Consider the following 55,996-nt stretch of genomic DNA (forward strand, 5'->3'; position numbering starts at 1 on the left):
GCTGAACACACCCATTAAGGAGGCGGTATGCACGCCTTCAATTACCGCACAGGCGAACTGTTTGCGGAGGGTGTGGCGTTGTCCGCCATTGCCGAGCGTTTTGGTACGCCCACCTACGTGTATTCGCGCGCGCACATCAGTGCGCAATTCAACGCCTATGCCGACGCGCTGCAAGGCGTCCCGCATCTGGTGTGCTACGCCGTCAAAGCCAACTCCAACCTCGCTGTACTGAACCTGCTGGCCCGCCTGGGCGCCGGGTTCGATATTGTTTCCTCCGGCGAGTTGGAGCGCGTGCTGGCCGCCGGTGGCGAGCCGGGCAAAATCGTGTTTTCCGGTGTGGGCAAAAGCCGCGACGACATGCGCCGCGCGCTGGAAGTAGGCGTGCACTGCTTTAACGTCGAGTCCACCGATGAGCTGGAACGCCTGCAACTGGTTGCCGCCGAGCAAGATGTCATCGCGCCGATTTCGCTGCGGGTAAACCCCGACGTTGACGCGGGCACCCATCCCTACATTTCCACCGGCCTCAAAGAAAACAAATTCGGTATCGCCATCGCCGACGCCGAAGCGGTGTATGCCCGCGCCCATGAATTGCCGAACCTGAAAGTGCTCGGCGTGGATTGCCACATCGGTTCGCAGCTGACCAACCTGCCCCCATTTCTCGATGCCCTCGACCGCCTGCTGGCGCTGATCGACCGCCTTTCGGCGCGCGGCATTCAGATTCACCACCTCGACCTCGGGGGTGGCGTGGGCGTGCGTTACAAAGACGAGACCCCGCCGCTGGTCAGCGACTACATCAAGGCTGTGCGCGAGCGTACCGCTGGGCGTGACCTGAAGCTGGTGTTCGAACCCGGCCGCTACATCGTCGCCAACGGCGGCGTGTTGCTGACCCAGGTTGAATACCTCAAGCACACCGAACACAAAGACTTTGCCATCGTCGACGCCGCGATGAACGACTTGATTCGCCCCGCCCTTTATCAGGCGTGGATGGACGTTGTACCGGTGCAGCCGCGCGAGGGCGCCACGCGCGCCTACGACATCGTCGGGCCGATTTGCGAGACCGGCGATTTCCTCGCCAAAGGTCGTGAGTTGGCCTTGGAAGAAGGTGATTTGCTGGCGGTGTGTTCGGCGGGCGCCTATGGTTTTGTCATGAGCTCCAACTACAACACCCGTGGCCGTTGCGCCGAAGTGCTGGTCGACGGCGAACAGGCTTATGAAGTGCGTCGCCGTGAGACTGTGCAAGAACTCTATGCTGGCGAAAGCCTGCTGCCGGAGTAACGGTCATGCTGCTGCGATTCACCAAAATGCACGGCCTGGGTAATGACTTCATGGTCCTCGACCTGGTCAGCCAGCACGCGCATATCCAGCCAAAACACGCCAAACAGTGGGGCGATCGCCACACCGGCGTGGGCTTCGACCAGTTGCTGCTGGTCGAACCGCCGACCAATCCCGACGTCGACTTCCGCTATCGAATCTTCAACTCCGACGGTTCTGAAGTTGAGCAATGCGGCAACGGCGCACGCTGCTTCGCCCGCTTTGTGCTGGACAAGCGCCTGACCATGAAGCGTCAGATTCGCGTGGAAACGTCCGGCGGCATCATTGAGCTGGACGTGCGGCCCGACGGCCAGATCAGCGTCAACATGGGCGCGCCGACCCTTGAGCCAGCACGTATTCCATTCCAGGCCGAGAGCCAGGCACTGAATTATCAGGTCGATGTCGATGGCACAGCGGTCACGCTGGCGGCGGTGTCCATGGGCAATCCGCACGCCGTGCTGCGCGTCGACAGCGTGGCTGATGCTCCCGTGCATACCCTGGGGCCGAAGCTGGAACATCACCCACGTTTTCCGCAACGCGTGAACGTCGGCTTCCTCGAAGTGACTGACCGCCAGCACGCCAAGTTGCGCGTGTGGGAGCGCGGCGCCGGGGAAACCCAGGCCTGCGGCACCGGCGCATGCGCGGCAGCGGTTGCGGCTATCAGCCAGGGTTGGATGGATTCGCCTCTGCAACTCGAACTGCCTGGCGGTCGCCTGTTTATTGAATGGGCCGGCGCCGGGCAACCCGTAATGATGACCGGACCCGCCGTCCGTGTTTATGAAGGGCAGGTTCGCCTATGACCGATAAGCAGCAAGACGAGAGCACTCCTCTGGACGCCGAAGCGGTGGCCGCATTTCTGCGCGCGCATCCGGAGTTTTTCGTCGACCACGACGAGTTGATTCCCGAGCTGCGTATTCCGCATCAGCGGGGCGAGTCGGTGTCGCTGGTCGAGCGTCAGGTCAAGCTGCTGCGTGAGCGCAACATCGAGATGCGCCACCGTCTTTCGCAGCTGATGGACGTCGCCCGCGACAACGATCGCCTATTCGATAAAACCCGCCGCCTGGTGCTCGACCTGCTCGACGCCAGCTCGCTGGAAGAAGTCGTCAGCGCCGTTGAAGACAGCCTGCGCCACGAATTTCAGGTACCCTTTGTCAGCCTCACCTTGTTCAGCGAAACGCCAACCGGCGTGGGCCGCTCGGTGAGTTTTGCCGAAGCGCATCAAGCCATCGGTGGCTTGTTGGCCGATGGCAAAACCATTTGCGGCGTGCTGCGCAGCCATGAGCTGGCGTTTCTGTTTGGTGAAGAGGAACGCGAGAGCGTCGGTTCGGCGGCCGTAGTAGCCCTCAGTCACCAAGGTTTGCACGGCGTACTCGCCATCGGCAGCCCCGATCCGCAGCATTACAAGAGCTCGCTCGGCACGTTGTTCCTTGGCTACATCGCCGAAGTGCTTGCCCGCGTTCTACCGCGCTTCGCCACGCCACTGCGCTCGGTACGTTAGGCGACGTGGCGCACTGCCAATAGCGCACATCTGGAGGCGCAACGCCTGATGCAAGCTGCCCTGGACGCCTACCTCAAACATCTGCGCAGCGAACGGCAGATGTCACCCAACACGCTCGACGCCTACCAACGCGACCTACTCAAACTCACCGAGTTGTGCAGTCACCAAGGAATCGATTCCTGGGCGGCGCTCGACGTGCGTCGGCTGCGCAGCTTCGTGGCGCGCCTGCATCAGCAAGGGTTGTCGGCACGCAGCCTGGCGCGTCTGCTCTCCGCCACGCGCGGCTTGTACAGCTACCTGATCGCTGAGGGCGTTTGCCAACACGATCCCGCCACCGGCATCGCGCCGCCCAAGCGTGAACGTCGCCTGCCGCGCACGCTGGACGCCGACCGCACCTCCCAGCTGCTCGACGGCGCGGTGGAAGATGATTTCATCGGCCGGCGCGATCACGCCATGCTCGAGTTGTTTTACTCCTCGGGCCTGCGCCTTGCCGAACTGGCTGGCTTGAATGTGCAGCAGCTGGATTTGCCCGGCGGCTTGGTCGAAGTAGTCGGCAAGGGCAGCAAAACGCGGGTGCTGCCGCTGGGCCGCAAGGCGCGTGAAGCATTGGAAACTTGGCTGGCGCAGCGCGCCTTGGCCAACCCAGCGGACGACGCGGTTTTTATCAGCGCCAAGGGCAAGCGCCTTGGCCCGCGCGCCATTCAATTGCGCGTCGGCCAAGCCGGCGTACGCGAGCTGGGGCAACACCTGCATCCGCATATGCTCCGGCATTCGTTTGCCAGTCACATGCTCGAGTCGTCACAAGACCTTCGCGCCGTGCAGGAGCTGCTCGGCCACGCCGACATCGCCACCACGCAGATTTATACCCATCTGGATTTCCAGCATTTGGCCACCGTTTACGACAGTGCCCATCCCCGCGCCAAACGTAAAAGCAGCGAACCATGAGCATCCAACTGATCACGTTCGACCTAGACGACACGCTATGGGACAACCTCCCTGTCATCACCGGCGCCGAGGCGGCGATGCGTGACTGGCTGAGCAAGAACGCGCCACTCCTGGCTGCGCAGCCGGTTGAACATTTGTGGACCATCCGCAGCCAAGTGCTCGCCGCCGAGCCGGGGCTGCGTTACCGCCTGAGCGAACTGCGCCGCCGCACGTTGTTTCAGGCACTGGAAGGCGTTGGCTATAGCGCCGCACACGCGAAAGACATGGCCGAACACGCCTTCCACGCCATGCTCGATGCGCGCCATCGCATCACCTTTTTCGACGACACCGTGCCGACGCTGGAACGCCTGACCGAGCGTTACATCCTCGGCGTGATCACCAACGGCAACGCCGATGTTCGCCGGCTTGGCTTGGCCGATTACTTTCGCTTCGCCCTGTGTGCCGAAGACCTCGGTGTCGGAAAGCCGGACCCGTTGCCCTTTATCACCGCCTTGCAACACGCGGGCGTTGCAGCTGCCGCCGGCGTGCACGTTGGCGACCATCCTGCCGACGATATCCGGGGCGCGCAGAACGCGGGCATGCGGGCGGTTTGGTTTAATCCGCAGGGGAAAGACTGGGAAGGTGACGGGCAGCCGGATGCGCAGATAAAAGCGTTGGCGGAGTTGCCTGGGGTGTTGGCGCAGTGGGGTTGAGATCTGCGACAAGCCGGCGATCCAATCGCGGCTAAAGCCGCTCCTACAGGATTGCGGAATACGCGGTCTGCCTTTACTCGGTCGAGGTCGAGCGAGCTAGAGCGAGGCAAAGGCGAAATTTGATCTTGAAGCGCAGTGGGCTGTAGCCCATGAGCATTCAAAATCAAATTTCAACGCAGCATCGCCGACGCGCAGCCGATCGATAAGCCAAACAAAAAGCCCGCCAAAATGGCGGGCTTTTTGGGCTAAACACTAAATAGGGCGGCTGCCGTATTTGCTGTCCGGCTTCTTGGGCGGATCGGCAACCACATTAGGCTCGACCTCCTGCACCTTGCCACCACGGGACAAGAATTCCTGCATGGCGCGTTCCAGCGCATCGCGTTCCTTTTGCTTGGCTTCGATGCTAGGAAGCTCGTCGATATCGACAGCCGCCTTGGCTTTTTTGCCAGCCTTTACGGGGACATCGCTGTCACTGTCGGTGTCGTCAGCGTCATCCGCCACGCCATCGTCAGCGGCCGCCAGCTCTTCGCCGTCGTCTTCCGCACCGCCTTCCAGTTCGTCTTGTTCCAGATCTTCGTCGCTCATGTTTAACCTCATGACTTGCGAAAAGCAGGTTAGTTATAGCCCAGCAATACACGCTGTCGCGCATTGCCAGAAAAAATTCAAAGAGTCTCGCCCTGCAGGGTCGCAAGCACTCTTCTGGGGCCACCGTGATCACGATGCTCACCCAGATAAATCCCTTGCCAGGTGCCCAGTGCCAAACGACCCGCGCGTATCGGCAGCGTCACTTGGCATCCCAACAAACTGGCCTTGAAGTGAGCGGGCAAATCGTCCGCGCCTTCGTCGTTGTGTTCGTACACGTCTTGGTCGCTGATGTCGGCATGCACACTGCCAACTTGAGGGACCAGACGATTGAAGAACCGCTCAAAGTCGCGTCGCACAGCCGGGTCGGCATTCTCGTTAATGGTCAGTGAAGCCGAGGTGTGCAACAACCACAGATGTAACAGACCCAACCGGTAGCCAGCCAGTTCAGGCAATTTCGCCGTCACCTCATCGGTCACCAGATGGAAGCCTCGCGGGCGTGCCTGCAAGGTGAATTCGCGTTGTTGCCACATAAGCATCTCCGCTCGTTCGGCGCGCATTCTAGCGTGCTCGTGGAAAAAGCAAAGGGCGCAGGCCAGAGCGTTTGAGTTTATTTAAGCGAACCATCTTTTCAAGCCCGCGGCGCTCGACAATGGTCGTAAATCACGCTAGCGCAAAACGCAAAATGCCCGGCAAAAGCCGGGCATTTTTTCTGCGGGTGTTGCCTGTAAAAAGCTTACAGGTTGTAGCCACGCTCGTTGTGTTGCGCCAAGTCGAGACCAACCGTCTCTTCTTCTTCGCTAACACGCAGGCCCATCACCAGGTCCAGCACTTTCAGGATCACAAACGTGACGACTGCGGTATAGATCACGGTGAAGCCGACGCCTTTGATCTGAGTGATCACTTGCGCGCCGATGTCTTCAACGGTGCCGAAGCCGCCCAGTGCAGGTGCTGCGAATACGCCGGTGAGAATTGCGCCGACGATGCCGCCGATACCGTGAACACCAAAGGCATCCAAGGAATCGTCGTAGCCCAGTTTGCGTTTCAGAGTAGTGGCGCAGAAGAAGCAGATCACGCCAGCAGCCAGACCGATTACCAGAGCGCCCATTGGGCCTACGGTACCAGCAGCCGGAGTAATGCCCACCAGACCAGCGACCACACCCGAAGCGATGCCCAGGGCACTTGGCTTACCGTGGGTGATCCACTCGGCGAACATCCAGCCCAGGGCGGCAGCAGCGGTGGCAATCTGAGTAACCAGCATGGCCATGCCGGCGGTGCCGTTGGCGGCAACAGCGGAGCCGGCGTTGAAGCCGAACCAGCCGATCCACAGCATGGCAGCACCTACCAGGGTGTAGCCCAGGTTGTGCGGTGCCATTGGCGTGGTTGGGTAGCCTTTGCGCTTGCCCATCACGATGCAGGCAACCAGACCGGCGACACCGGCGTTGATGTGCACCACGGTGCCGCCAGCGAAGTCCAGTACGCCCCAGTCCCACATCAGACCACCGTTACCGCTCCACACCATGTGGGCGATTGGCGCGTAAACCAGCGTGAACCACACGCCCATGAAGATCAGCATGGCGGAGAACTTCATGCGTTCTGCGAAAGCGCCGACGATCAGAGCAGGAGTAATGATGGCGAAGGTCATTTGGAAGGTGATGAACACAGCTTCCGGGACCGCGTAGGTCAGGCTCGCTGGCGTGACGCCGGCCAGGAAGGCCTTGGACAGACCGCCTACAAACGAGTTGAAGTTAACAACGCCCTGTTCCATGCCAGTGACATCGAACGTCATGCTGTAGCCGTAAACGACCCACAGAATGCTGATCAGGCCGGTGATGGCGAAGCACTGCATCATCACCGAGAGGATGTTCTTGGAGCGAACCATGCCGCCGTAGAACAGCGCGAGGCCCGGGATGGTCATAAACAGCACCAAGGCGGTAGCGGTCAGCATCCACGCCGTGTCGCCGGTATTCAACACAACCTCGTCCGCCATGGCCAAGCCTGGGGTAACGAGGGACAAAAGGGCTCCTAGCCCTGCGAGCTTACGCAGAGTCATATTGTTTTCTCCTGGGGCGTTGGGTTCGGCGGCTTTTTAGATTGCGTCGGTGCCGGTTTCGCCGGTACGGATGCGGATGGCCTGTTCCAGATTGACCACGAAGATCTTGCCGTCACCGATCTTGCCGGTGTTGGCCGCCTTGGTGATGGCTTCGATAACGCGATCCAGCTGATCATCAGCAATGGCCACGTCGATCTTCACTTTGGGCAAGAAATCGACCACGTATTCGGCGCCGCGATACAACTCGGTATGGCCTTTCTGACGACCGAAGCCTTTGACTTCGGTGACAGTAATGCCCTGCACGCCGATCTCCGATAGCGACTCGCGCACATCGTCCAGCTTGAACGGTTTGATGATGGCAGTTACTAACTTCATGAAACTCTCTCCCGTATTGGTGGACTTGCCCCAGGAAAAACGAACCCGGTTCAAGTCTAAGCGCAGTGTCTGGCTTTGTAACGCATCGAACGTCCTCAGGGAGGGCTCTCGACACAACCAATCGCTCCTGACGAAACGACTCCCCCGCTTCGCCTTACGCAGCCGAACTGCATCGGTGCATGCGTCATAGCCCACTAAGCAGAAAGCTTGCCAGCTCGGGGAAAAGCTTGGAATTCAGCGGGTTATGGGGTCAAAGCTGCGCCGTGACCAAAGCGCCCGGGCGAGTCACGCTCAACAACGGTGCAAGCCTCACTTCGGCTACGCGCCAAAACCGTGCAAAACCCCTCGGCCTGGCGTCGTAATGCTGCGTGTTACACTGCCGGCCGACCTATTTGGAACCTTCTTATGCTGCCGCCTAAAGCCCTTCTTGATGCCCTAAGCACCCACGCCTCGCGCTTGTTCAATGGCGAAACACCGTTGCCGCGCAGCGAGTTTGAAAGCCAATTCAAAGTGCTGCTGCAAAGTGGCTTCAGCAAGCTCGACTTGGTAAGCCGCGAAGAGTTTGACAGTCAGATGGCCGTGCTTGCCCGCACCCGTGCGCGCCTTGAAGCGCTTGAGGCCAAGGTTGCTGAGTTAGAAGAAAAATTAACGCCGCCCAACGAGTAATCCACTCGGACTGAGCGGCATGTGATCAAGGAGTGATCCATGTCTTTGGCTATCGTCCATAGCCGCGCCCAAATCGGCGTCCAAGCACCCTCTGTAATCGTCGAAGCACACTTGGCCAATGGACTGCCCTCGTTGACCCTGGTGGGATTGCCTGAAACCGCCGTCAAAGAAAGCAAGGACCGCGTGCGTAGCGCGATTCTGAATTGCGCCTTCGAATTTCCCCAACGTCGTATCACCTTAAACCTCGCTCCGGCCGATTTACCTAAAGACGGCGGCCGCTTCGATTTGGCCATCGCGCTTGGAATACTCGCCGCGAGCGGCCAGGTTCCATTGGCCGCACTGGAACATATCGAATGCCTCGGGGAGCTGGCGCTCTCAGGCGCCTTACGCCCAGTACAGGGCGTATTGCCGGCAGCGCTTGCCGTGCGTGCCGCAGGGCGCACCTTGGTAGTGCCGCGCTGCAATGCCGAAGAAGCCAGTTTGGCGTCGGGCCTGACGGTGCTGGCTGCCGATCACCTGTTGGAACTGGCCGCCCACTTCAATGGGCTCGCCCCCATCGCGCCTTACCAGGCAAAGGGACTATTGCGCCAATGCGCGCCCTACCCAGACCTTTGCGAAGTGCAAGGCCAGATCGCCGCGAAACGGGCGCTGCTGGTGGCTGCTGCGGGGTCTCACAATCTGCTGCTAAGCGGTCCGCCGGGCACTGGCAAGACGCTACTCGCCAGCAGACTCCCAGGGCTGCTACCCCCGCTAAATGAGCAGGAAGCACTCGAAGTGGCGGCGATTCAATCGGTCGCCAGCCACACGCCGATGAGCGCCTGGCCGCAACGGCCGTTTCGCCATCCCCACCACACAGCCTCAGGGCCGGCATTGGTCGGCGGAGGCGGTCGTCCCCAGCCCGGCGAAATCACTCTGGCGCACCATGGCGTACTGTTTCTGGATGAGCTTCCTGAATTTGATCGACGCGTACTTGAGGTGCTGCGCGAGCCGCTAGAAAGCGGCCATATCGTCATCGCCCGGGCGAAAGACAAGGTGCACTTCCCGGCGCGCTTTCAATTGGTAGCCGCCATGAACCCCTGCCCGTGCGGCTACTTGGGCGACCCTAGCGGGCGCTGCCGGTGCAGTACCGAGCAACTGCAACGCTATCGAGGAAAACTGTCCGGCCCGCTGCTGGACCGTATTGACCTGCATGTCACGGTTGCTCGCGAAACTACGGTGCTGCACGCCACTACATCGACAAACACTTCTACCGCCACGGCCGCTGCCCAGGTGGCTCGCGCCAGAACACTTCAGATAGAACGGCAAGGCATCGCCAACGCGTTCCTCGACCTGCCTGGCTTGCGCGAACATTGTGGATTGCTGCAAAGCGATCAGGCCTGGCTCGAAACTGCATGCGAGCGCCTCGGCTTGTCGTTGCGCGCGGCTCATCGCATTTTAAAAGTGGCTCGCACGCTGGCTGACCTGCAAAACGCTTCAGCCATCGCCCGTGAACACCTCGCTGAAGCCCTGCAATACAGGGGCGCTCCTCAGGAGTAAGCGAACTTCGAGGATTTATCCCTGCCGCGCTTCAGCCGCAGCCGGTCGCACGCCCAGCAATAGTGTATGGATATACAGCTGACGAATGCCCACAGTGAGGTTCAAGGTCCGTCGCGTGCAATTCCGCACCCCGGCTGGCCAATGCCCCTAAAGCAGGAGTCTGCCCATGACTATTCAACAAGTAATGCTTCCGCAATTCACCGAGCGGCAGCTCAAAATCTCCGCGGATTACGTGGCGCCCGGTAAGCGCGAGAGCATCTATGCGCTACCCAAGCAAATACCCTGGATTCAACTTAAAGGCCTCTGGTTGCAGCAGGCAGGTTTCGAGGCGAACAGCATGATTCGCGTGCGCATCATTAAAGGTTGCCTGGTGATAACCGCTGCATAAAAAAATCCCCGGACAATGCCGGGGATTTTTCATGCGTTGCGTTACTGGAATCGCCCGACCTCTGCGCGCAATCCGGCGGCCAACTGATCCAGCTCTCTGGCAGTTTCAGCGAGGTTGGTGATCACTTCGTGCTGCTCGCTGTTGGCCAATGCAATGCTTTGCAGATTGCTGCTCAGCATGGTGGCAGTGCTGCTCTGCTCGCTGGTGGCCGTGGTGATGGCGGCGAACTGTTCGCCGGCTGCTTGGCTTTGCTCGGCAATCTGCGTAAGCGCCTGAGCGACTTTGGCGTTGCGCTGCAAGCCGTCGAGCATCTGCACTTTGCCCTGCTCCATGGTGGCGATAGCGCTGCTGGTTTCGCCCTGAATGCTCTGAATCATCGCGGAGATTTCGTTGGTCGCGTCACGGGTGCGACCTGCCAGGCTGCGCACTTCATCCGCGACCACAGCAAAGCCGCGGCCCTGCTCGCCAGCCCGCGCTGCTTCGATCGCGGCGTTGAGTGCGAGCAGGTTGGTTTGGTCGGCAATGGAAGTAATCACACTGACAATGCCGCCAATTTCCTGCGAGCGCTGACCGAGGGTATTGATGACGTCGGCGGTGCCATTCAGCGAACTGGAAATCTGCTCCAGCGCGCTAGACGCTTCCTCCATGGAGGTACGGCCGATGCGCGTTTGCTGCGAGTTCTCGTTGGCCAGGCGTTCGGTGTGACGCATGTTGTCGGCAATATTCAGCGAGGTGGCGCTGAACTCTTCGACCGCGCCCGCCATGCTGCTGATTTCGCCGGACTGTTGCTCGATGCCTTCATAAGCGCCGGACGACAACCCAGCCAACGCTTGCGCCCGGCTGCTGACGTTTTCAGCTGCGCCGCGAATACGCGCGACCATGGTCGACAAGGCTTCGCCCATCTGGTTGAAATTGCGGGCCAGCTCGCCGATTTCATCGTGACTGGTGATATTGAGACGCGCACTGAGATCGCCGTTCCCCAAAGCTTGCGCTTGAGCTACCAAATCGCCCAATGGACGCAGTTTGCGGCGCAACAGCCAGATCACCGCGCCGACTGCGAGCAGCAGAGTGATCAAACTGCCGATTGCCAGCTGGCTCCCCACATTCCAGGTAACCGCCTCGATTTCAGCCTTTGGCATACTCGCCAGAACGGTCCATGGGCCGCCGGCAAACGGCATCGCCACGCTATAGAACGACTGGTCACCGTCTTCCCAGAACTCGCCTTGCCCGGGTTTTGCGGCTAACGCCGTCACAGTGTCCACCGCTTTGTCAGGCTGCTGGGCACCCGCAGGCGGCACCAGCCAATGCTTTTGCTCGTCCAGCAAGGCCAACGAGCCCGTCGCACCGATGCGGAAACGTTTGAGGTTATCGAACTGCGCGTTTTGCGCGTCGGTGTAATCGAACCCCACGAACAGCACTGCAATGACGCGGCCCGAAGGGTCGGCCACCGGCGTGTATTGGGTCATATAGAAGCGGTCGAACAGCAGCGCCCGGCCCACATAATTTTGCCCGCCGAGCAGACGCTTATAAGCAGGGTGCGCGTGATCCAGTGCAGTACCGATAGCGCGGCTGCCATCCTGCTTGGTCAACGAGGTGGTTACGCGAACGAACTCATCGCCGTCGCGCACAAAAACCGTCGCTACGCCGGCGGTGAGATTGCGGAATTCGTCGACTTGATCGAATTGGTTGTTGAGCCGCACGTCGCCCAGATAAAGCGCCGGGGTTTGCAGCGCGCCAACGGCAACACGCTCATCGGCATGCACATTCAAGCCATCGCGAAAACGCTGCTCGAACAGGCCAGCCAGACGCTGAGTGCTTTCGCGCAAACTGTCATGAAAGGTACTCAGCTGGTCGGCCAACAGCCGCGCTTCGCTACCCAAGTGTTCCTCGCGGGTTGTTAACGTCGCATTGCTAAGCGAACGAAGCGCAAACAAGGTGCTGAGGCCAATCAGCAACACGAGAATTACGGCCAGCGCAGACGCTAGCTGCCAGGCGATGCGGGAGCGGGGCTGGGACATTTACATCTCCGTGGGGTAATACGGCTTTGAGTAATTGCCGCTTTCCATAGCAAAGCAGAAAAAAGGCCGCCCGCTTGTGGAAGGCAGCCTGCTTACATAGGTGTTCGGCGGGGCGCGAAGAATACTTGAGTGAAATCATGCGTCAAATAAAAAGCGGCATTTAGCCAGCACTCCGTCGCATATCTACCAGACAAACATTACAGAAGATGTACGACGTCAGGTAACTTCATCGTTTCAACCTCGCCGAGGAGGTAATCGCGCAGCCGTTGATAGCGGGCTTGGCCGCGCCGGGCCTTGGGCCAAACCAGAAAATAACTGTCGCCGCTGGCCACCGCGCTGGGCCATGGCAAGGCCAATCGACGGTGAGCCACATCTTCGGCAACCATGACCAAATCACCAATCGACACCCCATAACCCCGCGCAGCAGCGACCATTCCTAACTCCAATGTGTCGAACACCTGCCCGCCTTTGAGCGGAATGTCCTCGGCCAGCCCCATTGCCTCCAGCCAACGCCGCCAGTCGCGGCGGTCGGGGGTGGGATGCAGCAGTTGCGCCCGCTGCAATCGCGAAACATCCCAAGGCGACTGACCCACTGCTTCCGGCGCGCAGACGGGGATCAGCCACTCGGCAAACAGCGGCACACTTTCCCACTCTTCGGGAAATTCGCCCTTGCCGAGCAACACCGCACAATCGAAGGGTTCTTGGTGAAAATCGACGCGGTCGACATCCATCCAGGCACTGGTCAGTTGCACTTCCATGCCATCGTCGAGCAGACGAAAACGCGACAACCGCGCCAGCAGCCATCGCATGGTCAGCGTGGAAGGCGCTTTCAGTCGCAAGGTTGTTTCGTCGCTGCGTAACGTCGCGCATGCCCGCTCAAGCGCGGCGAAGCCGTCGCGTATGCCCGGCAAGAGCATTCGAGCCGCTTCGGTGAGTTGCAACGTGCGCCCCGCCCGCTGAAAAAGACGGCAACCGAAATGCTCTTCAAGCGTATGAATGTGCCGGCTCACAGCGCTTTGAGTAATGGCCAATTCCTGCGCCGCTTGAGTAAACGAGCTGTAACGAGCCGCCGCCTCGAAAGCGCGCAACGCATATAAACCGGGAAGACGTTGAGTCATTGCACCATTCCTTATCGCTTCGCATGAGTTTAAGTCATGCCACGCATCGTTTTTATCGTTTTGTGGCGTTGCGTCTTCTTGCGCAAGATGGCGGTTCTTCGTTACCCCCGGCGCGCTCTCAGTGCCTTTTTAGTTTGAGTCAGACTCATCATGACGACCGCAACACAAATCGAGTTGAAAGCCATCCTGCGCTTGGCTGGTCCATTGATCGCCGCGCAACTGGCGCACGTGATGATGGTGTTCACCGACACCGTAATGATGGGCCTGCTCGGCCCCGCTGAACTGGCGGGCGGCGGGCTTGGCGCGGCAAGTTATTCGTTTGTTTCAATCTTCTGCGTCGGCGTGATTGCCGCCGTCGGCAACCTGGTCGCCATTCGCCATGGCAGCGGGGATGTACGTGGCGTGGTGCAGATCAGTCAGAACGGTTTGTGGCTCGGCTGGGCCATGGCATTGGCGGCAGGCGTGTTTCTGTGGAACCTCGGCCCCATTCTGCTGGCGTTTGGGCAGTCGCCGGCAAGCGTGCACGGCGCCGAGCAGTTCCTTTCCACACTAGTCTTCGCGCTGCCGGGCTACATGACATTCATGGCGTTGCGCGGTTTCACCAGCGCGCTTGGCCGAGCCGGCCCGGTGATGGCCATCAGCATTGGCGGCGCAGTGGCAAATCTGGGCCTGAACTACGCGCTGATTCACGGCCTGTTCGGTCTTCCGCACCTGGGCCTGGCTGGCATCGGCTTGGTCACGGCCATTGTCAGTACGTTGATGGCGCTGCTGCTCGCGCTGCACGTCATGCATCACCGCGCCTATCGGTTGTATCCGTTGTTCGTCGGCTTGCTGCGCCCGGACAAGGCTGCGATGAAAGAACTGCTGCGCCTCGGCCTACCGATTGGCGGCACCTACGCGGTCGAGTCCGGCTTGTTCGCCTTTGCCGCGCTGTGCATGGGCGCATTGGGCAGTACGCAACTGGCCGCTCATCAAATTGCACTGCAATCGGTGTATGTGGCTTTTATGGTGCCGGTGGGCATTTCCTACGCCGTAACCTTTCGAATCGGCCAGCACTTCGGCGCCGGACGGCTGGCCGATGCACGCCGCGCTGGTCGCCTCGGAATCGCCATTGGCGGCTGCTGCATGCTCGGCTTCGCCTTGTTGTTCTGGCTGGCGCCATATGCGGTGGTCGATCTGTTCCTAGATGCCAGCGATCCGGCGTTCGCCAGCATCGTCGCCCTCGCGGTCAGCCTGCTGGCCATTGCGGCCTGGTTCGAGTTGTTCGACGGCATTCAGACCATCGCCATGGGCGCGATTCGCGGGCTTAAAGATGCGAAAACCACATTTGTGGTTGGGTTGGTTTGCTACTGGCTCGTCGGCGCGCCGGCCGCCTGGTTGCTAGCATTTCACTTGGGCTGGGGCGCGCAAGGCGTGTGGTGGGGTTTAGCCGCCGGCCTGGCCTGCGCGGCGCTGGGTCTGACGCTGGGGTTTGAGTGGAAAACCGCGCGACTGCTGGCAATTAGCCCGACAGCATCGCCTGACGACTGCCAAACACCAGAAAACGCGCCAGGTCGGCCAGGGGCAGAGGCTTGCTGACCAAGTAACCCTGCACCTGATCGCAGCCAAACTGACGCAGCAAGGCGAGCTGTTCGGCGTTTTCCACGCCTTCGGCAACCACGGCCAGTTCCAGGTTGTGCGCCAGGTTGATCATCGCCCGCACCAACTGCCGATTTTCGGGGCGGTTATCCATGCCGCCGACGAAACTCTTGTCGATCTTCAACATGGTGATCGGCAAGTTGTTCAGGTGCACGAACGATGAAAAACCGGTGCCGAAATCGTCGAGGGAAAAACGCACGCCGAGCTTGCCCAGCGCCTTCATGGTTTGTTGCACGTGATCGCTACGGCGCATCACGGCGGTTTCGGTTAGTTCGAATTCCAGCCACTGCGCATCCACGCCGCGCTCTTCAATAAGACGCGCCAACGTGGTCAGCAGTTGACTGTCCTGGAACTGACGGAACGACAGATTCACCGCCATATGCAACGCCGGCAGACCCCGTCCGCGCAGCCACTGCATGTCGCGCAACGCGCGGGAAATAACCCAGTAACCCAGCGGCACAATCAGCCCGCTTTCCTCGGCCAACGGCACGAACTCATTGGGCGCCAGTAACCCGCGCTCGGCGTGGCGCCAGCGCACCAGCGCTTCAAGGCCCAGTATGTGCCCGGTTTTCAGGCACAGGCGCGGCTGGTAATGCAGCTCCAGTTCATCGCGGCGCAGGGCGCGGCGCAGTTCGCTTTCCAGGTCGGCAAGACTGCGGGCATTGCGATTGATGCGTTCGTCAAACACGTGAAAGGTGCAGCCCTGCTGGCTCTTGGCCTGCTGCATGGCGATATGGGCATGCCACATCAGCGGATCGGCGCCGGCGTCGGCACGGGCGTGCGCCACACCAAGGCTGCAGCCGATCAACAGGCTTTCGCCATCGACCCAGTAAGGCTCGGACAGCGCTTCGGTAATGCGTTCGGCCATGCGCTCGGCACGTTTGGGGTCGCGGCGAATATCCAACAGCAAGGCGAATTCATCGCTGCCTAAACGGGCCAGATGATCATCCACGGATAGCTGCGCTTTGAGCCGCGCCACCACTTGCAAAATCAGGCGGTCCCCGGCCTGGTGGCCGAGCGCATCGTTGGCATGGCGGAAGTTGTCGAGATCCAGATGCCCGAGCGCCAGCCCCCGGCCTTTGAATTCGGCCAATTGCGCGGTGAGCAGGGTTTGAAAGCCTTGGCGGTTGGCGATGCCAGTGAGCGGATCTTGCTCGGCCAGGCGCTGAAGCGTGTCTTTAAGCACGCCGTGCTCGCGCACATAACGCAGGCAGCGACGCACGGTGTCGACGCTCAGCGTTTCGCGCACCAGCCAGTCGCTGATGCCAACCGGCGGCTCGGCCGGCTCGTGTTCGAGCAACAAAACGGTGGGTAACGGGCAACTGCCGGGCGCGGGCTGCAGGCGGGGCGTGGTTAACAGAAGGCTGTGCGCGTGATCGTCAAACAGGCCACTGGCAGCCGTCCAGGAAGGGGCGGTAATCAGCGCCGACGGGTTGCCCATCGCCGCCAAATGCTCGCGCAACAGCGCCGCCCATTCTGGCGTTTCGGCCAGCAGGACAATACGCAAGGTTTCAACATGCGCGGACAAACGACTTCCCCCAAAACAATCCACATGGCGGTTCTACCGCCCTTTCGCGCCGTTATCGGCGTCTCTTGCGCACATCCTGTGCGATGTATTCCCCATCAGCCCCCGCTGATGAGGCACTAGCGTACTGCATTGTCTGAAATAACCAAGACCATCACGCGGCCAGTATGGCGTGCGTCACAGTATCCAGACGGTTAAGGCATTGTGCATCAGGCCTGCTAAAATGCGCGCCCACTTTCCTGCGATACAACGACATGTCCCGACTCAATCCCCGGCAGCAAGAAGCCGTGAACTACGTCGGCGGCCCACTATTGGTGCTCGCTGGCGCCGGTTCTGGCAAGACCAGCGTAATCACCCGCAAGATTGCCCACCTGGTTCAGCAGTGCGGCATCCGCGCGCAACACATCGTGGCGATGACCTTTACCAACAAGGCCGCGCGCGAAATGAAAGAACGCGTCGGCACCCTGCTCAAAGGCGTGGAAGGACGCGGCCTGACCGTGTGTACCTTCCACAACCTGGGCATGAACATCATCCGCAAAGAGTACGCCCGCCTCGGTTACAAGCCTGGTTTCTCGATTTTCGATGACGGCGACATCAAGGCGCTGCTCAGCGACATTATGCAAAAAGAGTACTCGGGCGACGACGGCATCGACGAGATCAAAGGCTACATCGGCTCGTGGAAAAACGACCTGATCCTGCCGCCCGAAGCGCTGGAAAACGCCCGCAACCCCAAAGAACAAACCGCGGCCATCGTCTACATGCATTACCAGCGCACGCTCAAGGCGTACAACGCGGTGGACTTCGACGACCTGATTTTGCTGCCGGTAAAACTCTTCCAAGACCACACAGACATCTTGGAAAAATGGCAGAACAAGGTGCGCTACCTGCTGGTGGACGAATACCAGGACACCAACGCCAGCCAATACCTGCTGGTGAAAATGCTGGTGGGCATGCGCAATCAGTTCACCGTGGTGGGTGATGACGACCAGTCGATTTACGCCTGGCGCGGCGCACGGCCGGAAAACCTCATGTTGCTGAAAGAGGACTTTCCCTCGCTCAAAGTCGTGATGCTTGAGCAGAACTACCGCTCCACCAGCCGCATCCTCAAGTGCGCCAACACGCTGATCGCCAACAACCCGCACGCCTTCGAAAAACAGCTGTGGAGCGAGATGGGCCATGGCGATGAGATCCGCGTGATTCGTTGCAAAAACGAAGACGCCGAGTGCGAACGCGTGGCCATGGAAATTCTCAGCCTGCACCTGCGCACCGATCGGCCGTACAGCGATTTCGCGATTCTGTATCGCGGCAACTACCAGGCAAAACTGATGGAGCTGAAACTTCAGCACCACCAGATTCCCTATCGCTTATCGGGCGGCACCAGCTTTTTCGCGCGTCAGGAAGTGAAAGATTTGATGGCCTACTTCCGCCTGCTGGTGAACCCTGACGACGACAACGCCTTTTTGCGCGTCATCAACGTGCCGCGCCGCGAAATCGGTTCCACCACCCTGGAAAAGCTCGGCAACTACGCCACCGAGCGCAAGATTTCCATGTACAACGCCGCCGACGAAATGGGCCTGGGCGAGCACCTGGACAGCCGTTACAGCGAACGCCTGCAACGGTTCAAACACTGGATGGACAAGATTCGCCAGCAGTGCGCCGAGAACGAGCCGATCGCCGTGTTGCGCAGCATGGTCATGGACATCGATTACGAAAACTGGCTGCGCCAGAACGCCTCCAGTGACAAAGTCGCCGAGGCGCGGATGGGCAACGTCTGGTTCCTCATCGACGCGCTGAAGAACACCCTTGAGCGCGACGAAGACGGCGACATGACCATTGAAGACGCCATCGGCAAACTGGTCTTGCGCGACATGCTCGAACGCCAGCAAGAAGAGGAAGAAGGTGCCGAAGGCGTGCAAATGCTGACCTTGCACGCCTCCAAAGGGTTGGAATTTCCGTACGTGTTCATCATTGGTATGGAAGAAGAAATTCTGCCCCACCGCTCCAGCATCGAAGCCGACACCATCGAGGAAGAACGCCGCCTGGCGTACGTGGGCATCACCCGCGCGCGGCAGACGTTGGCGTTCACCTTCGCGGCCAAACGCAAACAGTACGGCGAGATCATCGACTGCTCGCCGAGTCGTTTCCTCGACGAATTGCCGCCCGAAGATTTGTCGTGGGAAGGCCTGGAAGACACCCCCGTGGAAGTCAAAGCGGTACGCGGCAACGCGGCCCTGGCCGACATCCGCGCCATGATGAAAAAATAGTCGGGCGCCGCTGTGCGCCCCTGCCTTTACTAACCTGCACCGCCAAAACGAGAGCCTTGAGATGGAAGCGCTGAAAACGAAGATTATTGAAGAAGGCGTGGTGCTGTCCGACCAAGTGCTCAAGGTCGACGCCTTTCTGAACCACCAGATCGATCCGCGCCTGATGCAGCAAATTGGCCAGACCTTTGCCGACCTGTTCAAAAATCAGGGCATCACCAAAATCGTCACCATCGAAGCGTCGGGCATCGCGCCCTCGATCATGGCCGGTCTGGAACTTGGGGTGCCGGTGATTTTCGCGCGCAAATACCAGTCGCTGACCCTCACCGACAACCTGCTGGTGTCCAAGGTGTTCTCGTTCACCAAGCAGACTGAAAGCACCATCGCCGTGTCGGCCAAGCACTTGCTGCCTACCGACCGCGTGTTGCTGATCGACGACTTTCTCGCCAACGGCCGCGCCGCACACGGTTTGATCGACCTGATCAAACAGTCCGGCGCAACCATCGTCGGCATTGGCGTAGTCATCGAAAAATCCTTCCAGAAAGGCCGCGAAGAACTCGACTCGCAGGGCTACTGGATCGAGTCGCTCGCGCGGATCAAGTCGCTGGAAGGCGGCAAGGTCGAGTTTCTCGAATAACCATTGCCGCTCAAACGGGGCACCGCGTTAAGGCGCGGTGGCCTGCAACCCCGCCAGCACCAGCTTCTGATAAAGCTGTTCCTTGATTCCTTCCGGCTGCGCCAATTGCAACCGTTCCAAGTGCGCGTCATATGCCCCCGGCGCCGGCTGATCGAACAGCGCCGCCTTCCCTAACTCCAGCACCTCGCTGAGCTTGAGTTTGCTTTTAAGCCAGCGCAGCGCGCGCAGCAAATCCTGTTCTTCTTGAGTGAAATCGCAGCCCAGCGGGTACTCCGCGAACAACGCCCGGTGCTGCTCATAACACGCCTGCAAACGCTCGGGTGTGTTGTCGCGAAACGCCTCGTCCAAGGCAAAATCATCGGCCAGCTTGCCCGCCGCCTTGGCCTGCTCGATCAGCTCATCCTGAAAACGCGAGTCGGCGATTTGCAGCAGCGCCGCAATCACCTGGCTGTCGTTTTTACCGCGCAGATCGGCAATGCCGTATTCGGTGATGACAATGTCGCGCAAGTGCCGGGGAATGGTGGTGTGGCCATACTCCCAGCGAATATTGGAACTCACTTCGCCATCCGCCTCGCGCCAGCTGCGCAGCATCAGAATGGCGCGTGCGTCGTCCAGCTCATGGGCTTGGGCAAAGAAGTCGTATTGCCCGCCAACGCCACTGATGACGCGGCCATCTTCCAATTGATCGGCCGCACTGGCGCCCAGCAAGGTCACGCAAAAGGCGCTGTTGATGAAGCGCGCCTGAGTGCGCTGCAAGCGTTTCAGATCTTCCTGGCCGTATAGCCGGTTGATGTAGCTGATGCCGGTCATGCCGATACGCGAGCGACGTTCGTCGTTGAGCTGTTGCAAGCGCCGATAAAACGCTTGTGGGCCGAGGAAGAAACCGCCGTGAATACACACACCGGAGGCGGTTGGTTTCAGATGCAGCTGCAAGGCGTCGATGCTCGCTGAATGATGCAGGTCGGCCGGGATGGTCTGACCGTCGGGCAAGCGCAACGTCGCGCCTTCAACGCTTACGCCTTCGGCGAGCAGGCCTTGTTCGTATAACCAGGTGATCAACGGCTGATCCAGACGTAGCTCTGCATCAAGCTCGCGCCAGGCGGCCAGATCCAGATGACCGTGTTCATTGAGTACGCCGTCATTTGCCAGCTGCTGAAGGCGCTCATTCGGGAACACCGGACGCCGCACGATGCCCGCATCGAACAACGCCACCAGGCCCGGCACCAGCATTTCGCTGCACCCATACAAGCCGTTGGCAAAGGGTTGCAGCCCGCCGAAGCGCTCCACCAACTCCCCCCAACGACCAATATCCAGGGCCTGCAACGCCGCCTGGTAACCGCCATTGTTGCCCTGGCGATTGAGCAAGGCGGCGGTCACCGCATCGCCCATTGAGCCGATGCCAATCTGCAGCGTGCCGCCATCGCGCACCAGGCTGCTGGCGTACAGGCCGATGGCGTGGTCGGCCACGCCTACCGGCATATTCGGCGTAGAGAACAACGTGCTGGGCTCGCCGGCTTCGACCAGCAGATCGAAATCATCCAGCGGGCGCTCGGCATCGCCGGGCATGTAAGGCAAGTCGGCATGCAGCTGACCCACACAGACAATGGTCTCGCCGGCCTGCTTGCGCGCTTGCAGCATGGGCAGCAAATCCAGGGTGATATCGGTGTTGCAGCTCAGGCTGACGTGGTCCGGGCGGGTGGCATCGGCGGCCACCAGTTGCGCCACCACGTTAATGCCCTTGCGATTGAGGTCGCGTGCCACCTGGCTGTAATTGAGGCTGACGTATGCCTGCTGCGCCTTTGGATTTTGCAACTGGCTGCCCGGCTGCAGATAGAACTCCTGCAACTGCACATTGGCCGGCAGCTCGCCGCGGCGTTGGTCTTTGAGGTAATCAAGCTCTGGATAATTGCCAAACACCCGCTCCAGAAACGGCGCCATCAAGCGCTGCTCCAGATCGCTGCTGGCGTGGGGGCGACCGAGGGACAGCGCGGTGTAAATGGTCAGGGAGCGATGGGGCATCGCTTTGATGCGCTGATACAACGCGTTGACCAGCCGATTGGGTTTGCCCAGGCCCAGTGGCAGGCCAAGGTGAATCGGTCCGTCGATGCGCTGCAGGATCTGTTCGACGGCAAAGTCCAGAGAGCTAAGAGCCACAGGTCAATCTCCATAAGTTGGCTTGTGGAGTGTGACTGCAAAAACGCAGGGATGACGCCCGTTTCGCTGAAAAATGAATGCCCACCCTCGCCGATCTGTGGATGGGCCTTGCTCGGTTGAGATCGAGCGAGCTAGAGCAGTGCAAGGCGAAATTGGTTTTTGAAGCGCAGTTGGCTCTAGCCAATGAGCATTCAACAATCAATTTCAACGCAGCAATGCCGACGCGCAGCCGATCGGCGCATAAAAAAACCGCCCCGAGGGCGGTTTTTTGAAATCCAAACCTTATTTAAGGCCGGACATTTTCTGGATGGTGGCTTTGAGCTCATCATCACTGCAATCAGCACAGGTGCCTTTAGGCGGCATGCTGTTGATACCGGTGATGGCTTTTGCCAGCAGGCCGTCGAGGCCGCCTTGGTGGTCGGCGCGCTCTTTCCAGGCGGCGTTGTCACCGATTTTTGGAGCACCCAGTACGCCAGCGGTGTGGCATGCGCCACAGTGGGCAGCAATGATGTCGTCCGGCGTTTTTGCCCCGCCGCCAGCAGAAGCCGCAACGGCTTCAACGCCTTTGCATTCTTCGCCCTGGATGCAGACTTCACCCACTGGCTTCAGTCGCGCAGCGATGTCGTCATTGGTCGTCGCAGCCTGAGCGCTGACCGCCCAGAGGGCCAACACAGCGACATGCGCCGCCAGCATTTTCTTAATTAGGTTCACGCGTACACCCTCTATCGTGGCTAGTCACGCTCGCGGCCACGGTTGCGCGAGCGGGCGTCAGTATACCGATTAGGTCGGCGTGTCGAAACACGCCATCCTGTCGCAGTTTCTTAGAAATTGGCCGGCGTGGTCGCCGAAATAAGCCGCGCCGGCTCTTCAAACGGATTACGGAAGCGATGCGGCTTGCTGCTTTCAAAGTAGTAGCTGTCGCCGCTTTCGAGGATATAAATCTCGCCGCTCACCGTCAGTTCCAGACGCCCATCGACCAGCAGACCCGATTCTTCACCTTCATGGGTGAGCATCTCGTCGCCGGTATCAGAGCCTGGTGGATAGGTTTCGTCGAGAAAGGCGATGGCCCTGCTGGGGTGCGCCTTGCCGACCAATTTCATGGTGACCGCGCCACTGGACAGATCGACCAGTTCGCTCGCTTTGTAAACCACCTGAGTGTGGTTGTCCTGCTCCACTTCAAGGGAGAAAAACTCGACCAACGACATGGGTATGCCCGCCAGCACCTTTTTCAGCGAACTGATCGAGGGGCTCACGCTGTTCTTCTCGATCATGGAAATGGTGCTGTTGGTGACGCCCGCACGTTTGGCGAGTTCACGCTGAGACAGGCCTTTAAGCTTGCGAATAGATTGCAGTCGAACGCCGACGTCCAATGATAGAGCCCCCTTGGGAAATTTCCGATTTGAGGGGGCATCATCGCAACAGCGTTCAGTATTTACAACACTTGCAGGGCAATCCTGTTCGGACCTGGCGCTAGGCCCCGGAATAGACGAGTGGCGCGCGGCGAACATTACAGAAAAGCTGGTAAGGAATAGTCCCAGACGCAGCGGCAACATCGCTGGCGAGCACCTGTTTCCCCCACAATTCCACCCGACTTCCTACGCCAGCCTCGGGGAAATCGGTGAGGTCGACGGTTAGCATATCCATGGAAACCCGACCGATCAGACGGCTCAGTTTCCCGTCGATGGCCACCGGCGTGCCGCTTGGCGCATGGCGCGGGTAGCCGTCGGCATAACCCATTGCTACAACGCCGACACGCGTCGGTTGTTCGGTGACATACCGGGCGCCGTAGCCAATTGGTTCGCCGGCCGGCAATTCGCGCACGCTGATTATTTTCGACTCCAGCGTCATCACTGGCTGCAAGCGCGCGGCGTGATCGTGCGGAGTTTCGAACGGGCTGGCACCGTAAAGCATCAGCCCGGAACGAACCCAGTCGGTCTTTTGCAGCGCGGGAAAACGTGACGACCAGCCAAGAATCGCCGGCGAATTAAACAGGCTGACATCGGCCTGTAGCCCCTCGCGGGCTTGGGCGAAAGCGGCCATTTGCTCTTCGCTGCGCGGATTCTCCAGCTCATCGGCGCGAGAGAAGTGCGTCATTAGCACGATTTTTTCCGCCTTTCCACTCGCTTGCAGGCGGCGGTAAGCGTGCTGGTACTGCTCGGGAAAGAAGCCAACGCGGTGCATGCCTGAGTCAAGCTTCAGCCAAAGCTGCAACGGTTTGCGCAGCGTCGTACGTTCGAGCGCTTCTAACTGCCACGGCGCGTGTATCACACACCAAAGATCATGCTCGACGATCAACGCCAACTCGTCGGCCTCGAAAAACCCTTCGAGCAACAAAATCGGCGCGCGAATACCCGCAGCGCGCAGGCTCAGCGCCTCTTCAATGGCTGCCACGGCAAAACCATCGGCCTCACTTTGCAACGCCTGCGCGCACTGCACGGCGCCATGCCCGTAGGCGTCTGCCTTGATCACAGCCAGGGCGCGGGCCCCGGTCAGTTCACGGGCCAGGCGGTAGTTGTGACGCAGAGCAGCGAGGTCAATAAGGGCGCGGGCGGGACGCATGGCAGCGAGTCTTCTAAAGGTCGAGGGCTAGAAACGGTGTTACGGCAGCGCCGCGATAACGGTCATTTCGACCAAGGCTTCGTCGGTGTAAAGCTTGGCTTCAACGCAGGCCCGAGCGGGCGCGGTGCCCGGCGTTACCCAGGCGTCCCAAACAGCATTGAGGCCGGCATAACCACTGGCCATGTCCTTGAGGTAGATAGTCACCGACAGGATTCGGCTCTTGTCGGTGCCCGCCTCGGCGAGCATGCGGTCGATGTTGGCGAGCGTTTCGCGGGTCTGTTGCGCAGCATCGCCTGCGTAGCTGTCAGCCAGTTGGCCGGCCAGGTAGACCGTGCCGTTGTGGATGACGATTTCGCTGTAGCGGGTTTCAGTGCGCAGGCGCTGGATGGGCATGTTTGTGGCTCTCTTTGGAATGGCCGTAACGGGAGATATCCAAGCCTTCGGCGCTGATCTGTGGACGTTTCTTCGCCATCAGGTCAGCCAGCAGACGACCAGAGCCACAGGCCATGGTCCAACCGAGGGTGCCGTGGCCGGTATTGAGGAACAGGTTTTTGTACGACGTGGCGCCGACAATCGGCGTGCCGTCCGGCGTTGTTGGGCGCAGGCCGGTCCAGAACTCGGCCTGGGCCAGGTTGCCACCTTGCGGATACAGATCGTTGACGATCATTTCCAGGGTTTCGCGGCGACGCGGGTTCAGGCTCAGGTCGAAGCCGGCGATTTCCGCCATGCCACCGACTCGGATGCGGTTGTCGAAACGGGTGATGGCGACCTTGTAGGTTTCATCGAGAATGGTCGAAGTCGGAGCCATGTCGCCATTGGTGATCGGCACGGTCAGCGAGTAACCCTTGAGCGGATACACCGGGGCCTTGATGCCCAGCGGCTTGAGCAATTGCGGCGAGTAGCTGCCCAGCGCCAACACGTAGCGATCAGCCGTTTCCAGCTTGCCGTTGACCCACACGCCGTTGATGCGGTCGCCAGCGTGGTCGAGGCCTTCGATGTTCTGACCGAACCGGAACTCCACGCCCAGCTGTACGCACATTTCTGCGAGGCGGGTGGTGAACATTTGGCAGTCACCGGTTTGGTCGTTCGGCAGGCGCAGGGCGCCGGCGAGAATGTTGGTCACGCCAGCCAGTGCCGGTTCAACACGGGCGATGCCGTCGCGGTCCAGCAGCTCGTAGGGCACGCCGGATTGCTCCAGCACGGCGATGTCTTTGGCGGCGTTATCGAGTTGCGCTTGGGTGCGGAACAGTTGCGTGGTGCCCAAGCTGCGGCCTTCGTAGGCGATGCCGGTTTCGGCGCGCAGTTCGTCGAGGCAATCGCGGCTGTACTCCGACAACCGCACCATGCGCTCTTTGTTCACGGCATAACGGCTGGCGGTGCAGTTGCGCAGCATCTGCAACATCCACAGGTATTGGTCGATATCGGCAGTTGCTTTGATCGCCAGCGGGGCGTGGCGTTGCAGCAGCCATTTGATGGCTTTCAAGGGAACGCCCGGTGCGGCCCAAGGCGAGGCGTAGCCTGGCGAAACCTGGCCGGCGTTGGCGAAGCTGGTTTCCATGGCCGGGGCGGCCTGGCGATCAAGCACAACCACTTCGAAGCCAGCACGGGCCAGATAGTAGGCGCTGGTCGTACCAATCACACCGCTGCCCAACACCAGAACTCGCATGGTTTGCTCCCTTGCCGCGATTTCTCGCTGACGTTTGATATCTTGATCGAAATTCCGCGCAGTATATTGAGCCGCTGCCAGTGCATTTCACTGTATTGCTGGCTATATTCGACGAGAATTCTTGGCAAAACCCGTTAATGCAGAGGCGGATTCCCCATGCGCACCCAGCACCAGAGCCGTCGTGAACTGGACAAGATCGACCGTAATATTTTACGAATCCTGCAGGAAGACGGTCGTCTGTCCTTCACCGAGCTGGGCGAGCGCGTGGGGCTTTCCACCACGCCATGCACCGAGCGGGTTCGGCGCCTGGAGCGCGAAGGCATCATCATGGGCTACAACGCCCGGCTGAATCCGCAACACCTCAAGGCCAGCTTGTTGGTATTCGTTGAGATTAGTTTGGACTACAAATCTGGCGATACTTTCGAGGAGTTCCGACGGGCCGTGCTGAAGCTTCCGCACGTTCTGGAATGCCACCTGGTGTCGGGGCACTTCGACTACCTGGTGAAAGCGCGCATTTCCGAGATGGCGTCGTACCGCAAGCTGCTCGGCGACATCCTTCTGAAGCTGCCCCACGTGCGCGAATCGAAGAGCTACATCGTCATGGAAGAGGTGAAGGAAAGCCTGACCCTGCCCGTGCCGGACTGAGCCTTAAACCAACACCTGGCGCGTGCTGGCGATCAACTGATGCACGCCCTTTTCCACGCGCTCATCTATCCATTGCTCCGGGCGGCGGCCGTTCGGGCATGGCAAGCGCGGCGTGGTGCCGAATAGCCGACAAATCAGCGGCCGTTCTTCATACACCTCGCACCCTTGCGGGCCGAGGTGCACGCAGTTGAACTCAGCCAGCGCCGCGTCATGCTCGGCATCCGACTTCACCGGCAAACGCGACATTTCTTCCGACGATGCGGTCACCGGCCCACAGCAATCGTGACAACCGGGCACACAGGCAAAGCTGGGAATGCGTTGGCGCAGGTGATCAATCTTGCGGCTGTTGCAGCTCATGGGGGCGAGTCCTTGGATGAGCCGGCATGGTAGCAACCGACGAAGGTTTTTTCCCGCGGCCCCTTGGCGCTGCCAGAGCGGCCCGCTTATCCTGCGTAAAATTTACCAAACATAAGAATCAGGATTTCACACATGCACGCCAGCGTTCAGCCAACGCACGCTCCTTCCTATTACGCCGCTACCGCCAACCGCCAGCTCAGCTTCGCGCCGTTGGCCGGCGAAGTTCGGGCGGATGTCTGCATTGTCGGCGGTGGGTTTTCCGGGCTGAACACCGCCATCGAATTGGCTGAGCGCGGCCTTAGCGTGGTGCTGCTGGAAGCCAATCAAATGGGCTGGGGCGCCAGCGGGCGCAACGGCGGTCAGCTGATTCGAGGCGTCGGCCATGACGTCGAGCGCTTTGCCGGCGTGGTTGGCGCCGACGGCGTGCGCGAGCTCAAGTTGCTCGGCCTGGAAGCGGTGGAAATCGTTCGCCGGCGCATCGAGCATTTCAACATTCAGTGCGACCTCACCTGGGGCTACTGCGACCTGGCGAACAAACCCGACGACCTCGAAGGCTTCGCCGACGACCTCGCCGAATTGCGCGGCCTGGGCTATCGCCACGAACTGCGTTTGCTGCAAGCCGACGACATGCATCAGGTGGTCGGTTCGAGCCGCTACGTCGGCGGCTTGATCGACATGGGCTCCGGCCATTTGCACCCGCTTAACCTCGCGCTCGGCGAAGCGGCTGCCGCGCAGTCGCTCGGCGTGCAGCTGTTCGAGCACTCGGCCGTTACCCGCATCGACTACGGCAACGAAGTGGTGGTGCACACCGCTGGCGGCAAGGTGCGGGCGACCAATCTGGTGCTGGCCTGCAACGCCTATCTCAATGGTTTGAACAGCAGCCTGGGCGGCAAAGTACTGCCAGCGGGCAGCTACATCATTGCCACCGAACCCTTGAGCCCGGCGCAGGCGCGCACGCTCATTCCGCAAAACATGGCGCTCTGCGACCAGCGCGTGGCGCTGGATTACTATCGTTTGTCTGCCGACCGTCGCTTGCTGTTCGGCGGCGCCTGCCATTACTCCGGACGGGATCCAAAAGACATCGCCGCTTACATGCGGCCGAAAATGCTCGAGGTGTTCCCGCACTTGGACAAGGTCAACATCGATTTTCAGTGGGGCGGCATGATCGGCATCGGCGCCAACCGGCTGCCGCAAATTGGCCGGCTCAAAGACCAGCGCAACGTGTTTTACGCCCAGGCCTATTCAGGCCATGGCGTGAATGCCACGCACCTGGCCGGACGCCTGCTCGCCGAGGCGATTGCCGGTCAGGAAAGTCGTGGTTTTGACCTGTTCGCCAGCGTGCCCCACGTCACCTTCCCGGGCGGCAAATACTTGCGCTCGCCGCTGCTGGCCATGGGCATGCTCTGGCATCGCTTGAAAGAAGTGCTGTAGGCGAACTGGCCGCAGCACGCGGCCAGCCCCTTGCGCTAAAACCCTACAGGCGCACGCTGGCGAAGGTCGACTCGCTGCGCGCCTGACTCAGCGCCGACATCGCACCCGGCGTCGACGCCAACACCAACGCTTGTGGAATCGGCATCAGCGCAACTTGCTGAGCCGTATTGGAACCCATGCGTTCGTCACGCGGCGGAATGCCGAAGTATTCGCGGTAGCACTTGGAGAAGTGCGGCGTCGATACAAACCCGCACACGGAAGCCACTTCGATAATCGACATCGGCGTCTGCTTGAGCAGTTGGCGCGCCCGCACCAGGCGCAGCTTCAGGTAATAGCGCGACGGCGAGCAGTGCAGGTACTTCTGGAACAGGCGCTCAAGCTGACGACGCGAGACGTTGACGTACACCGCCAACTCGTCGAGGTCGATGGGCTCTTCCAGATTGGCCTCCATCAGCACCACGATTTCCTGCAGCTTCGGCTGATTGGTGCCGAGCATGTGCTTGAGCGGCACGCGCTGGTGGTCTTGCTCGTTGCGGATGCGCTCGTACACAAACATTTCCGAAATCGCCGCCGACAGCTCGCGGCCGTGCTCGCGGGAAATCACGTGCAGCATCATGTCCAGCGGCGCGGTGCCGCCCGAGCTGGTGAAGCGGTTGCGGTCGAGGGTGAACAAGCGCGTGCTCATCACCACACGGGGGAAAGCTTCCTGCATCGCCGCCAGGCATTCCCAGTGCACGCTGCAATCGAAGCCATCGAGCAGCCCGGCGCACGCCAGCGCCCAGCTGCCGGTGCACACGGCACCGAGTTTGCGCGACTGACGCGCCTGGGTTTGCAGCCACAACACGTGTTCGCGGGTAACACTGCGTTGAATGCCGATGCCACCGCAGACAATCACCATATCCAGTGCCGGCGCCTTGCTGGCCGCGCAGTCCGGGGTAATTTGCAGCCCATCGCTGGCCCATACCTGATTGCCGTCCAGGGTCATGGTGGTCCAGCGATACAGCTCGCGGCCCGAAAGCTGGTTGGCCATCCGCAGGGGTTCCACAGCCGAGGCCAGGGAAATCAGAGTGAAATTATCCAGCAGCAGAAAGCCGATGGATTGTGGAGCACGGTTCTGGGGTTGTGCCCCTTGGTTGAACGGCGTCATCACGGTTCTCCTCACGCAGGTGTGGCCCCAGTCGGGACTCTTTATTTTTATGACTCGGGTGCGTTCACACCTTCGAGCTATAGCAGGCATAACGCAAAGCCCATGCCTAAGTTGAACGGGCATTCAAAAAAAACTGAAAACGACGTCGCTGAGGCTCTATTCAGCGCGGGTTAACGAGACGGGGTCGGGGGAGCCACGGCGTCTGCGCCAGCGTGACTGAGCAGTTTCGTAGCACTTAGGCGGGCGCCTTCGCGATGGGCCTGGAAACTGTCACTGCTGGCAGATCGCTGGCCGTTACACCGCGCCAAAACATGGCGTGGGGCAAGCGCAGCGAACAAAAAGTGTGCAGTAGGGTTTGCTCTGTATTTGTAGGAGCCAGCTTGCTGGCGAACCCTGGAAAAGAAGAGCTTCGCCAGCAAGCTGGCTCCTACAAATACCTACCGGCGATGGCATTTACTTGCACCGCTGCCGCTAACACTCAATCGCACTCACCGCCAGCCCGCCGCGTGAGGTCTCTTTGTATTTGTCATGCATGTCGGCGCCGGTGTCGCGCATGGTGCGGATCACTCGATCAAGGGAAATAAAGTGCTCGCCATCGCCACGCAGCGCCATTTGCGCGGCGTTGATGGCTTTCACCGCGGCGATGGCGTTGCGCTCGATGCAGGGCACTTGCACCAGCCCGCCCACCGGGTCGCAGGTCAGACCCAAATTGTGTTCCAGGCCGATCTCGGCGGCGTTTTCCAACTGGCCCGGCGTAGCGCCCAGAATCTCCGCCAGGCCCGCAGCGGCCATGGCGCACGCTGAACCCACTTCGCCCTGGCAGCCGACTTCAGCGCCGGATATCGACGCGTTCTTTTTGCACAAAATACCGATGGCGGCAGCGGCCAGGAAGTAATCGCACACGTCCGCCTCGGTGACCGCTGGGCTGAAGCGCACGAAGTAATGCAGCACCGCCGGAATGATGCCGGCCGCGCCATTGGTGGGCGCCGTCACCATGCGCCCGCCGGCGGCGTTTTCTTCGTTCACGGCCAGGGCGAACAGGTTCACCCATTCCATGCCGCTCAGTGTCGAGCCAATCACGTTGGGCTTGCCCAGCTCCTGCAGGCTGCGGTGCAACTTGGCGGCGCGGCGTTTCACGTTCAGGCCGCCCGGCAGAATGCCTTCGTGCTTGAGGCCGTTATTGACGCACTCACACATGGCTTTCCACAGACGCATCAAGCCCTGGCGAATCTCCGCTTCACTGCGCCAGGCCTTTTCGTTGGCCATCATCAGCTCCGACACCCGCAGGTTGTGGGTTTTGCACAACTGCAGCAGTTCTTCGGCACTGGAGAAATCGTACGGCAGCGCCGTGTGGTCCTGATCCAGCAGCCCGCTGGCCGCTTGCTCGGCATCCACCACGAAACCACCACCCACGGAGTAATAAGTGTCGCGGTGCAGCTCGCCGCCCTCGCCTTCGACGATCAGCGTCATGGCGTTGGGGTGATACGGCAGGTTTTCGTCGAGCAGCAGCATGTCGCGCTGCCACTGGAACGGCACTTCGAAATGCCCGTCGAGCAGCAGGCAGCCGCTTTCGTGCAGCGCCGCCATGCGCGGGGCGATGGCCGCCGGGTCGATCGCATCTGGCCAATCGCCCATCAAGCCCATGATGACGGCGCTGTCGCTGCCATGGCCGACGCCGGTGGCCGACAACGAGCCATACAGGCGCACTTCCACGCGGCGCACCTGCTGCAATTGTCCTCGCTCGCGCAGGCCTTGCAGGAACAAGGCGGCGGCGCGCATCGGGCCGACGGTGTGAGAGCTGGAGGGGCCGATGCCTATTTTGAATAGGTCGAACACGCTGATGGCCATGCGGATTTCCTCAACCGGTACAGGGCAGCAAGCGCGCCCAACTTGCGCGGATCATCAGCCTTTTAGTGCGCTGGGCGGGGTCTGGCACCGACTTGATCATGCCCAGCAACGTCGCCGCTGCGCCGCCTTGAAACGGCCAGCGACATGCGCACGCTGAATGCGACCTCGGCCACTCTAAACGCGACCTCCAGCGTGGCCGTGGTCACGTCCCACGCGCATAGTCGCCGCGCCCGGCATGCTTCCTGCGAGTGTATGGGCCTGCCTTTTGGCAACCGGCGACTTCCAGGTGTGCGCCCGCGCCGCAGACACGGAGGTTTGGAGTGATTACCCGTCCCGCTAAGGAAAAGCATTCTATGAAACTCGTGACCTCTGTTTGCCTGGCGCTCAGCTTGGCGACGCCCGTATTGGCCACTGCCGCTGAACCGGAAAGCTGCAAACTGGTGCGCTTTGCCGACGTGGGCTGGACCGACATTACCGTCACCACCGCCGTCAGCCGCTTCTTGCTCGGCTCCCTGGGCTACACCACCAATGCCAAGCGCCTGTCGGTACCCGACACCTTCAAAAACCTGGAAACCAAACAGATCGATGTGTTCCTCGGCAATTGGATGCCGGCGCAGGAACATGAGATCAAACCCTTCCTCGACGCGGGCAGCATCGAAAGCGTGCGGGCCAATTTGCATGGTGCCAAATACACCCTGGCGGTGCCGGCGTTCGTGTACGACGGCGGCCTGAAAAGCTTCGCCGACCTGGGCAAATACCGCGAAAAGCTCGACGGCAAAATTTACGGCATCGAGCCCGGTAACGACGGCAATGCGCTGATTCAGAAAATGATCAAAGGCAACTCGTTCGGCACCGGGCAGTTCGAGTTGGTGGAAAGCAGCGAGCAGAAGATGCTCGCCAGCGTGACCCGCGCCGAGCATTTGCAGCAGTGGATCGTGTTCCTCGGCTGGGAACCGCACCCGATGAACAACCACCTGAAAATGAAATACCTCGACGGCGGTGACGAGTTTTTCGGCCCCGACTACGGCGGCGCCACCGTGTACTCGCTAACGCGCAAAAACTTCAGCAAGGAGTGCGCGAACGTCGGCACCTTGCTCAGCAATCTGGAATTCAGCCTGGGCATGGAAAACGAGCTGATGGACCAGGTCATCAACCAAACCGCCAACCCGCGCCAGTCGGCCAAAGACTGGCTCTACGCGCACCCCGAAGTGCTCGATAAGTGGCTGCACGGCGTGACCACGCGCGACGGCAAACCCGCACTGGCGGTGGTGCGCGAAAAGCTCGAACTGGCGCCCTGAGCATCATTCCCTGAACGTGAAACCTCGCAATAAGCAGGCTCGCGCTCAGGGCAAAACGTCGTAAACGACCTGACCAATGCTGGATACGACGCCCTCTGCACTGGTTGCGACCCACCCTGTAGGCGTTTGAATTGTCCTGCTACATGATCGTTCTCGACATGACCGCTAGGCTTCGTTGCGCCAATGCCGGGACTTTCCCCCGCTTGCCCGACCCGAGGCCGACCCTATAAGCAGGACTACAACAAGCGGCGAAGCGCGTACTGCACTGCCAACCAATAATTTTAAAAGGAGTCAGTCCATGAAAATGTCCACACCCCTGTTACTGCTCGCCACGCTTAGCCTGCCCTTGCTGGCTAGCGCTGCCGAGCCTGCGTCCTGCAGCACCGTGCGTTTCTCCGATGTGGGCTGGACCGACATCACCGTCACCACTGCGGTGACCAGCGAAGTGTTGGAGTCGCTGGGTTACAAAACCAAGACCACCATGATTTCCGTGCCGGTGACGTACAAATCACTGGCCGCTGGCAAAGACCTCGACGTGTTCCTCGGCAACTGGATGCCGACCATGGAAAACGACATCAAGGCCTACCGTGATGCCGGCACCGTGGAAACCGTGCGCGCCAACCTCGAAGGCGCCAAGTACACCCTCGCCGTACCGGACTACGCCTACGAGGCGGGCCTGAAAGACTTCTCCGACATCGCCAAATTCAAAGACAAGCTCGACGGCAAAATCTACGGCATCGAGCCTGGCAACGACGGCAACCGCCTGATCCAGAGCATGATCGACAAAGACGCCTTTGGCCTGAAGGGCTTCAAGGTAGTGGAGTCCAGCGAAGCGGCCATGCTTTCGCAACTCAAACGCTCCAGCCGCAAGAACGAATTCATGGTGTTCCTGGGCTGGGAACCGCACCCGATGAACACCCGCAACAAGATGAAGTACCTCACCGGCGGCGATGAGTACTTCGGCCCCAACTTCGGCCAAGCCACCGTGCTCACCAACGTGCGCAAAGGCTACGTGCAAGAGTGCGGCAACGTCGGCAAGTTGTTGACCAACCTCTCCTTCACCCTGGAGATGGAAAACAACCTGATGGACGCCGTGCTCAACGAAAACCAGAAACCGCGCGACGCTGCCAAAGCCTGGCTCAAAGCCAACCCGCAGGTGCTCGACACCTGGCTCGCCGGGGTCACCACCCTCGACGGTAAGCCGGGCCTGGACGCCGCCAAAGCTGCGCTCGCCAAGTAAGCCTTCACGTCCAAAGACAGTAAGCAGTAACCGGGCGCGCACAGCCGTGATGGCGCGCCCGGCAGCCTGTGCCCATCCCGACCCACGTGGATAATCTCTACCATGCCGACTTTTGAAAAACTCCCTCTGGGCGAGAGAATCGCCGAATTCGTAGAGTGGCTGACGCAGCATGGCGCGGCGTATTTCGATGCCATCGCCTCGGCCCTGGAATTCATGATCCATGGGGTGACCAATGGCCTGACCTTTTTCAATCCGCTGGTATTGATTGGCCTGTTCGGTTTGCTCACCCACCTGATTCAACGCAAATGGGGCCTGACCCTGTTTTGCATCCTTTCGTTTCTGCTGATTCTCAACCTGGGTTACTGGCAAGAGACCATGGAAACCCTGGCGCAAGTGCTGTTCGCCACCTTCATCTGCGTATTGATTGGCGTGCCGCTGGGCATCATGGCCGCGCACCGCCCGCACTTTTACACGGTGCTGCAACCGGTCCTCGACCTGATGCAAACCGTACCGACCTTTGTGTACCTGATTCCTACCTTGACGCTGTTCGGCCTGGGCGTTGTGCCAGGGCTGATTTCCACGGTGGTGTTCGCGGTTGCCGCGCCGATTCGCCTGACCTACCTGGGCATTCGCGACGTGCCTAACGAGCTGATGGACGCCGGCAAAGCCTTCGGCTGCTCGCGCCGCCAACTGCTGACCCGCATCGAACTGCCGTACGCCATGCCGAGCATCGCGGCCGGCATTACCCAGTGCATCATGCTGTCGCTGTCGATGGTGGTAATCGCCGCACTGGTCGGCGCCGACGGCCTGGGCAAACCGGTGGTCAACGCACTGAACACAGCCGACATCGCACTCGGCTTCGAAGCCGGCCTGGCCATTGTGCTGCTGGCCATCATCCTCGACCGGGTATGCAAACAACCCGAAGCGAAAGTGAAGGTTGAACAATGAGCATGATTCGTTTCGATAACGTCGACGTCATCTTCTCCAAGTACCCCAAGGAAGCCTTGGCGCTGCTTGACCAGGGCATGACCCGCGACCAGATCCTGAAGAAAACCGGCCTGGTGGTCGGCGTCGAGAAAGCCAGCCTGGACGTCGAGCGCGGGGAAATCTGCGTGATGATGGGCTTGTCGGGCTCGGGCAAATCCAGCCTGCTGCGCTGCATCAACGGCCTCAACACCGTGAGCCGTGGCCGCTTGCTGATCGAGCACGAAGGCCAGGAAGTGGACATCGCCAATTGCTCGCCCGCCACCCTTAAAGACATGCGCACCAAACGCATCGCCATGGTGTTTCAGAAGTTCGCCCTGATGCCCTGGCTGACCGTGCGCGAGAACATCAGCTTCGGCCTGGAAATGCAGGGCCGCCCCAGCGCCCAGCGCACCAAACTGGTGGACGAGAAACTCGAACTGGTGGGCCTCACGCAATGGCGCAACAAGCGCCCGGATGAGCTTTCCGGCGGTATGCAGCAACGTGTGGGTCTGGCCCGCGCGCTGGCCATGGACGCCGACATTCTGCTGATGGACGAACCGTTCTCCGCCCTCGACCCGCTGATTCGCCAAGGCTTGCAAGACGAGTTGCTGGAGCTGCAACGCAAGCTGAGCAAAACCATCGTGTTCGTTAGCCACGACCTCGACGAAGCGCTGAAACTGGGTAGCCGCATCGCCATCATGAAAGACGGTCGGATCATCCAGTACAGCAAGCCGGAAGAGATCGTACTCAACCCGGCCGACGAGTACGTACGCACCTTCGTCGCCCACACCAACCCGCTCAACGTGCTGTGCGGTCGCAGCCTGATGCGCAGCCTGGACAAATGCACGCGCGTAAACGGCGAAGTGTGCCTGGACCCCGGCAACGATTCCTGGCTCGGCTTGGCCGAAGGCAACATGTACCAGGGCGCTCGCCAAGGCGCCGATGCCATCACCCTGCAGAACTGGGCACCGGGCGATGCCGTAGAAAGCCTGACCCGCCGCCCAACCTTGGTCGACTCCAACATCGGCATGCGCGACGCGCTGCAAATCCGCTACCAGACCGGGCACAAGTTGGTGCTGCACGATGCCAATCGGGTGGTGGGGGTGTTGGGTGATACCGAGCTGTATCACGCGTTGTTGGGTAAGAATCTGGGTTAGGTGTTTGTCTGGCCTACGCGCACGACTTGCAATTCTGGATTCCGAATCGTCGGACCGCCGCCTTCGCGGAATGACGGAGGCGACTGAGAAAACTCCGTCATTCCCGCGCAGGCGGGAATCCAGAATCTTGAGACTGAACACGTTAGCGAAGAAAACGCAGCCCGAACCTCTAACGAACACCCCTCAATGTCGCGAACACACCACACCGACTCCCCTATGTCGCTCAGAGCTACAGCCGGTCGTTTTTATTGATTCCGCGTTCAATAAAAACTCACTAGACTGCTGTAAAGCCCGCCGCGTCTGGATGCAGGAGTACACCAATGCCCAAAGTAGGGATGCAACCCATCCGCCGTTCCCAGCTTATTCACGCCACCCTGGAGGCGGTTGACCAAGTCGGCATGGACGCCAGCATCGCCCTGATCGCCCGATTGGCCGGTGTATCCAACGGCATCATCAGCCACTATTTCCAAGACAAGAACGGCCTGCTCGAAGCCACCATGCGCCACCTGATGACGGCCCTCAGCCTGTCGGTGCGCGACCGTCGCGCGTTGCTGGAAGACGAAAGCCCGCGCGCCCATATCCGCACCATCATCGAAGGCAACTTCGATGACAGCCAGGTCAACGGCCCGGCCATGAAAACCTGGTTGGCGTTCTGGGCCAGCAGCATGCACCAGCCCTCGCTGCGGCGCCTGCAACGGATTAACGACCATCGCTTGTATTCAAATATCTGCTGCGAATTCCGCCGCGTATTGCCCGTTAACGAGGCGCGCATGGCCGCCCGTGGACTGGCGGCGCTGATTGATGGCTTGTGGTTACGCGGCGCCCTCAGTGGCGAGGCGTTCGACACCCAGCAAGCCCTGCAAATCGCTTTCGACTACCTGGACCAACAACTGGCCAGGCAAGCGGGCTAAGCGCTCGCCCTTCCCCTTACCCGAATTTCGCGAGGACACCATGGCCCGTTTCCCCCTGCAAAAACTCTACATCCACGGCGGTTACGTTGACGCCACCAGCGGCGCCACGTTCCAGGCCATCAACCCGGCCAACGGCGAAGTGCTGGCCGAGGTGCAACGGGCCTCGCAGGCAGATGTGGAGCGCGCCGTGGACAGCGCGCAGAAGGGGCAGAAAGTGTGGGCGGCAATGACTGCCATGCAGCGCTCGCGCATCCTGCGCAAAGCCGTGGACATTCTGCGCGAGCGCAACGACGAACTGGCCGAACTGGAAACCCTGGACACCGGCAAGGCGTTGTCGGAGACCCGTTACGTCGACATCGTCACCGGCGCCGACGTGCTCGAGTATTACGCCGGCCTGGTGCCCGCCATTGAAGGCGAGCAGATTCCGCTGCGCGAAACCTCGTTCGTCTACACCCGCCGCGAACCGCTGGGCGTGGTCGCCGGCATTGGCGCGTGGAATTACCCGATTCAGATCGCCCTGTGGAAGTCCGCACCGGCATTGGCGGCGGGCAACGCGATGATTTTCAAGCCCAGCGAAGTCACCTCGCTGACTACGCTGAAACTGGCGGAAATCTACACCGCCGCCGGCCTGCCCGATGGCGTGTTCAACGTACTCACCGGCAGCGGCCGTGAAGTCGGCACCTGGCTCACCGAACACCCGGCCATCGAGAAAATCTCCTTCACCGGCGGCACCGACACCGGCAAAAAGGTTATGGCCAGCGCGTCGAGTTCTTCGCTTAAAGAAGTGACCATGGAACTGGGCGGCAAGAGCCCGCTGATCATCTTTGAAGACGCCAACCTCAACCGCGCCGCCGACATCGCGGTGATGGCCAACTTCTACAGCTCTGGCCAGGTGTGCACCAACGGCACCCGCGTGTTCGTGCCGCGCAGTTTGCAAGCTCGCTTCGAAGCCAAGGTGCTGGAACGTGTGCAGCGCATTCGCCTCGGCGACCCGACCGACGACAGCACCAACTTTGGTCCGCTGGTGAGCTTCGCGCACATGGAAAACGTGCTCGGCTACATCGCCAAAGGCAAGGAAGAAGGCGCGCGTTTATTGATTGGCGGTGAGCGCGTCACCACCGGCGAATTCGGCAAAGGCGCCTACGTGGCGCCCACCGTATTCAGCGACTGCACCGACGACATGAGCATCGTGCGCGAAGAAATCTTCGGCCCGGTGATGAGCATTCTGGTTTACGACGACGAAGACGAAGTGATCCGCCGCGCCAACGACACCGAGTTCGGCCTGGCGGCCGGCATCATCACCCAGGACCTCAACCGCGCCCACCGCGTTATCCATCAACTTGAGGCCGGTATCTGCTGGATCAACACCTGGGGCGAATCGCCGGCCGAGATGCCCGTGGGCGGCTACAAACAGTCAGGCGTTGGCCGCGAAAACGGGCTGGTGACGTTGGCGCAGTACACCCGGATAAAGTCGGTGCAGGTGGAGTTGGGTGGGTATACGTCGGTGTTCTAACACCGAGCCCATTCCAACCCACCGTCATCCCCGCGAAGGCGGGGATCCAGAATGGTTCAGGAGTACGCGCTCGCCGCCAAATACTGGATTCCGATTCGTCGGACCACCGCCTTCGCGGGAATGACGGGGTATAGGCCCAAAGCCGGTTCCAAGTTAGGAAAAATCATGAACACAGAATTCGATTACATCATCGTCGGCGCCGGTTCGGCTGGTAACACCCTGGCCACGCGCCTGACCGAAGACGCCGACGTTACCGTGCTGCTGCTCGAAGCCGGCGGCCCGGATTATCGCCTCGACTTTCGCACCCAGATGCCCGCCGCGTTAGCGTTCCCGCTGCAAGGCCGGCGCTATAACTGGGCGTACGAAACCGACCCGGAACCGCACATGAACAACCGCCGCATGGAATGCGGACGCGGCAAAGGCCTGGGCGGTTCGTCGCTTATCAACGGCATGTGCTACATCCGCGGCAACGCCATGGACTACGACGGCTGGGCAAAAACCCCAGGGTTGGAAGACTGGAGCTACCTCGACTGCCTGCCCTACTTCCGCAAAGCCGAAACCCGCGACATTGGCCCCAACGACTACCACGGCGGCGACGGCCCGGTGAGCGTCACCACGCCAAAGGCCGGCAATAATCCGCTGTTCAAAGCGATGGTCGAAGCCGGCGTGCAAGCCGGTTACCCGCGCACCGACGACCTTAACGGTTACCAGCAGGAAGGCTTCGGTCCCATGGACCGCACTGTCACCCCGCAAGGCCGGCGCTCCAGCACGGCGCGCGGTTATCTCGACCAGGCGCGCGGCCGGCCAAACCTGACCATCGTCACCCACGCCCTCACCGACCGCGTGCTGTTCGAAGGCAAACAGGCCGTGGGCGTCGCTTACCTCAAAGGCACCAGCTCGATTCCCGTGGAAGCCATGGCGCGCCGCGAAGTGCTGGTGTGCTCGGGCGCCATCGCCTCGCCGCAAATTCTGCAGCGCTCCGGCGTTGGCCCGGCGGCCTTGCTGAAAAAACTGCGCATTCCCCTGGTGCACGACCTGCCCGGCGTTGGCGAAAACCTGCAAGACCACCTGGAAATGTACCTGCAATACGCCTGCACCCAGCCGGTGTCGCTGTACCCGTCGTTGCTGTGGTGGAACCAGCCGCCGATTGGCGCGAAATGGCTGTTCCTGGGCAAAGGCATCGGCGCCAGCAACCAATTCGAAGCGGGCGGTTTTATCCGCAGCCGCGCCGAGTTCGAATGGCCGAATATTCAATATCACTTCCTGCCGGTAGCGATTAACTACAACGGCAGCAACGGCGTGCAAGAACATGGCTTCCAGGCGCATGTGGGCTCCATGCGTTCGCCGAGCCGTGGGCGCATTCAGCTCAAATCCAAAGACCCGCGCGAGCACCCGAGCATCCTGTTCAACTACATGGCCACCGAGCAGGACTGGCAAGAATTCCGCGACGGCATCCGCATCACCCGCGAGATCATGAACCAGCCCGCCCTCGACCCGTTCCGTGGCCGTGAAATCAGCCCCGGCCCCGACGTGCAGAGCGACGAGCAGCTCGACCAATTCGTCCGCGAACACGCCGAAACCGCGTTCCATCCCTCGTGCTCCTGCAAGATGGGCAGCGACGACATGGCGGTAGTCGACGGCGAAGGCCGCGTGCATGGCGTGCAGGGTTTACGTGTGGTGGATGCCTCGATCATGCCGCTGATCACCACCGGCAACCTCAACGCGCCGACCATCATGATCGCCGAGAAAATCGCCGACAAAATTCGCGGTCGAGCGCCATTGCCACGCAGTACTGCGCCTTACTACGTGGCGAATGGGGCGCCGGCTAGAGGGGCGCCGTTGCGTTAAGGCGGCCCTCTCCCCCAGCCCCTCTCCCGCGAGCGGGCGAGGGGTGACGTTTGCGCGAGCAGCTGCGATCCAACCCCCTCTCCCGCTTGCGGGAGAGGGCTGGGGAGAGGGGCCTTTGATTTGGCTTTTTCAGTCAATCCGGCAAATTCCGTCGAATCATCCACTGCCCATTCGGCGGCACCAGCACACTCAAATCCAGCCCGCCTACCGTATCGCGATCCAACATGATGATCTGCGGACTCACCCACTTAGCCACCGGCTGCTTCTCCAACAGGCGCACTGCCATGTCCACGGCAATGCGCGCCTGCACCACCGGCGAATCGGTCGGCGCCGCCAGCACCTGCCCTTGGGCGATCGGCTCCAGCAGCCGCTCGTTGGTATAAAACGACAACGTCTCGAAGTGAAAGCGCGGCCCGCTGTTGTGCCGCAGCCGCGAGGCAAACGCGGCCGCCTCGGCGTTGCCGACGACGTAATCCAGATTGGGCTCGCGTTCTAAAAGGCCGCGAATCAAGGGCGCCTGGCCGGAGATATCTGCCGGCCCATAGCCGCCATGAATCAGCGTCACCGAGCTGCCCTCCAGCGCCTTGTGCAACCCGGCTTCCGCGTCCGTGAGCCAGCCCGCGCCTTGCGGTCCGGGGAACCAGCCGACCCGAATCGCGCGGCCTTTGCTGTTGGCCAGCATGTAGGCAACGGCCGCCTCCGTCATGGCCGCGAAGTCCACCCGCGAATGGGCGCTGACGCCGGGGCAGTCGAGTCGATTGGCCAGGTCTATCACCGGCGCGCCCTGGTCGGCGACCGCTTTGATCTGCCCGCACAGCGCCGTGTCGCTGACGGCGCCGATGATGTACGCATCGGCGCCACGGTCGGCGCAGCGGGCCAACTGGTCGCTCTGCACCGTGGCGTTTTGGTAGCCGCCGGCATCGTAAATCCCCAGCCGCACACCCTGGCGATTGGCCTCTTGCGACAAGCCCCACGACATCGCCCACCAGTAACGGCCCACGCCTTGCGGCACCATCGCGCAGATACGCCACGGCTTGCTGGCTTTGAGTTGCGGCCGATAACTGGCGGGTTGCCCATCGCTGACCACGGGCACCGGGAACCACTCCTCGGCGCGCAGGGGCAGCGCGAACAGCAAGCACATCGTTACGCAACACATCAGCCGCATGAGGCAAGCCTTAACCAGTGAATTAGCACAATGGAACGCCGGTACAAGCGTGGCAGTCGCATGTGAATAATGCCAACCCGCCGGCGGCAAAATCAGGTCTGAACCGAGGCCATTTGCGCCATAGCTGCTGGTCAGTTGCAAAGCTTGGGCCTAGAGTCCGTGCAGCGTTGCCCGTGTCGCTCAGAAGTCGAGAACTGTTATGCCCGTACAACCCGCGCTGGATGCCCGCACTGCCCGTTTGCTGCCCTGGATTGTCGCCATCGCATTTTTTATGCAGACCCTGGACGGCACCATCCTCAATACCGCGCTGCCGGCCATGGCCCGCGAACTGCTGGAAGACCCGCTGCGCATGCAGTCGGTGGTCATCGCTTACATGCTCACCGTGGCGCTGCTGATTCCCGCCTCCGGTTGGATTGCCGACCGCTTTGGCACACGGCGGATTTTCTTCGGCGCGATTCTGTTATTCAGCCTCGGCTCGTTGCTCTGCGCCCTCAGCGTCAGCCTTCCGCAGTTGGTGGGCGCGCGCATCGTGCAGGGTTTGGGCGGCGCGTTGATGATGCCGGTCGGGCGCTTGGTGGTGCTGCGCGCCTACCCGCGCACGGAACTGGTGCGGATCATGAGTTTCATCACCCTGCCCGGTTTGCTGGGTCCGCTGATTGGCCCGACGCTGGGCGGCTGGCTGGTGGAGTACGCCAGTTGGCATTGGATTTTTCTGATAAATATTCCGGTCGGCATCATTGGCTGCATTGCGGTATACCGCGTGATGCCAGATCTGCGCGGCCCGCAACGCAGCCGCTTCGACACCCTGGGTTTTCTCCTGTTTGGTGGCGCCATGGTGTTGATCACCATCGCCCTCGAAGGGTTGGGTGAACTGCACCTGGCGCATATGCGCGTGATGTTGCTGCTGCTCGGCGGCCTGGCCTGTCTGGCCGCCTATTGGCTGCGCGCCGGGCAGGTGGACGAGCCGCTGTTTTCGCCCCGGCTGTTTCGCACGCGCACGTTTGCGGTCGGCATTCTGGGTAATTTGTTCGCCCGCCTGGGCAGCGGCTCGTTGCCCTTTCTGGTGCCGCTGCTGCTGCAAGTGGCGCTGGGTTATTCGCCCGCCCAGGCAGGCATGAGCATGATTCCCCTGGCCCTGGCGGCGATGGCAGTAAAGCCGCTGGCAAAGACCATCATCGACCGCTTCGGCTACCGCACCGTACTCACCGGCAACACCCTGCTGCTCGGCGCCCTGCTGGCCAGCCTGGGCACCGTCAGCGCCGAGACGCCTTACGCGTTATTGCTGCTGCATTTGGGCTTTCTTGGCGCGGTGAATTCCATGCAGTTCACGGCCATGAACACCGTCACCCTGATCGACCTGGACGATGCCAGCACCAGCAGCGGCAACAGCCTGCTGTCGGTGGTGGTGCAACTGGCGATCAGCCTGGGCATCGCTTCCGGCGCGGCGTTATTGGGCGGGTTTACCAGTGAAATCGGCACGGGCGAAATCGACAGCGTGCTCGGTGCGTTCCAGCTGACGTTTCTGTGTGTGGGCGTGTTGACGCTGCTGGCGGCGGCGATCTTTCTGCAGCTATCGCCGGAGGACGGGCGCAAGGCGAACCGGATCGCGACCGAGGTGCACGACTAAAGGCAACGCGGCGGATGGCCTAGGCGAAGTAACTGCCGTTCTTGGTCGGCAGCCCGCTCCACAGTTCTTCCAGCCGGGGGAAGTTCCAGTCCTCCGGCGCCTCGCGGCCGACGATCTTTTCCCGGCCGACCAGCTTGGATAAGTCGACGATTTGCTGAGGAATGGGGGTTTTCGACTTGGCCGAGAAAAACACTTTTATCCGGGGCGTTAGCAGCGAGGTGGGGTGTTGGTCCATGACCAGGCCCAGCCGGCCACTTTCCAGACGCACCAGCGAGCCGGTGGGGTAAATGCCGACCGATTTGACGAAGGCCTGAAACACCGCCTGGTCGAAATGCCCTTTGCTCCACTCGGCCATTTTGCGGATGGATTCGGCGGGGTCCCAGCCGGCTTTGTAAGGGCGGTTGGAGGTGATGGCGTCATACACGTCGCACACCGCCCCCATTTTGGCGAACAGGCTGATTTCGTCGCCTTTCAAACGATGCGGGTAACCGCTGCCATCGATTTTTTCGTGGTGGTGTAGGCACACGTCGATCACCGCATCACTCACTTGCTGGTTCTCGCCGAGCAAGCGCACGCCGGCTTCCGGGTGCTGGCGCACGGTGGTGAATTCGGCGTCGGTGAGCTTGCCGGGTTTGTTGAGGATGGCGTCGGGGATCATCATTTTGCCGATGTCGTGCAGCAACCCGGCGATGCCCGCCTCGCGAACCTGTTCCTCCGCCAGTTCAAGCTGACGCGCCAGGGCAATCATCAGCGCGCACACGGCCACTGAATGCATGTAGGTGTATTCATCACAGGTCTTCAGGCGTGCCAGGCTGATCATGGCGTCAGGGTGGCGGGCCACCGAATCGGCGATTTCTTCCACCAACTCGGCCACGTGCTCCGCGTTAATGGCCTGGCCCATGCGTACTTCGCCGAACATGGCGACCACCGCTTTTTTCGAGCGGGCGCATAGTTTTTGGGCACGTTTGACTTCGTCATCCAGCGAAGCGCTGATCGGCTTCTGCGGCGCCTGGGCTTCAGTCACCAGCAGGTTATCCACTTCAGCCGCCACCTCCGCCTGGCTTAACGCAGCGCTGCCGTCAGCGACATCGCGACCTTTGGAGGCGTCGATCCACACTTCCTCGATGCCACTGTCGAGGATGCGCTTGAGGTCTTTGTCTTCGGTAAGGAGAAACTTGGCCTTCCAGAATGGGTGCTCCATCCACGAACCGCAAAATTCGTGAATGTGCATGCCCAGGCAAAGGTCGGTAACGGCGATTCGTTTCAGCACGGTGGCACCCGGAAACGGTCTTCGGTTACGGGCATGCATGAGCGCAAGCCCGATAGAGAAGTAATACCAGCAAATGGCCAGTTCTGCGCCAGACTTTAGGCGTAATCCGTCGGCTGCAACGCAGTTTTTCAACGCAGTCTGTCGCGCGCCGGTACGGCCCATGCCGTGCCGCGCGGCGCCCCTGTTACACTGCACGCCATTTCCGTTTAGCAGGTCTGTGCCGTGACTTCCACCGCGTTCAATTCGTTGCCCCTGTCCGCCGCCATGTTGGCCAACCTCGAGTCGCTGGGGTACGCCGAAATGACGCCGATTCAGGCACAAAGCCTGCCGGTGATTCTCAAGGGCATGGACCTGATCGCCCAGGCCAAGACCGGCAGCGGCAAAACTGCTGCCTTTGGTATCGGTCTGCTCAACCCGCTGAACCCGCGCTATTTCGGCTGTCAGGCGTTGGTGCTGTGCCCGACCCGCGAGCTGGCCGACCAAGTGGCCAAAGAAATTCGCCGCCTGGCCCGCAGCGCCGACAACATCAAAGTGCTGACGCTGTGCGGCGGCGTGCCCTTCGGCCCGCAAATCGGCTCGCTGGAGCACGGCGCGCACATCATCGTCGGCACGCCGGGTCGGATTCAGGAGCACCTTCGTAAAGGCACGTTGAAACTCGACGGCCTCAACACGCTGGTGCTCGACGAAGCCGACCGCATGCTCGACATGGGCTTTAACGACGCCATCACCGACATCATTGGCCAGACCCCCAGCAAGCGTCAGACGCTGCTGTTCTCCGCCACCTACCCGGCCGGCATCAAGCAATTGTCGGCCGCGTTCATGCGCAATCCGCAGCAGGTAAAGGCCGAGGCCCTGCACGCCGACAGCCAGATCGAGCAGCGCTTCTACGAGATTGATCCGGACCAACGCATGCAGGCAGTGACAAAACTGCTGGCGCACTTCCGCCCGCAATCGTGCGTGGCGTTCTGCTTTACCAAGCAACAGTGCCAGGAAGTGGTCGACCACCTCGCCGCCAAAGGTTTCTCGGCGCAGAGCCTGCACGGCGATCTGGAACAGCGTGACCGCGACCAGGTGCTGGCGATGTTTGCCAACCGCAGTTGCAGCGTGCTGGTAGCCACCGACGTGGCAGCGCGTGGTCTGGACATCGACGCCCTCGACGCCGTGATCAACGTGGAGCTGGCGCGCGATTCTGAAATTCACATTCACCGCGTTGGCCGTACCGGTCGCGCTGGCGAAAAAGGCCTGGCCTTGAGCCTTGTCGCCCCGGCCGAAGGGCACCGCGCGCAGGCCATCGAAACCCGCCAGCAAGCGCCGCTGCATTGGGACCAGCTCGACAACCTGAAACCGCAACCCGGCGGCCCGCTGCAACCGCCCATGGTCACCCTGTGCATCGCCGCCGGGCGCAAAGACAAAGTGCGGCCCGGCGACATTCTCGGCGCCCTGACAGGCGATGCCGGCATTGCCGGAGACAAGGTCGGCAAGATTGCGATTTTTGATTACCAGGCCTATGTGGCGGTGGATCGCAACGTGGTAAACCAGGCGCTGAATCGCTTGAATAGCGGGAAGATCAAGGGCAAGTCGATTCGGGTAAGAATGTTGTAATCGTAGTTTGCTCGTAGGAGCGAGCTTGCTCGCGAAGAACACACTGCGGTCTTCTGGCTCGCCGCGGCGCCTGCTTCGCGAGCAAGCTCGCTCTACATACGCATCAACAGCAAGGAGGCAAGCAGTGCGTAACATTTTAGTCGTCGAAGACAGCCCGCTCGTGCTCAAAATCCTGGAGCACCTGTTCCGCCAGGAACCCAACCTGCAGCCAGTGTTCTGCGCCTCGCTGGGCGAAGCCCAGGTGATGCTGGAGACCTCCGCCGGGTTGTTCTTCGCCGCTATCGTCGACCTCAATCTGCCCGATGCCATGGACGGTGAAATCGTCGACCTGGTGCTCGGCTTCAACCTGCCGTGCATCGTGCTCAGCGGCTCGTACAACGAGCAGCGCCGCGACGAGTTGTTGCTCAAGGGCGTGGTCGATTACGTGCTCAAGGAAAGTCAGCACTCCTACGAATACGCCTTCCGCCTGCTGCACCGTCTGGAGAGCAACAGCCAGGTGAAAATTCTGGTGGCCGAGGATTCCGACGCCACGCGCAATTTCATCCGGCGCATTCTCACCTCCCACCTGTACCAGATCATCGAAGCGCAAGACGGCAACCAGGCGCTGCAGATTCTCAAAGATCAGCCCGACATCGACCTGCTGCTGGTGGACCACAGCATGCCGGGTATCAGCGGCTTCGATCTGGTGAAGTTGCTGCGCCAAAAAATGAAGCGTTCCGACTTGATCATTCTTGGCCTGTCGGCAGACACCAAAGGCTCGCTCAGCGCCTTGTTCATCAAACACGGCGCCGACGACTTCCTGCGCAAACCGTTTTGCCCGGAAGAACTCAACTGCCGCGTGATGTCGACCCTGGAACGTCGCGACCTGATGCAAGCGCTCAAGCAAGCGGCCTTGTTCGATTCGCTGACCAACCTCTACAACCGCCGCGCCTTCTACGAGCAAGGCACGCAAATGTGCAAGCTGGCGCAACGCGGTGGCCATGATCTGAGCGTGGCGATGCTCGATCTGGATTTATTCAAAAGCATCAACGACGACTACGGCCACGCCAGCGGCGATACGGCGTTGGTGTTGTTTGCCCGGGCCTTGTTGCAGGTATTCCCCGACGCCCTGCTCGGGCGTTTGGGCGGCGAGGAATTTGCGCTGATCAGCCGCCAGGACGCGCCGGCTTTGCACGTGGCCCTGGAACAGTTGCGCCAGGTGGCGGCAGGTTTGCGTTATGCCACTGACGCACCGCCGCTGAATTTCAGCGCGGGCGTGTATCAAGGCGCGGCGGAAGATTTGGAAAGCCTGCTGCATCACGCCGACGGTCGTTTGTACCAGGCCAAGCATCAGGGTCGCGGTCGCACGGTCAGCAGCTAGTCAGGGATTTCGCCCGGGTCTTGCCCGGTTGGGCCCACTGCGTCACTCGCCGCCGCAAAACCATGAGCGGCAAAAATCTTTGCGTAGGTGCCGTCTTCACGCATGGCCTGCATGGCTTTATTGAAGCCGGTCACGATCTCTTGCGCGTGCGGGTGATTACTGCGCACCAGAATATGCAAACCGTTTTCGCTTAACGGTTTCGGCAAAAATTCCACTTGGTCTTCGATACCGCGCAGTTCGTGCTGAAAGTAGTGACGCGCCACCAGTTCATCTTCCAGGGTCATTTGCACGCGCCCTGCGGCCAACATGCGTGCGCCCATGGCGAAATCCACCACCGGCACCCTGAGCAGCGACGGATCGTTGTCGAACTCGCGCTGGTACGAGTAGCCGCGCACCACCGCGATGCTGTTGTCGGCCAGATCGCTCAAGGTTTTGAAGTGCAGGTCGCTGCCCTTGCGCCGCATAAATCGGATGCGGTTAATCAAATACGGTTCGGAAAAAACACCGTACTGGGCCCGCTCCGTGTCGTACCAGGCGCTCAACACAATGTCGTAGTCGCCGGCTTGTAGGCCATACAGCACGCGCGCCCAGGGCACCTGAAAATAGGCACTGGAGTAACCGGCGCGCTTGAGCGCGGTGATCACCAGGTCGCTGGATAAGCCGTTATTGAGCAGGTTCACATCGTTGAACGGCGGCCAGGTGTTGGCCACCAAACGCAGCGACTCGGCGCTCGTCGAGGCGCTACAGGCTAAAACCAGCCACAACATAAGGCGCGGGAATAACTTCATGCCTGGCGTCTTCTCAGTCTGACCCGTTTATACAAGCAGCTTAGTCAGGTCAGCGCCAACAGCACCAGTGCGCAAACGCCAAGTTTGTGCGGCGCTTACGCTAAACTGCCGCCCCGGTGGGTTGGCTCAATTGTTTTCGAGGTGCGTGGTGCAGGTTTCGGATGTGGTGATTATTGGCGCGGGCGCCGCCGGCTTGATGTGCGCCATGCAGGCAGCCGGGCGCGGCCGTTCGGTGCTGCTGCTGGACCACGCGAACAAGGCCGGGAAGAAAATCCTGATGTCCGGCGGTGGACGCTGCAACTTCACCAACATGTACACGGAGCCTGCCAACTTCCTTTCGCAGAATCCGCACTTCTGCAAATCGGCCCTGGCGCGCTACACCCAGTGGGACTTTATCGAACTGGTGAGCAAGCACGGCGTGCCGTACCACGAGAAAAAACTCGGTCAGCTGTTTTGCGATAACAAGGCCAGCGACATTCTCGAGATGCTGCTCAGCGAATGCGACCAGAGCGGCGTGCAGTTGCACCTGAACACCGCCGTCACACAAATTGAAAAAAGCGACGCCGGTTACCTGCTGCAAACCGGCATCGGCGCAGTGACATGTACATCGCTGGTCATCGCCACCGGCGGTTTGTCGATTCCCACGCTCGGCGCTACCGGCTTTGGCTACCAAGTGGCCAAGCAGTTCGGCCACAACCTGCTGCCCACGCGCGCCGGCCTGGTGCCGTTCACCATTACCGATCAGCTCAAAGCCCTGTGCACCGAGTTGTCGGGCACCTCGGTGGATTGCCTGGTGAGCTGCAACGATGAAAGCTTCCGGGAAAACATTCTGTTCACCCATCGCGGCCTCAGCGGCCCGGCGATTTTGCAGATCTCCTCGTACTGGCTGCCCGGCCAGGCCATCAGCATCAACCTGCTGCCCGACCACGACGTGCCGACCTGGCTCAACGAGCAACAGGCCGAGCGCCCGAACAGCGAACTGAAAACCCTGCTCGGCGAGCTGTTCACCAAGAAGATGGCGACGCTGTTGGCAGAGCACTGGTTCGTGTCCAAGCCGATGAAGCAATACACGCCGGCCGAGCTGGCGCAAATCGCCGAACAGCTTGCCAACTGGCAAGTGGTGCCCGCCGGCACCGAGGGTTATCGCACGGCGGAAGTGACCCTGGGCGGCGTCGACACCAAAGAGGTGTCGTCAAAAACCATGGAGTCGCTGAAGTCGCCGGGGCTGTACTTTATCGGCGAGGTGCTGGATGTGACCGGCCACTTGGGCGGCTTCAATTTCCAGTGGGCGTGGGCCTCGGCCTACGCGGCGGCGCAATTCGTTTAAGCACCACGTGACTTCATGGCGCGGCGAGAGTCCAACCACTCTTCACGCGCCACAGCGCTGTGTGACCGCTGCCGTTTTCGCTAAAAAATCGTAACGGCGGTTCGCACAGCCGGGCTTATCCGTTCTAATCAACGTATCGCCAGTCAGGTTGTCTGCCCACGATGCCAGCGTCCACTATTCGCCAAACCCTCCGCCGTCTCTGGGCGCAGGACAAATTCAGCTACAGCGTGCGGGCCTTTATCGCCCTCACCGGCATCATGGCGTTGTGCTGGACCCAAGACGCCATGCACCAGCTGATTCCGCTGTTCCTCGGCGTTATCGCCAGCGCCCTGGCTGAAACCGACGACAGCTGGCAAGGCCGCCTCAATGCGCTGCTGGTGACCCTGGCGTGTTTTAGCGTGGCCTCGGTGGCGGTGGAACTGTTGTTCCCGCTGCCCTGGGTATTTGCCGCGTCGATGGCAGTGGCCAGTTTCTGCCTGACCATGCTCGGCGCCTTGGGTGAGCGCTATGCGCGCATCGCCCAAGCCACGCTGATTCTGTCGGTGTACACCATGATCGGCGTCGATCAGCGCGACGGCGCCCAGGTCAATTTCTGGCACGAGCCCATGCTGTTGGTGGCCGGCGCCGCGTGGTACGGGCTGTTGTCGGTGGTGTGGCAGGCGTTGTTTTCCAATCAGCCGGTGCAGCAAAGCCTGGCCGTGTTGTTCCGTGAGCTGGGGCGTTTTCTCAAGCTGAAGTCGGCGCTGTTCGAGCCGCTGCGCGGCGTGGACCTGGAAGACAAACGCCTGGCCCTGGCCAAGCAAAACGGCAAGGTGGTGGCGGCGCTGAATGCCAGCAAAGAGATCATTTTGAACCGGGTCGACAGCGCGCGGCCGGGGCAGAAAATCAGCCGTTACCTCAAGCTGTACTTCATGGCGCAAGACATCCACGAACGCGCCAGCTCCTCGCACTACCCGTACAACGAATTGGCCGAAGCGTTCTTCCACAGCGACGTGCTGTTCCGCTGCCAACGCTTGCTGCGCCAGCAAGGCGAAGCCTGCCAGCGCCTGGGCCAGGCCATTCAGTTGCGCCAGAGCTTCGACTACGGCGGCCACTCCAGCCAGGCGTTGGCCGACTTGCAAGCCTCGCTGGAACACTTGCGCATCCAAAGCAACCCGGCCTGGCGCAGCTTGTTGCGCTCGCTGCGGGCATTGGCCAGCAACCTTGGCACGCTGAACAACCTGCTCAGCAACGCCAACAACCCCGACGCCCTGGCCGAGGAGCAAGACAGCAGTTTGCTCGACCGGTCGCCGCGTTCGTTCAAAGACATCATCGGCCGCATCCGCCTGCAACTGACGCCCACCTCGTTGCTGTTCCGCCACGCGCTGCGCCTGTCCATCGCCTTGAGCGTTGGCTACGGCATGCTGCACCTGATTCACCCTGAGGAAGGTTACTGGATCATCCTCACCACGCTGTTCGTGTGTCAGCCCAACTACGGCGCCACGCGCAAAAAACTCATGCAGCGGATCGGCGGCACGGTGATCGGGCTGATTCTGGGCTGGGCGCTGTTCGACCTGTTCCCCGGCGCGCTGATTCAAGCGATGTTCGCGGTGGTGGCCGGCGTGGTGTTCTTCGTCAACCGGGCCACGCGCTACATGCTCTCGACTGCCGCCATCACGCTGATGATCATGTTCTGCTTCAACCAGGTGGGCGACGGCTACGGCCTGATCGTGCCGCGCCTGGTCGACACCCTGCTCGGCGCGCTGATCGCCGGCCTGGCGGTGTTCCTGATCTTGCCGGACTGGCAGGGCCGACGCCTGAACCAGGTCGTGGCCAACACGCTGATCTGCAACAGCCGCTACCTGCAGCAAATCATGCTGCAGTACGCCGCCGGCAAGCGCGACGACCTCACCTATCGCCTGGCGCGACGCAACGCCCACAACGCCGACGCGGCGCTGTCGAGCACGCTGGCCAATATGCTGATGGAGCCGGGGCACTTCCGTAAGGAAGCCGACGTGGGCTTCCGCTTTCTGGTGCTCTCGCACACCTTGCTCAGCTACCTGTCGGCCCTGGGCGCGCACCGTGGCGAACCGCTGCCGGGCGCGGCCGAGCCGGGGCTGATCAGCCAGGCCGCGGCCACGCTGGCGGCCAGCCTGGACGAAGTGGCGCAGAACCTGGCGCAGAAAACCCCCGTGGTGGTGCACAGCGATGCCGAGGAAAACCTGGCTAAAGAGCTGGAGCAACTGCCGGAGGAAATGGACGACCGCGAGCGGTTGGTGCAGAGCGAATTGGCGTTGATTTGCCGCCAGTTGAGCCCGTTGCGCACGTTGGCGGCACATGTGTTGCGTGATCCGGTGAGCATTAACGCGCCGGGTTGATTAACGGTCCCACTCAGCAAGCCACCGTCATTTCCGCGTAGGCGTCGGTCCGCCGGGAACTGCGGAATTTTCGAGAGACGTGTTTGCCGAGCCATACTGGATCCCCGCCTTCGCGGGGATGACGGTGAAAGTGAGTTACCGCAACATTTCCGCTAATGCATCAATCTCCTGACGGTGCACGCTGATCAGTTGCAGGCCGCCGTTGATGTCGAGCTGGTTGTAGGGCGGCAGCAACTTGCCAAAGCCAGTCAGACTTTGCAGCGGCGGCAGGTCGCTGACATGGTCGAAGCCTTTGAGACGGTGGTAGCGCGCCAGGTTGACCAAGTCGATCAGCTCCATGTGGTAGTCCGTGCTGCGCTCGCTCCAATCGCCGCTGTGGCGCACGATCTCGACCAGCTCGGCGTCTACCGCCCACTTGCGCAACAGGATGATGCCCAGCGATTTGCTGTACTCGCGGCACAGCTCCAGGTACAGCTCGCGCGACGGCACGGCATCTTCTTTGAACGCGGACAAAATCGCCAACGAACCCAGCTCACTCATCAAGCTCGCCAGCAATGCCTGCTCCGGTTGGATATGGCTGGCGCGTGAGGCCAGAAACGCGCAGATGCAGGCCTGCAAAATCAGGCGTTCCCAGGCTTCGAGAAACAGTTTTTTATGCGCGGCACTGTGCAAGGTGAACAGGCTTTGAATGCTGTGGACCATGGTGATGCGGTCCACCTGGCCGACGCCGAGTACCTGCATCACGTCTTTGAGGGTTTTCGGACCGCGACGGGTGCGGTTGAGCGGGCTGGAGGAGTACTTGATCAGCAAGGCGGCGAGCGCCGGATCGCGGCTGACCAGCTTGCTCAGCACTTCGAGGCTGATGTCCGGGCTGCGCAGGGCTTTGCGTATTTCCAGCGTCAACGCCGGCAGGCTCGGCAGTTGCTCCTCGCCAGACATCAACTCCGTCACCACCTGGCGATAGCGGGCGTAGCTACTCATCATCACTGCCGACATGAAACCCTACTCCGCGCGAACCTCAGGCAATACAGGCTAATCGCTATCACGGGGTTTGCCCATTGGCCGCCCGTCTAGTCGACGTGTTTTTTCGCAACTATCGCTGACTCCAAAACCATCGAGGCTGAAGCCTCTCGCACAAGACAGCGCATTTCTGTAGGAGAGGCTTCAGCCTCGATTCCTGGAAACGCTTACCCCATGGTCTTAACGCAGGTTGAACCGGCGCCCGACCCAGGCAGTCCCACCTTTACAACGCTTCGCTACGAGAGGACATCTCATGGAATTGCCAGTGCACAGCCTGCCCACCCTGTTCGAACAACTGGGCTTGCCCTCCGAGCCTCAGGAAATCGCCGCATTCATCTCCAGCCATTCACCGCTGCCGGATGAAGTAAAAGTGTCGGAAGCGAGTTTCTGGACCCCCGCGCAGAAAGCGTTTTTGCGTGAGGGCATTCGTGATGATGCGGATTGGGCGCCTTACGTCGACCAGCTCAACGTGCTGCTGCACGAACACAAAGCTTAGCTGGCTTCGCGGCCTGCGAGGTCGCGCCAGGTGAGGTACACGCGCAAGTCGAATTCGAGCTGGTGGTAGCCCGGCAGCATGTATTCGCAGAGCTTGTAGAACGCTTTGTTGTGGTCTGACTCTTTGAGATGGGCCAGCTCGTGCACCACGATCATGCGTAGAAATTCCGGCGCCGCGTCTTTGAACAGCGAGGCGACGCGAATCTCTTTTTTGGCTTTGAGCTTGCCGCCCTGCACCCGCGAAATGGCGGTGTGCAAACCGAGCGCACGGTGGGTAAGGTCCAAGCGGTTGTCATACAGCACCTTGTCGATCGCAGGCGCGTTGCGCAGATGTTCCTGCTTCAATTCCAGCGTGTAGCTGTACAGCGCCTTGTCGCTCTGCACCGCGTGCTTGCCCGGATAACGCTGCTGCAAATAATCCCCTAAGCGATTGCTGGCAATCAGCTGCTGCACCTGCTCTTGCAGGTTTGGCGGGTAGGCTTGCAGGTATTTGAGCGGCGGCATGGCGGGTTGTTCGTCGGCGGCGGATCGCCAGTTTAACGGAGGCGACTGGCGCGGCAAAACGCCAGCTTTTGCTCGGCGATCAAGCGCATCAAGCACTTGCCCCCACTGCGTGCCGGGCGAGCGCAACGGCCGCCGTTTTCATGGCAGCGCGGGCACGACGAAAGGCATTCAAGGGCAGCAGACGCCGCACGATAAACAGCCCGCGGGACACCCGGACAACACCGTTGAGTTGCACCGAAACCACCGCTCCCGCGGAGAACACTGATGATCGACCTTGCAACCTGGAACCTGTCCATTCCCGTTGGCGTTCCGGCCACCACTATACAGACGCCCCTGCTGGTGGGCGGCTATCAGGACTACTACTTCAAGTCGGACAACGGTTCGATAATTTTCTGGGCGCCGGTCAACGGCACCGTCACCGACAGCGCCAGCTACCCGCGCAGCGAACTGCGCGAAACCTACCCCGACGGTAAGTTGCGCAACTGGACCTACCCCAGCGCCGACAACTTCCTGCGCGCCGCCGTGGCCGTCACCCAAGTGCCTTCAACCGGCAAAGTAGTGATCGGGCAGATTCATGCCTATGGCAGCTCCAAGCCGATGGTGAAGCTGGAGTTCCAATACAAGACCAAAACCGCGACCGCCAACATCGTCGCCAAAGTTCGCACCGCGCCGACCGATGAAGAAGGCCAGGTGATCACCGTATTGAGCGGCGTGAAGTTGGACCAACGCTTCACCTACACCCTGCACCTGACGCCCAAGGGCTCATTGTCGGTAACGGTGAACGGCGCGCAGTGGTCGACCAAGCTGGACCCAACCTGGGCGCCGAAACCGCTGTACTTCAAGGCCGGGGTTTATACCCAGGACAACAGCGGCTACGAAACCGAAGCCGGCGCGGCGACGTTTTATGTGTTGAAGATTGACCACGTAGGCGAGGCGCCGGCGGTGGCGGCCAAAAAGTAAAAAGCATCGCGGCTAAAGCCGCTCCCACAGACTGCGCAATACCTGTAGGAGCGGCTTTAGCCGCGATTGCCGCCCACAAAAAAGCCCGCCATAACGGCGGGCTTTTCAGCAAGCAATCAACGCATCAGCGAACTCAGTTCACCTTGGCGTTCAGCTCGCCTTTGGCGTAGCGCTGGTACATCGCTTCGAGGGAGATCGGTTTGATCTTCGAGGCATTACCGGCGGTGCCGAACGCTTCGTAACGGGCGATGCACACGTCACGCATGGCTTTGACGGTTTCGCCAAAGAATTTGCGTGGGTCGAATTCGCTCGGGTTGGTCGCCATCAGGCGGCGCATGGCGCCGGTGGAAGCCAGACGCAGGTCGGTGTCGATGTTGACCTTGCGTACGCCGTGCTTGATGCCTTCAACGATTTCCTCAACCGGTACGCCGTAGGTCTCTTTGATGTCGCCGCCGTACTGGTTGATGATCGCCAGCCACTCTTGCGGCACCGAGGAAGAACCGTGCATCACCAAGTGGGTGTTGGGGATGCGTTTGTGGATTTCCTTGATGCGGTCGATAGCCAGTACGTCGCCGGTAGGCGGCTTGGTGAACTTGTACGCGCCGTGGCTGGTGCCGATGGCGATGGCCAGGGCGTCGACCTGGGTTTTCTTGACGAAGTCAGCGGCTTCTTCCGGGTCGGTGAGCATCTGGCTGTGGTCCAGCACGCCTTCAGCGCCAATGCCGTCTTCTTCACCGGCCATACCGGTTTCCAACGAACCCAGGCAGCCCAACTCGCCTTCAACCGACACACCGCAGGCGTGAGCCATGGCCACGGTCTGTTGGGTAACGCGCACGTTGTAGTCGTAGTCGGTTGGGGTTTTGCCGTCTTCGCCCAGCGAGCCGTCCATCATCACCGAGCTGAAGCCCAGTTGAATGGAGCGCTGGCACACGTCAGGGCTGGTGCCGTGGTCTTGGTGCATGCACACCGGAATGTGCGGAAACTCTTCGATTGCCGCCAGGATCAAGTGACGCAGAAACGGTGCACCTGCGTATTTCCGTGCGCCGGCCGAAGCCTGGACGATCACCGGGGAATTGGTCTTGTCAGCCGCTTCCATGATGGCGCGCATCTGTTCCAGGTTGTTGACGTTGAAAGCTGGAACGCCGTAGCCGAATTCGGCGGCGTGGTCCAGCATCTGGCGCATGCTGATAAGTGCCATGGTTTAACTATCTCCCGGTTTCGCTAGTTAATTCGTGCAAGCCTGCAACTGCGGGCATTGTATAGGCGAAGAAGGCGCTGCGTTAGGCCCACTTGCCCTGTGAAATCTCACTGGGCTTTGCAGCCCCGGCCAATCAAGTCGTCGTTGGCGACCCAGTAAAGCAGGCCTTCCTGTCCTTTTATGTGAAAGGCCAGCACATCGCTGCTATAGAAAGCCCCGGTCTCGACAGGTTCCTGTTGCAGCTGATAAACCACATCGCCGCCGCCCAGGCGCACGTCGACCGCTTTCTGCTGGCTGTCGGCATACCGCCACAGGACTTTGGCTTGGCTGTCGCAGGTCC

The 55,996-nt window shown here is 60.7% G+C and carries 52 protein-coding genes and 1 pseudogene (2 of these 53 running past the window's edge); 29 read left to right on the plus strand and 24 right to left on the minus strand.

Annotated elements, in window-relative coordinates:
• The 6 genes in view from lptM to AC0IW7_RS16330 are tightly spaced (at most 48 nt apart) and all read left to right on the plus strand, a layout consistent with a single transcriptional unit that may run on beyond the window.
• Window positions 1–18, plus strand: partial view of an LPS translocon maturation chaperone LptM gene (gene lptM, locus AC0IW7_RS16305; RefSeq protein ID WP_122449649.1) — the end only. Its footprint begins 108 nt before the window's first position; 18 of the gene's 126 nt are visible here — the last part of the coding sequence; its start codon lies off the left edge, out of view; the stop codon is at window positions 16–18.
• A gap of 9 nt (window positions 19–27) precedes the next feature.
• Entirely contained in the window at window positions 28–1,275 is a 1,248-nt protein-coding gene (gene lysA, locus AC0IW7_RS16310) for a diaminopimelate decarboxylase (protein WP_471819406.1), read from the plus strand.
• A gap of 5 nt (window positions 1,276–1,280) precedes the next feature.
• Window positions 1,281–2,111 (plus strand): diaminopimelate epimerase, encoded by an 831-nt coding sequence (dapF, locus tag AC0IW7_RS16315; protein ID WP_471819407.1) that lies wholly within the window; start codon window positions 1,281–1,283, stop codon window positions 2,109–2,111.
• Window positions 2,108–2,809, plus strand: a complete 702-nt coding sequence (locus AC0IW7_RS16320) for a DUF484 family protein (protein WP_463540830.1) — start codon at window positions 2,108–2,110, stop codon at window positions 2,807–2,809. The genes dapF and AC0IW7_RS16320 overlap by 4 nt, the downstream gene beginning before the upstream one ends.
• Window positions 2,810–2,857: 48 nt before the next feature.
• The gene (gene xerC / locus AC0IW7_RS16325) at window positions 2,858–3,754 is read left to right on the plus strand and encodes a tyrosine recombinase XerC (protein WP_471819408.1); all 897 of its coding nucleotides are present in this window, start codon (window positions 2,858–2,860) and stop codon (window positions 3,752–3,754) included.
• Window positions 3,751–4,446 carry an HAD family hydrolase gene (locus tag AC0IW7_RS16330; RefSeq protein ID WP_471819409.1) on the plus strand — a complete coding sequence of 232 codons (696 nt, stop codon included), beginning with the start codon at window positions 3,751–3,753 and terminating at the stop codon, window positions 4,444–4,446. The genes xerC and AC0IW7_RS16330 overlap by 4 nt, the downstream gene beginning before the upstream one ends.
• A 252-nt stretch (window positions 4,447–4,698) precedes the next feature.
• Here AC0IW7_RS16330 and sutA read toward each other — a convergent pair whose 3' ends face one another.
• The 4 genes from sutA to glnK all read right to left on the minus strand — a co-directional run bounded on the left by sutA (window position 4,699) and on the right by glnK (window position 7,456).
• Window positions 4,699–5,031 (minus strand): transcriptional regulator SutA, encoded by a 333-nt coding sequence (gene sutA / locus AC0IW7_RS16335; RefSeq protein ID WP_122497526.1) that lies wholly within the window; start codon window positions 5,029–5,031, stop codon window positions 4,699–4,701.
• A 77-nt stretch (window positions 5,032–5,108) separates the two neighbouring features.
• On the minus strand, window positions 5,109–5,561 hold the full coding sequence (locus AC0IW7_RS16340) for a secondary thiamine-phosphate synthase enzyme YjbQ (protein ID WP_471819411.1): 453 nt from the start codon (window positions 5,559–5,561) through the stop codon (window positions 5,109–5,111).
• Window positions 5,562–5,764: 203 nt separating this feature from the next.
• Window positions 5,765–7,081, minus strand: a complete 1,317-nt coding sequence (locus tag AC0IW7_RS16345) for an ammonium transporter (RefSeq protein ID WP_471819412.1) — start codon at window positions 7,079–7,081, stop codon at window positions 5,765–5,767.
• Window positions 7,082–7,117: 36 nt separating this feature from the next.
• A complete protein-coding gene (gene glnK, locus AC0IW7_RS16350; protein WP_003457590.1) occupies window positions 7,118–7,456 on the minus strand; it encodes a P-II family nitrogen regulator in 339 nt (112 codons plus the stop codon).
• Window positions 7,457–7,861: 405 nt separating this feature from the next.
• Between glnK and AC0IW7_RS16355 the strand changes: the two genes are divergently transcribed.
• The 3 genes from AC0IW7_RS16355 (at window position 7,862) to AC0IW7_RS16365 (ending at window position 10,046) form a co-directional block, all read left to right on the plus strand.
• Entirely contained in the window at window positions 7,862–8,122 is a 261-nt protein-coding gene (locus AC0IW7_RS16355; RefSeq protein WP_471819414.1) for an accessory factor UbiK family protein, read from the plus strand.
• 39 nt (window positions 8,123–8,161) lie between these two features.
• Window positions 8,162–9,658, plus strand: a complete 1,497-nt coding sequence (locus AC0IW7_RS16360; RefSeq protein ID WP_471819416.1) for a YifB family Mg chelatase-like AAA ATPase — start codon at window positions 8,162–8,164, stop codon at window positions 9,656–9,658.
• A gap of 166 nt (window positions 9,659–9,824) precedes the next feature.
• On the plus strand, window positions 9,825–10,046 hold the full coding sequence (locus AC0IW7_RS16365) for a SymE family type I addiction module toxin (protein WP_471819417.1): 222 nt from the start codon (window positions 9,825–9,827) through the stop codon (window positions 10,044–10,046).
• 41 nt (window positions 10,047–10,087) lie between these two features.
• On the opposite strand, the gene AC0IW7_RS16370 is transcribed toward AC0IW7_RS16365, so the two are convergent.
• From AC0IW7_RS16370 to AC0IW7_RS16380, 3 genes and pseudogenes are all read right to left on the minus strand, one after another.
• Entirely contained in the window at window positions 10,088–10,948 is an 861-nt protein-coding gene (locus tag AC0IW7_RS16370) for a methyl-accepting chemotaxis protein (RefSeq protein WP_463561044.1), read from the minus strand.
• Window positions 10,943–12,064 (minus strand): annotated as a pseudogene (locus AC0IW7_RS16375) (Cache 3/Cache 2 fusion domain-containing protein); the annotation flags it as partial. The pseudogene AC0IW7_RS16375 and the gene AC0IW7_RS16370, both read right to left, overlap by 6 nt.
• Before the next feature lie 197 nt (window positions 12,065–12,261).
• The gene (locus AC0IW7_RS16380) at window positions 12,262–13,182 is read right to left on the minus strand and encodes a LysR substrate-binding domain-containing protein (RefSeq protein ID WP_471819419.1); all 921 of its coding nucleotides are present in this window, start codon (window positions 13,180–13,182) and stop codon (window positions 12,262–12,264) included.
• A gap of 150 nt (window positions 13,183–13,332) precedes the next feature.
• Between AC0IW7_RS16380 and AC0IW7_RS16385 the strand changes: the two genes are divergently transcribed.
• Window positions 13,333–14,760 (plus strand): NorM family multidrug efflux MATE transporter, encoded by a 1,428-nt coding sequence (locus tag AC0IW7_RS16385; RefSeq protein WP_471819421.1) that lies wholly within the window; start codon window positions 13,333–13,335, stop codon window positions 14,758–14,760.
• On the opposite strand, the gene AC0IW7_RS16390 is transcribed toward AC0IW7_RS16385, so the two are convergent.
• A complete protein-coding gene (locus AC0IW7_RS16390; protein WP_471819422.1) occupies window positions 14,684–16,348 on the minus strand; it encodes a putative bifunctional diguanylate cyclase/phosphodiesterase in 1,665 nt (554 codons plus the stop codon). The two genes, AC0IW7_RS16385 and AC0IW7_RS16390, sit on opposite strands and share 77 nt — an antisense overlap.
• Window positions 16,349–16,599: 251 nt before the next feature.
• Here AC0IW7_RS16390 and rep point away from each other — a divergent pair, with 251 nt between their 5' ends.
• Window positions 16,600–18,609: a DNA helicase Rep gene (rep, locus tag AC0IW7_RS16395; RefSeq protein WP_471819423.1), complete on the plus strand. Its 2,010-nt coding sequence runs from the start codon at window positions 16,600–16,602 to the stop codon at window positions 18,607–18,609.
• A gap of 61 nt (window positions 18,610–18,670) precedes the next feature.
• Window positions 18,671–19,243, plus strand: coding sequence for a xanthine phosphoribosyltransferase (locus AC0IW7_RS16400; protein WP_471819425.1), 573 nt, complete (start codon window positions 18,671–18,673; stop codon window positions 19,241–19,243).
• Between the two features lie 27 nt (window positions 19,244–19,270).
• On the opposite strand, the gene AC0IW7_RS16405 is transcribed toward AC0IW7_RS16400, so the two are convergent.
• Window positions 19,271–21,397, minus strand: a complete 2,127-nt coding sequence (locus AC0IW7_RS16405; protein WP_471819427.1) for an acetyl-CoA hydrolase/transferase C-terminal domain-containing protein — start codon at window positions 21,395–21,397, stop codon at window positions 19,271–19,273.
• Window positions 21,398–21,474: 77 nt separating this feature from the next.
• On the opposite strand from AC0IW7_RS16405, the gene AC0IW7_RS16410 reads away from it, so the two are divergent.
• Window positions 21,475–21,669: a hypothetical protein gene (locus AC0IW7_RS16410; protein WP_471819429.1), complete on the plus strand. Its 195-nt coding sequence runs from the start codon at window positions 21,475–21,477 to the stop codon at window positions 21,667–21,669.
• A gap of 10 nt (window positions 21,670–21,679) precedes the next feature.
• Here the strand turns inward: AC0IW7_RS16410 and AC0IW7_RS16415 are convergent, their stop codons facing one another.
• The 5 genes from AC0IW7_RS16415 to dadA form a co-directional block, all read right to left on the minus strand.
• Window positions 21,680–22,108, minus strand: a complete 429-nt coding sequence (locus AC0IW7_RS16415) for a c-type cytochrome (protein ID WP_122497548.1) — start codon at window positions 22,106–22,108, stop codon at window positions 21,680–21,682.
• Between the two features lie 110 nt (window positions 22,109–22,218).
• Window positions 22,219–22,767, minus strand: a complete 549-nt coding sequence (locus tag AC0IW7_RS16420; protein ID WP_122497550.1) for a cupin domain-containing protein — start codon at window positions 22,765–22,767, stop codon at window positions 22,219–22,221.
• A 100-nt stretch (window positions 22,768–22,867) separates the two neighbouring features.
• The gene (alr, locus tag AC0IW7_RS16425; RefSeq protein WP_471819430.1) at window positions 22,868–23,956 is read right to left on the minus strand and encodes an alanine racemase; all 1,089 of its coding nucleotides are present in this window, start codon (window positions 23,954–23,956) and stop codon (window positions 22,868–22,870) included.
• A 39-nt stretch (window positions 23,957–23,995) separates the two neighbouring features.
• Window positions 23,996–24,349, minus strand: a complete 354-nt coding sequence (locus tag AC0IW7_RS16430; protein WP_471819432.1) for a RidA family protein — start codon at window positions 24,347–24,349, stop codon at window positions 23,996–23,998.
• The gene (dadA, locus tag AC0IW7_RS16435; protein ID WP_471819433.1) at window positions 24,324–25,622 is read right to left on the minus strand and encodes a D-amino acid dehydrogenase; all 1,299 of its coding nucleotides are present in this window, start codon (window positions 25,620–25,622) and stop codon (window positions 24,324–24,326) included. Before dadA ends, AC0IW7_RS16430 begins: the two co-directional genes overlap by 26 nt.
• A gap of 156 nt (window positions 25,623–25,778) precedes the next feature.
• On the opposite strand from dadA, the gene dadR reads away from it, so the two are divergent.
• A complete protein-coding gene (gene dadR / locus AC0IW7_RS16440) occupies window positions 25,779–26,267 on the plus strand; it encodes a transcriptional regulator DadR (RefSeq protein WP_108098017.1) in 489 nt (162 codons plus the stop codon).
• A gap of 3 nt (window positions 26,268–26,270) precedes the next feature.
• On the opposite strand, the gene AC0IW7_RS16445 is transcribed toward dadR, so the two are convergent.
• Window positions 26,271–26,624 (minus strand): YkgJ family cysteine cluster protein, encoded by a 354-nt coding sequence (locus AC0IW7_RS16445; RefSeq protein WP_471819435.1) that lies wholly within the window; start codon window positions 26,622–26,624, stop codon window positions 26,271–26,273.
• 132 nt (window positions 26,625–26,756) lie between these two features.
• Between AC0IW7_RS16445 and AC0IW7_RS16450 the strand changes: the two genes are divergently transcribed.
• On the plus strand, window positions 26,757–28,055 hold the full coding sequence (locus AC0IW7_RS16450) for an NAD(P)/FAD-dependent oxidoreductase (RefSeq protein WP_471819436.1): 1,299 nt from the start codon (window positions 26,757–26,759) through the stop codon (window positions 28,053–28,055).
• A 43-nt stretch (window positions 28,056–28,098) separates the two neighbouring features.
• On the opposite strand, the gene gbdR is transcribed toward AC0IW7_RS16450, so the two are convergent.
• On the minus strand, window positions 28,099–29,202 hold the full coding sequence (gene gbdR, locus AC0IW7_RS16455; RefSeq protein ID WP_122497562.1) for a choline metabolism transcriptional regulator GbdR: 1,104 nt from the start codon (window positions 29,200–29,202) through the stop codon (window positions 28,099–28,101).
• A 471-nt stretch (window positions 29,203–29,673) separates the two neighbouring features.
• The gene (locus AC0IW7_RS16460; protein WP_471819437.1) at window positions 29,674–31,050 is read right to left on the minus strand and encodes an L-serine ammonia-lyase; all 1,377 of its coding nucleotides are present in this window, start codon (window positions 31,048–31,050) and stop codon (window positions 29,674–29,676) included.
• Window positions 31,051–31,403: 353 nt separating this feature from the next.
• Between AC0IW7_RS16460 and AC0IW7_RS16465 the strand changes: the two genes are divergently transcribed.
• From AC0IW7_RS16465 to betA, 7 genes are all read left to right on the plus strand, one after another.
• Window positions 31,404–32,348, plus strand: coding sequence for a choline ABC transporter substrate-binding protein (locus AC0IW7_RS16465; RefSeq protein WP_471819439.1), 945 nt, complete (start codon window positions 31,404–31,406; stop codon window positions 32,346–32,348).
• Window positions 32,349–32,646: 298 nt separating this feature from the next.
• Window positions 32,647–33,588 carry a choline ABC transporter substrate-binding protein gene (locus AC0IW7_RS16470; RefSeq protein ID WP_122497568.1) on the plus strand — a complete coding sequence of 314 codons (942 nt, stop codon included), beginning with the start codon at window positions 32,647–32,649 and terminating at the stop codon, window positions 33,586–33,588.
• A gap of 102 nt (window positions 33,589–33,690) precedes the next feature.
• Complete coding sequence (gene choW, locus AC0IW7_RS16475) at window positions 33,691–34,536, plus strand: choline ABC transporter permease subunit (RefSeq protein WP_463551169.1); 846 nt, start codon at window positions 33,691–33,693, stop codon at window positions 34,534–34,536.
• Entirely contained in the window at window positions 34,533–35,711 is a 1,179-nt protein-coding gene (gene choV, locus AC0IW7_RS16480; RefSeq protein ID WP_122497572.1) for a choline ABC transporter ATP-binding protein, read from the plus strand. The genes choW and choV overlap by 4 nt, the downstream gene beginning before the upstream one ends.
• Before the next feature lie 320 nt (window positions 35,712–36,031).
• Window positions 36,032–36,622, plus strand: coding sequence for a transcriptional regulator BetI (gene betI, locus AC0IW7_RS16485; protein WP_122497574.1), 591 nt, complete (start codon window positions 36,032–36,034; stop codon window positions 36,620–36,622).
• Window positions 36,623–36,662: 40 nt separating this feature from the next.
• Window positions 36,663–38,135 carry a betaine-aldehyde dehydrogenase gene (gene betB, locus AC0IW7_RS16490; RefSeq protein WP_471819442.1) on the plus strand — a complete coding sequence of 491 codons (1,473 nt, stop codon included), beginning with the start codon at window positions 36,663–36,665 and terminating at the stop codon, window positions 38,133–38,135.
• A 165-nt stretch (window positions 38,136–38,300) separates the two neighbouring features.
• Window positions 38,301–39,983, plus strand: a complete 1,683-nt coding sequence (gene betA, locus AC0IW7_RS16495) for a choline dehydrogenase (RefSeq protein WP_471819444.1) — start codon at window positions 38,301–38,303, stop codon at window positions 39,981–39,983.
• 133 nt (window positions 39,984–40,116) lie between these two features.
• Here betA and torT read toward each other — a convergent pair whose 3' ends face one another.
• Entirely contained in the window at window positions 40,117–41,148 is a 1,032-nt protein-coding gene (gene torT, locus AC0IW7_RS16500) for a TMAO reductase system periplasmic protein TorT (protein WP_471819446.1), read from the minus strand.
• Between the two features lie 199 nt (window positions 41,149–41,347).
• Here torT and mdtD point away from each other — a divergent pair, with 199 nt between their 5' ends.
• Window positions 41,348–42,775 (plus strand): multidrug transporter subunit MdtD, encoded by a 1,428-nt coding sequence (gene mdtD / locus AC0IW7_RS16505; protein WP_471819448.1) that lies wholly within the window; start codon window positions 41,348–41,350, stop codon window positions 42,773–42,775.
• A gap of 19 nt (window positions 42,776–42,794) precedes the next feature.
• Here the strand turns inward: mdtD and AC0IW7_RS16510 are convergent, their stop codons facing one another.
• Complete coding sequence (locus tag AC0IW7_RS16510) at window positions 42,795–44,045, minus strand: HD-GYP domain-containing protein (RefSeq protein WP_471819450.1); 1,251 nt, start codon at window positions 44,043–44,045, stop codon at window positions 42,795–42,797.
• Between the two features lie 222 nt (window positions 44,046–44,267).
• Here AC0IW7_RS16510 and dbpA point away from each other — a divergent pair, with 222 nt between their 5' ends.
• Entirely contained in the window at window positions 44,268–45,647 is a 1,380-nt protein-coding gene (gene dbpA / locus AC0IW7_RS16515; protein WP_471819451.1) for an ATP-dependent RNA helicase DbpA, read from the plus strand.
• A 124-nt stretch (window positions 45,648–45,771) separates the two neighbouring features.
• The gene (locus AC0IW7_RS16520; protein ID WP_471819453.1) at window positions 45,772–47,007 is read left to right on the plus strand and encodes a GGDEF domain-containing response regulator; all 1,236 of its coding nucleotides are present in this window, start codon (window positions 45,772–45,774) and stop codon (window positions 47,005–47,007) included.
• Here AC0IW7_RS16520 and AC0IW7_RS16525 read toward each other — a convergent pair.
• Entirely contained in the window at window positions 47,004–47,795 is a 792-nt protein-coding gene (locus AC0IW7_RS16525; protein WP_471819455.1) for a substrate-binding periplasmic protein, read from the minus strand. The two genes, AC0IW7_RS16520 and AC0IW7_RS16525, sit on opposite strands and share 4 nt — an antisense overlap.
• 148 nt (window positions 47,796–47,943) lie before the next feature.
• Between AC0IW7_RS16525 and AC0IW7_RS16530 the strand changes: the two genes are divergently transcribed.
• Together AC0IW7_RS16530 and yccS are read left to right on the plus strand one after the other, a co-directional pair.
• Window positions 47,944–49,122, plus strand: coding sequence for a BaiN/RdsA family NAD(P)/FAD-dependent oxidoreductase (locus AC0IW7_RS16530; protein ID WP_471819456.1), 1,179 nt, complete (start codon window positions 47,944–47,946; stop codon window positions 49,120–49,122).
• Window positions 49,123–49,283: 161 nt separating this feature from the next.
• A complete protein-coding gene (gene yccS / locus AC0IW7_RS16535) occupies window positions 49,284–51,479 on the plus strand; it encodes a YccS family putative transporter (protein ID WP_471819457.1) in 2,196 nt (731 codons plus the stop codon).
• A 135-nt stretch (window positions 51,480–51,614) separates the two neighbouring features.
• Here the strand turns inward: yccS and AC0IW7_RS16540 are convergent, their stop codons facing one another.
• Window positions 51,615–52,475 (minus strand): HDOD domain-containing protein, encoded by an 861-nt coding sequence (locus tag AC0IW7_RS16540; RefSeq protein ID WP_471819458.1) that lies wholly within the window; start codon window positions 52,473–52,475, stop codon window positions 51,615–51,617.
• Window positions 52,476–52,752: 277 nt separating this feature from the next.
• On the opposite strand from AC0IW7_RS16540, the gene AC0IW7_RS16545 reads away from it, so the two are divergent.
• On the plus strand, window positions 52,753–52,995 hold the full coding sequence (locus AC0IW7_RS16545; protein WP_471819460.1) for a DUF2789 domain-containing protein: 243 nt from the start codon (window positions 52,753–52,755) through the stop codon (window positions 52,993–52,995).
• On the opposite strand, the gene AC0IW7_RS16550 is transcribed toward AC0IW7_RS16545, so the two are convergent.
• Complete coding sequence (locus AC0IW7_RS16550) at window positions 52,992–53,498, minus strand: M48 metallopeptidase family protein (protein WP_471819462.1); 507 nt, start codon at window positions 53,496–53,498, stop codon at window positions 52,992–52,994. The two genes, AC0IW7_RS16545 and AC0IW7_RS16550, sit on opposite strands and share 4 nt — an antisense overlap.
• A gap of 264 nt (window positions 53,499–53,762) precedes the next feature.
• Between AC0IW7_RS16550 and AC0IW7_RS16555 the strand changes: the two genes are divergently transcribed.
• Entirely contained in the window at window positions 53,763–54,458 is a 696-nt protein-coding gene (locus tag AC0IW7_RS16555; RefSeq protein ID WP_471819464.1) for a polysaccharide lyase family 7 protein, read from the plus strand.
• A 133-nt stretch (window positions 54,459–54,591) separates the two neighbouring features.
• On the opposite strand, the gene fba is transcribed toward AC0IW7_RS16555, so the two are convergent.
• Entirely contained in the window at window positions 54,592–55,656 is a 1,065-nt protein-coding gene (gene fba, locus AC0IW7_RS16560; protein ID WP_463540799.1) for a class II fructose-bisphosphate aldolase, read from the minus strand.
• Between the two features lie 107 nt (window positions 55,657–55,763).
• Window positions 55,764–55,996, minus strand: the 3' portion of a protein-coding gene (locus tag AC0IW7_RS16565) for an MliC family protein (RefSeq protein ID WP_471819466.1). 100 nt of this gene lie beyond the right edge of the window; only the last 233 of its 333 coding nucleotides appear in the window; its start codon lies off the right edge, out of view; its stop codon occupies window positions 55,764–55,766.

The sequence above is a fragment of the Pseudomonas sp. AC229 genome (genome assembly GCF_979254655.1).

Bases quoted from the DNA above. Each gene is read 5' to 3' on its own strand.
- lysA (WP_471819406.1), top strand. From the start codon at position 28: ATGCACGCCTTCAATTACCGCACAGGCGAACTGTTTGCGGAGGGTGTG.
- dapF (WP_471819407.1), top strand. From the start codon at position 1,281: ATGCTGCTGCGATTCACCAAAATGCACGGCCTGGGTAATGACTTCATG.
- AC0IW7_RS16320 (WP_463540830.1), top strand. From the start codon at position 2,108: ATGACCGATAAGCAGCAAGACGAGAGCACTCCTCTGGACGCCGAAGCG.
- xerC (WP_471819408.1), top strand. From the start codon at position 2,858: ATGCAAGCTGCCCTGGACGCCTACCTCAAACATCTGCGCAGCGAACGG.
- AC0IW7_RS16330 (WP_471819409.1), top strand. From the start codon at position 3,751: ATGAGCATCCAACTGATCACGTTCGACCTAGACGACACGCTATGGGAC.
- sutA (WP_122497526.1), bottom strand. From the start codon at position 5,031: ATGAGCGACGAAGATCTGGAACAAGACGAACTGGAAGGCGGTGCGGAA.
- AC0IW7_RS16340 (WP_471819411.1), bottom strand. From the start codon at position 5,561: ATGTGGCAACAACGCGAATTCACCTTGCAGGCACGCCCGCGAGGCTTC.
- AC0IW7_RS16345 (WP_471819412.1), bottom strand. From the start codon at position 7,081: ATGACTCTGCGTAAGCTCGCAGGGCTAGGAGCCCTTTTGTCCCTCGTT.
- glnK (WP_003457590.1), bottom strand. From the start codon at position 7,456: ATGAAGTTAGTAACTGCCATCATCAAACCGTTCAAGCTGGACGATGTG.
- AC0IW7_RS16355 (WP_471819414.1), top strand. From the start codon at position 7,862: ATGCTGCCGCCTAAAGCCCTTCTTGATGCCCTAAGCACCCACGCCTCG.
- AC0IW7_RS16360 (WP_471819416.1), top strand. From the start codon at position 8,162: ATGTCTTTGGCTATCGTCCATAGCCGCGCCCAAATCGGCGTCCAAGCA.
- AC0IW7_RS16365 (WP_471819417.1), top strand. From the start codon at position 9,825: ATGACTATTCAACAAGTAATGCTTCCGCAATTCACCGAGCGGCAGCTC.
- AC0IW7_RS16370 (WP_463561044.1), bottom strand. From the start codon at position 10,948: ATGGGCGAAGCCTTGTCGACCATGGTCGCGCGTATTCGCGGCGCAGCT.
- AC0IW7_RS16380 (WP_471819419.1), bottom strand. From the start codon at position 13,182: ATGACTCAACGTCTTCCCGGTTTATATGCGTTGCGCGCTTTCGAGGCG.
- AC0IW7_RS16385 (WP_471819421.1), top strand. From the start codon at position 13,333: ATGACGACCGCAACACAAATCGAGTTGAAAGCCATCCTGCGCTTGGCT.
- rep (WP_471819423.1), top strand. From the start codon at position 16,600: ATGTCCCGACTCAATCCCCGGCAGCAAGAAGCCGTGAACTACGTCGGC.
- AC0IW7_RS16400 (WP_471819425.1), top strand. From the start codon at position 18,671: ATGGAAGCGCTGAAAACGAAGATTATTGAAGAAGGCGTGGTGCTGTCC.
- AC0IW7_RS16410 (WP_471819429.1), top strand. From the start codon at position 21,475: ATGCCCACCCTCGCCGATCTGTGGATGGGCCTTGCTCGGTTGAGATCG.
- alr (WP_471819430.1), bottom strand. From the start codon at position 23,956: ATGCGTCCCGCCCGCGCCCTTATTGACCTCGCTGCTCTGCGTCACAAC.
- AC0IW7_RS16430 (WP_471819432.1), bottom strand. From the start codon at position 24,349: ATGCCCATCCAGCGCCTGCGCACTGAAACCCGCTACAGCGAAATCGTC.
- dadA (WP_471819433.1), bottom strand. From the start codon at position 25,622: ATGCGAGTTCTGGTGTTGGGCAGCGGTGTGATTGGTACGACCAGCGCC.
- dadR (WP_108098017.1), top strand. From the start codon at position 25,779: ATGCGCACCCAGCACCAGAGCCGTCGTGAACTGGACAAGATCGACCGT.
- AC0IW7_RS16445 (WP_471819435.1), bottom strand. From the start codon at position 26,624: ATGAGCTGCAACAGCCGCAAGATTGATCACCTGCGCCAACGCATTCCC.
- AC0IW7_RS16450 (WP_471819436.1), top strand. From the start codon at position 26,757: ATGCACGCCAGCGTTCAGCCAACGCACGCTCCTTCCTATTACGCCGCT.
- gbdR (WP_122497562.1), bottom strand. From the start codon at position 29,202: ATGACGCCGTTCAACCAAGGGGCACAACCCCAGAACCGTGCTCCACAA.
- AC0IW7_RS16460 (WP_471819437.1), bottom strand. From the start codon at position 31,050: ATGGCCATCAGCGTGTTCGACCTATTCAAAATAGGCATCGGCCCCTCC.
- AC0IW7_RS16465 (WP_471819439.1), top strand. From the start codon at position 31,404: ATGAAACTCGTGACCTCTGTTTGCCTGGCGCTCAGCTTGGCGACGCCC.
- AC0IW7_RS16470 (WP_122497568.1), top strand. From the start codon at position 32,647: ATGAAAATGTCCACACCCCTGTTACTGCTCGCCACGCTTAGCCTGCCC.
- choW (WP_463551169.1), top strand. From the start codon at position 33,691: ATGCCGACTTTTGAAAAACTCCCTCTGGGCGAGAGAATCGCCGAATTC.
- choV (WP_122497572.1), top strand. From the start codon at position 34,533: ATGAGCATGATTCGTTTCGATAACGTCGACGTCATCTTCTCCAAGTAC.
- betI (WP_122497574.1), top strand. From the start codon at position 36,032: ATGCCCAAAGTAGGGATGCAACCCATCCGCCGTTCCCAGCTTATTCAC.
- betB (WP_471819442.1), top strand. From the start codon at position 36,663: ATGGCCCGTTTCCCCCTGCAAAAACTCTACATCCACGGCGGTTACGTT.
- betA (WP_471819444.1), top strand. From the start codon at position 38,301: ATGAACACAGAATTCGATTACATCATCGTCGGCGCCGGTTCGGCTGGT.
- torT (WP_471819446.1), bottom strand. From the start codon at position 41,148: ATGCGGCTGATGTGTTGCGTAACGATGTGCTTGCTGTTCGCGCTGCCC.
- mdtD (WP_471819448.1), top strand. From the start codon at position 41,348: ATGCCCGTACAACCCGCGCTGGATGCCCGCACTGCCCGTTTGCTGCCC.
- AC0IW7_RS16525 (WP_471819455.1), bottom strand. From the start codon at position 47,795: ATGAAGTTATTCCCGCGCCTTATGTTGTGGCTGGTTTTAGCCTGTAGC.
- yccS (WP_471819457.1), top strand. From the start codon at position 49,284: ATGCCAGCGTCCACTATTCGCCAAACCCTCCGCCGTCTCTGGGCGCAG.
- AC0IW7_RS16540 (WP_471819458.1), bottom strand. From the start codon at position 52,475: ATGTCGGCAGTGATGATGAGTAGCTACGCCCGCTATCGCCAGGTGGTG.
- AC0IW7_RS16545 (WP_471819460.1), top strand. From the start codon at position 52,753: ATGGAATTGCCAGTGCACAGCCTGCCCACCCTGTTCGAACAACTGGGC.
- AC0IW7_RS16550 (WP_471819462.1), bottom strand. From the start codon at position 53,498: ATGCCGCCGCTCAAATACCTGCAAGCCTACCCGCCAAACCTGCAAGAG.
- AC0IW7_RS16555 (WP_471819464.1), top strand. From the start codon at position 53,763: ATGATCGACCTTGCAACCTGGAACCTGTCCATTCCCGTTGGCGTTCCG.
- fba (WP_463540799.1), bottom strand. From the start codon at position 55,656: ATGGCACTTATCAGCATGCGCCAGATGCTGGACCACGCCGCCGAATTC.